At 45.3% G+C, this 55,590-nt stretch carries 62 protein-coding genes and 2 pseudogenes; 21 read left to right on the forward strand and 43 right to left on the reverse strand.

The window, feature by feature from the left end; genetic code table 11:
• Positions 1–530, reverse strand: a pseudogene (locus tag ACNQ0T_RS20980) (IS1-like element IS1B family transposase); the annotation flags it as partial.
• Between the two features lie 325 nt (positions 531–855).
• On the opposite strand from ACNQ0T_RS20980, the gene umuD reads away from it, so the two are divergent.
• Together umuD and umuC are read left to right on the forward strand one after the other, a co-directional pair.
• On the forward strand, positions 856–1,290 hold the full coding sequence (gene umuD / locus ACNQ0T_RS20985) for a translesion error-prone DNA polymerase V autoproteolytic subunit (RefSeq protein WP_000111290.1): 435 nt from the start codon (positions 856–858) through the stop codon (positions 1,288–1,290).
• Entirely contained in the window at positions 1,280–2,533 is a 1,254-nt protein-coding gene (gene umuC / locus ACNQ0T_RS20990; protein ID WP_001371894.1) for a translesion error-prone DNA polymerase V subunit UmuC, read from the forward strand. The genes umuD and umuC overlap by 11 nt, the downstream gene beginning before the upstream one ends.
• A 45-nt stretch (positions 2,534–2,578) precedes the next feature.
• Here the strand turns inward: umuC and ACNQ0T_RS20995 are convergent, their stop codons facing one another.
• Positions 2,579–3,388: a DsbA family protein gene (locus ACNQ0T_RS20995; RefSeq protein ID WP_000031378.1), complete on the reverse strand. Its 810-nt coding sequence runs from the start codon at positions 3,386–3,388 to the stop codon at positions 2,579–2,581.
• 370 nt (positions 3,389–3,758) lie between these two features.
• On the opposite strand from ACNQ0T_RS20995, the gene ACNQ0T_RS21000 reads away from it, so the two are divergent.
• Complete coding sequence (locus tag ACNQ0T_RS21000) at positions 3,759–4,106, forward strand: hypothetical protein (protein ID WP_121343843.1); 348 nt, start codon at positions 3,759–3,761, stop codon at positions 4,104–4,106.
• 59 nt (positions 4,107–4,165) lie between these two features.
• On the opposite strand, the gene ACNQ0T_RS21005 is transcribed toward ACNQ0T_RS21000, so the two are convergent.
• The 3 genes from ACNQ0T_RS21005 to ACNQ0T_RS21015 all read right to left on the reverse strand — a co-directional run bounded on the left by ACNQ0T_RS21005 (position 4,166) and on the right by ACNQ0T_RS21015 (position 5,788).
• Positions 4,166–4,426: a hypothetical protein gene (locus tag ACNQ0T_RS21005; protein ID WP_001439466.1), complete on the reverse strand. Its 261-nt coding sequence runs from the start codon at positions 4,424–4,426 to the stop codon at positions 4,166–4,168.
• Positions 4,427–4,621: 195 nt separating this feature from the next.
• Positions 4,622–5,014, reverse strand: a complete 393-nt coding sequence (locus ACNQ0T_RS21010) for a hypothetical protein (RefSeq protein ID WP_416014722.1) — start codon at positions 5,012–5,014, stop codon at positions 4,622–4,624.
• Positions 5,015–5,038: 24 nt separating this feature from the next.
• Complete coding sequence (locus tag ACNQ0T_RS21015) at positions 5,039–5,788, reverse strand: thioredoxin fold domain-containing protein (protein ID WP_000720274.1); 750 nt, start codon at positions 5,786–5,788, stop codon at positions 5,039–5,041.
• A 147-nt stretch (positions 5,789–5,935) separates the two neighbouring features.
• Between ACNQ0T_RS21015 and ACNQ0T_RS21020 the strand changes: the two genes are divergently transcribed.
• The 4 genes from ACNQ0T_RS21020 to ACNQ0T_RS21035 all read left to right on the forward strand — a co-directional run bounded on the left by ACNQ0T_RS21020 (position 5,936) and on the right by ACNQ0T_RS21035 (position 8,816).
• Positions 5,936–6,475, forward strand: coding sequence for a lytic transglycosylase domain-containing protein (locus ACNQ0T_RS21020; RefSeq protein WP_000494968.1), 540 nt, complete (start codon positions 5,936–5,938; stop codon positions 6,473–6,475).
• A gap of 82 nt (positions 6,476–6,557) precedes the next feature.
• The gene (locus ACNQ0T_RS21025; RefSeq protein WP_001371950.1) at positions 6,558–7,115 is read left to right on the forward strand and encodes an HAD domain-containing protein; all 558 of its coding nucleotides are present in this window, start codon (positions 6,558–6,560) and stop codon (positions 7,113–7,115) included.
• Positions 7,116–7,238: 123 nt separating this feature from the next.
• Entirely contained in the window at positions 7,239–8,300 is a 1,062-nt protein-coding gene (locus tag ACNQ0T_RS21030; protein WP_000902297.1) for an HNH endonuclease signature motif containing protein, read from the forward strand.
• Between the two features lie 9 nt (positions 8,301–8,309).
• Positions 8,310–8,816 carry a YrhA family protein gene (locus ACNQ0T_RS21035; protein WP_000654195.1) on the forward strand — a complete coding sequence of 169 codons (507 nt, stop codon included), beginning with the start codon at positions 8,310–8,312 and terminating at the stop codon, positions 8,814–8,816.
• A gap of 122 nt (positions 8,817–8,938) precedes the next feature.
• Here the strand turns inward: ACNQ0T_RS21035 and ACNQ0T_RS21040 are convergent, their stop codons facing one another.
• The 5 genes from ACNQ0T_RS21040 to ACNQ0T_RS21060 form a co-directional block, all read right to left on the reverse strand.
• Complete coding sequence (locus ACNQ0T_RS21040; RefSeq protein ID WP_000386160.1) at positions 8,939–12,889, reverse strand: conjugal transfer protein TraG N-terminal domain-containing protein; 3,951 nt, start codon at positions 12,887–12,889, stop codon at positions 8,939–8,941.
• An 8-nt stretch (positions 12,890–12,897) separates the two neighbouring features.
• Positions 12,898–14,313 carry an IncHI-type conjugal transfer protein TrhH gene (trhH, locus tag ACNQ0T_RS21045; RefSeq protein ID WP_001257292.1) on the reverse strand — a complete coding sequence of 472 codons (1,416 nt, stop codon included), beginning with the start codon at positions 14,311–14,313 and terminating at the stop codon, positions 12,898–12,900.
• Positions 14,303–15,349: a thioredoxin family protein gene (locus tag ACNQ0T_RS21050; protein WP_000196727.1), complete on the reverse strand. Its 1,047-nt coding sequence runs from the start codon at positions 15,347–15,349 to the stop codon at positions 14,303–14,305. Before ACNQ0T_RS21050 ends, trhH begins: the two co-directional genes overlap by 11 nt.
• Positions 15,350–15,940: 591 nt before the next feature.
• On the reverse strand, positions 15,941–16,453 hold the full coding sequence (locus ACNQ0T_RS21055) for a hypothetical protein (RefSeq protein ID WP_001140952.1): 513 nt from the start codon (positions 16,451–16,453) through the stop codon (positions 15,941–15,943).
• Position 16,454: 1 nt separating this feature from the next.
• A complete protein-coding gene (locus ACNQ0T_RS21060) occupies positions 16,455–17,255 on the reverse strand; it encodes a hypothetical protein (RefSeq protein WP_000004208.1) in 801 nt (266 codons plus the stop codon).
• A 759-nt stretch (positions 17,256–18,014) separates the two neighbouring features.
• Between ACNQ0T_RS21060 and mobI the strand changes: the two genes are divergently transcribed.
• The 8 genes from mobI to ACNQ0T_RS21100 are packed head-to-tail and all read left to right on the forward strand — an operon-like array spanning position 18,015 to position 28,157.
• On the forward strand, positions 18,015–18,500 hold the full coding sequence (gene mobI, locus ACNQ0T_RS21065) for a conjugative transfer protein MobI(A/C) (RefSeq protein WP_000071885.1): 486 nt from the start codon (positions 18,015–18,017) through the stop codon (positions 18,498–18,500).
• The gene (locus ACNQ0T_RS21070) at positions 18,497–19,234 is read left to right on the forward strand and encodes a hypothetical protein (RefSeq protein ID WP_033487927.1); all 738 of its coding nucleotides are present in this window, start codon (positions 18,497–18,499) and stop codon (positions 19,232–19,234) included. The genes mobI and ACNQ0T_RS21070 overlap by 4 nt, the downstream gene beginning before the upstream one ends.
• Before the next feature lie 9 nt (positions 19,235–19,243).
• Complete coding sequence (gene mobH / locus ACNQ0T_RS21075; RefSeq protein ID WP_001011152.1) at positions 19,244–22,390, forward strand: MobH family relaxase; 3,147 nt, start codon at positions 19,244–19,246, stop codon at positions 22,388–22,390.
• The gene (gene traD / locus ACNQ0T_RS21080) at positions 22,390–24,474 is read left to right on the forward strand and encodes a conjugative transfer system coupling protein TraD (RefSeq protein WP_001284073.1); all 2,085 of its coding nucleotides are present in this window, start codon (positions 22,390–22,392) and stop codon (positions 24,472–24,474) included. The genes mobH and traD overlap by 1 nt, the downstream gene beginning before the upstream one ends.
• Positions 24,474–25,583: a hypothetical protein gene (locus tag ACNQ0T_RS21085; protein WP_000343600.1), complete on the forward strand. Its 1,110-nt coding sequence runs from the start codon at positions 24,474–24,476 to the stop codon at positions 25,581–25,583. The genes traD and ACNQ0T_RS21085 overlap by 1 nt, the downstream gene beginning before the upstream one ends.
• Positions 25,570–26,232 (forward strand): DUF4400 domain-containing protein, encoded by a 663-nt coding sequence (locus ACNQ0T_RS21090; protein WP_000718549.1) that lies wholly within the window; start codon positions 25,570–25,572, stop codon positions 26,230–26,232. The genes ACNQ0T_RS21085 and ACNQ0T_RS21090 overlap by 14 nt, the downstream gene beginning before the upstream one ends.
• 10 nt (positions 26,233–26,242) lie before the next feature.
• A complete protein-coding gene (locus ACNQ0T_RS21095; protein ID WP_000952985.1) occupies positions 26,243–27,424 on the forward strand; it encodes a S49 family peptidase in 1,182 nt (393 codons plus the stop codon).
• 1 nt (position 27,425) lies between these two features.
• Positions 27,426–28,157, forward strand: coding sequence for a nuclease-related domain-containing protein (locus ACNQ0T_RS21100; RefSeq protein ID WP_000338612.1), 732 nt, complete (start codon positions 27,426–27,428; stop codon positions 28,155–28,157).
• 286 nt (positions 28,158–28,443) lie between these two features.
• Here ACNQ0T_RS21100 and ACNQ0T_RS21105 read toward each other — a convergent pair whose 3' ends face one another.
• From ACNQ0T_RS21105 to ACNQ0T_RS21155, 11 genes are all read right to left on the reverse strand, one after another.
• Complete coding sequence (locus tag ACNQ0T_RS21105) at positions 28,444–28,797, reverse strand: hypothetical protein (RefSeq protein WP_000210769.1); 354 nt, start codon at positions 28,795–28,797, stop codon at positions 28,444–28,446.
• Positions 28,798–28,862: 65 nt separating this feature from the next.
• Positions 28,863–29,147: a hypothetical protein gene (locus ACNQ0T_RS21110; RefSeq protein WP_001091367.1), complete on the reverse strand. Its 285-nt coding sequence runs from the start codon at positions 29,145–29,147 to the stop codon at positions 28,863–28,865.
• 356 nt (positions 29,148–29,503) lie between these two features.
• Positions 29,504–29,803, reverse strand: a complete 300-nt coding sequence (locus tag ACNQ0T_RS21115; RefSeq protein WP_000442693.1) for a hypothetical protein — start codon at positions 29,801–29,803, stop codon at positions 29,504–29,506.
• Positions 29,804–30,235: 432 nt separating this feature from the next.
• A complete protein-coding gene (locus tag ACNQ0T_RS21120; protein WP_000537761.1) occupies positions 30,236–30,604 on the reverse strand; it encodes a hypothetical protein in 369 nt (122 codons plus the stop codon).
• Positions 30,605–30,829: 225 nt separating this feature from the next.
• On the reverse strand, positions 30,830–31,366 hold the full coding sequence (locus tag ACNQ0T_RS21125; RefSeq protein WP_000800251.1) for a hypothetical protein: 537 nt from the start codon (positions 31,364–31,366) through the stop codon (positions 30,830–30,832).
• Positions 31,367–31,433: 67 nt separating this feature from the next.
• Positions 31,434–31,871, reverse strand: coding sequence for a hypothetical protein (locus ACNQ0T_RS21130; RefSeq protein ID WP_000286108.1), 438 nt, complete (start codon positions 31,869–31,871; stop codon positions 31,434–31,436).
• A gap of 44 nt (positions 31,872–31,915) precedes the next feature.
• Positions 31,916–32,212: a hypothetical protein gene (locus ACNQ0T_RS21135; protein WP_000856246.1), complete on the reverse strand. Its 297-nt coding sequence runs from the start codon at positions 32,210–32,212 to the stop codon at positions 31,916–31,918.
• 134 nt (positions 32,213–32,346) lie between these two features.
• Positions 32,347–33,048, reverse strand: coding sequence for a hypothetical protein (locus ACNQ0T_RS21140; protein ID WP_004248818.1), 702 nt, complete (start codon positions 33,046–33,048; stop codon positions 32,347–32,349).
• Between the two features lie 314 nt (positions 33,049–33,362).
• Positions 33,363–33,644: a hypothetical protein gene (locus tag ACNQ0T_RS21145; RefSeq protein WP_000708863.1), complete on the reverse strand. Its 282-nt coding sequence runs from the start codon at positions 33,642–33,644 to the stop codon at positions 33,363–33,365.
• A 65-nt stretch (positions 33,645–33,709) separates the two neighbouring features.
• Positions 33,710–34,894, reverse strand: a complete 1,185-nt coding sequence (locus ACNQ0T_RS21150; protein WP_001272971.1) for a hypothetical protein — start codon at positions 34,892–34,894, stop codon at positions 33,710–33,712.
• 416 nt (positions 34,895–35,310) lie between these two features.
• A complete protein-coding gene (locus ACNQ0T_RS21155; protein WP_001371930.1) occupies positions 35,311–35,487 on the reverse strand; it encodes a hypothetical protein in 177 nt (58 codons plus the stop codon).
• A 510-nt stretch (positions 35,488–35,997) separates the two neighbouring features.
• Between ACNQ0T_RS21155 and ACNQ0T_RS21160 the strand changes: the two genes are divergently transcribed.
• The 5 genes from ACNQ0T_RS21160 (at position 35,998) to ACNQ0T_RS21180 (ending at position 38,902) form a co-directional block, all read left to right on the forward strand.
• Positions 35,998–36,942, forward strand: a complete 945-nt coding sequence (locus ACNQ0T_RS21160; protein WP_000778029.1) for a DUF5417 domain-containing protein — start codon at positions 35,998–36,000, stop codon at positions 36,940–36,942.
• Positions 36,943–37,037: 95 nt separating this feature from the next.
• Positions 37,038–37,640, forward strand: a complete 603-nt coding sequence (locus ACNQ0T_RS21165) for a hypothetical protein (RefSeq protein ID WP_012695474.1) — start codon at positions 37,038–37,040, stop codon at positions 37,638–37,640.
• A 59-nt stretch (positions 37,641–37,699) separates the two neighbouring features.
• Positions 37,700–38,050: a hypothetical protein gene (locus tag ACNQ0T_RS21170; RefSeq protein WP_000743059.1), complete on the forward strand. Its 351-nt coding sequence runs from the start codon at positions 37,700–37,702 to the stop codon at positions 38,048–38,050.
• Positions 38,051–38,096: 46 nt separating this feature from the next.
• Positions 38,097–38,300: a hypothetical protein gene (locus ACNQ0T_RS21175; RefSeq protein ID WP_001015183.1), complete on the forward strand. Its 204-nt coding sequence runs from the start codon at positions 38,097–38,099 to the stop codon at positions 38,298–38,300.
• A gap of 281 nt (positions 38,301–38,581) precedes the next feature.
• Positions 38,582–38,902 (forward strand): hypothetical protein, encoded by a 321-nt coding sequence (locus ACNQ0T_RS21180; RefSeq protein WP_000332796.1) that lies wholly within the window; start codon positions 38,582–38,584, stop codon positions 38,900–38,902.
• A 608-nt stretch (positions 38,903–39,510) separates the two neighbouring features.
• Here the strand turns inward: ACNQ0T_RS21180 and ACNQ0T_RS21185 are convergent.
• The 3 genes from ACNQ0T_RS21185 to relB all read right to left on the reverse strand — a co-directional run bounded on the left by ACNQ0T_RS21185 (position 39,511) and on the right by relB (position 40,267).
• Positions 39,511–39,669: a type I toxin-antitoxin system Hok family toxin gene (locus ACNQ0T_RS21185; protein WP_001447866.1), complete on the reverse strand. Its 159-nt coding sequence runs from the start codon at positions 39,667–39,669 to the stop codon at positions 39,511–39,513.
• 71 nt (positions 39,670–39,740) lie between these two features.
• On the reverse strand, positions 39,741–40,028 hold the full coding sequence (relE, locus tag ACNQ0T_RS21190) for a type II toxin-antitoxin system mRNA interferase RelE (protein ID WP_000323025.1): 288 nt from the start codon (positions 40,026–40,028) through the stop codon (positions 39,741–39,743).
• Entirely contained in the window at positions 40,028–40,267 is a 240-nt protein-coding gene (gene relB / locus ACNQ0T_RS21195) for a type II toxin-antitoxin system antitoxin RelB (RefSeq protein WP_000534858.1), read from the reverse strand. Before relB ends, relE begins: the two co-directional genes overlap by 1 nt.
• 24 nt (positions 40,268–40,291) lie before the next feature.
• On the opposite strand from relB, the pseudogene ACNQ0T_RS21200 reads away from it, so the two are divergent.
• Positions 40,292–40,408, forward strand: a pseudogene (locus tag ACNQ0T_RS21200) (hypothetical protein); the annotation flags it as partial.
• Between the two features lie 121 nt (positions 40,409–40,529).
• Here the strand turns inward: ACNQ0T_RS21200 and ACNQ0T_RS21205 are convergent.
• The 19 genes from ACNQ0T_RS21205 to ACNQ0T_RS21295 form a co-directional block, all read right to left on the reverse strand.
• Positions 40,530–41,453, reverse strand: coding sequence for a cation diffusion facilitator family transporter (locus ACNQ0T_RS21205; RefSeq protein WP_000167917.1), 924 nt, complete (start codon positions 41,451–41,453; stop codon positions 40,530–40,532).
• 199 nt (positions 41,454–41,652) lie between these two features.
• Positions 41,653–42,225, reverse strand: a complete 573-nt coding sequence (locus ACNQ0T_RS21210) for a cytochrome b/b6 domain-containing protein (protein WP_001515348.1) — start codon at positions 42,223–42,225, stop codon at positions 41,653–41,655.
• A gap of 475 nt (positions 42,226–42,700) precedes the next feature.
• Positions 42,701–43,939 carry an IS110-like element ISEsa2 family transposase gene (locus ACNQ0T_RS21215; protein WP_000219087.1) on the reverse strand — a complete coding sequence of 413 codons (1,239 nt, stop codon included), beginning with the start codon at positions 43,937–43,939 and terminating at the stop codon, positions 42,701–42,703.
• A 421-nt stretch (positions 43,940–44,360) separates the two neighbouring features.
• Entirely contained in the window at positions 44,361–45,701 is a 1,341-nt protein-coding gene (locus tag ACNQ0T_RS21220; RefSeq protein WP_000589001.1) for an ISNCY family transposase, read from the reverse strand.
• Positions 45,702–45,875: 174 nt separating this feature from the next.
• Positions 45,876–47,245, reverse strand: a protein-coding gene (locus ACNQ0T_RS21225; protein WP_085949440.1) for an IS3-like element ISKpn8 family transposase whose coding sequence is annotated in 2 segments (ribosomal slippage) — positions 45,876–46,765 and positions 46,765–47,245 — 1,371 coding nt in all. Because the reading frame shifts where the segments join, the coding sequence is not laid out codon by codon here.
• A gap of 332 nt (positions 47,246–47,577) precedes the next feature.
• Positions 47,578–48,183, reverse strand: a complete 606-nt coding sequence (locus ACNQ0T_RS21230) for a hypothetical protein (protein ID WP_000137794.1) — start codon at positions 48,181–48,183, stop codon at positions 47,578–47,580.
• 172 nt (positions 48,184–48,355) lie between these two features.
• A protein-coding gene (locus tag ACNQ0T_RS21235; protein WP_085947771.1) for an IS3-like element IS3 family transposase occupies positions 48,356–49,518 on the reverse strand; the annotation gives its coding sequence in 2 pieces (ribosomal slippage) (positions 48,356–49,257 and positions 49,257–49,518; 1,164 coding nt in all).
• 142 nt (positions 49,519–49,660) lie between these two features.
• Positions 49,661–49,942, reverse strand: a complete 282-nt coding sequence (locus ACNQ0T_RS21240) for a hypothetical protein (protein ID WP_000703842.1) — start codon at positions 49,940–49,942, stop codon at positions 49,661–49,663.
• Positions 49,943–50,087: 145 nt separating this feature from the next.
• Positions 50,088–50,264, reverse strand: coding sequence for a hypothetical protein (locus tag ACNQ0T_RS21245; protein WP_000802040.1), 177 nt, complete (start codon positions 50,262–50,264; stop codon positions 50,088–50,090).
• 53 nt (positions 50,265–50,317) lie between these two features.
• Positions 50,318–50,629 carry a hypothetical protein gene (locus tag ACNQ0T_RS21250; RefSeq protein WP_000633161.1) on the reverse strand — a complete coding sequence of 104 codons (312 nt, stop codon included), beginning with the start codon at positions 50,627–50,629 and terminating at the stop codon, positions 50,318–50,320.
• A gap of 222 nt (positions 50,630–50,851) precedes the next feature.
• Positions 50,852–51,052, reverse strand: coding sequence for a hypothetical protein (locus ACNQ0T_RS21255; RefSeq protein WP_000814953.1), 201 nt, complete (start codon positions 51,050–51,052; stop codon positions 50,852–50,854).
• A gap of 39 nt (positions 51,053–51,091) precedes the next feature.
• Positions 51,092–51,316: a hypothetical protein gene (locus ACNQ0T_RS21260; RefSeq protein WP_000551490.1), complete on the reverse strand. Its 225-nt coding sequence runs from the start codon at positions 51,314–51,316 to the stop codon at positions 51,092–51,094.
• Between the two features lie 54 nt (positions 51,317–51,370).
• The gene (locus ACNQ0T_RS21265) at positions 51,371–51,574 is read right to left on the reverse strand and encodes a hypothetical protein (RefSeq protein ID WP_000781547.1); all 204 of its coding nucleotides are present in this window, start codon (positions 51,572–51,574) and stop codon (positions 51,371–51,373) included.
• Between the two features lie 552 nt (positions 51,575–52,126).
• Positions 52,127–52,618 carry a DUF3085 domain-containing protein gene (locus tag ACNQ0T_RS21270; RefSeq protein WP_001371932.1) on the reverse strand — a complete coding sequence of 164 codons (492 nt, stop codon included), beginning with the start codon at positions 52,616–52,618 and terminating at the stop codon, positions 52,127–52,129.
• Positions 52,619–52,622: 4 nt separating this feature from the next.
• Positions 52,623–52,934: a DUF957 domain-containing protein gene (locus ACNQ0T_RS21275; RefSeq protein WP_001165367.1), complete on the reverse strand. Its 312-nt coding sequence runs from the start codon at positions 52,932–52,934 to the stop codon at positions 52,623–52,625.
• A 516-nt stretch (positions 52,935–53,450) separates the two neighbouring features.
• On the reverse strand, positions 53,451–53,771 hold the full coding sequence (locus ACNQ0T_RS21280) for a hypothetical protein (protein ID WP_000071366.1): 321 nt from the start codon (positions 53,769–53,771) through the stop codon (positions 53,451–53,453).
• 178 nt (positions 53,772–53,949) lie between these two features.
• The gene (locus ACNQ0T_RS21285) at positions 53,950–54,177 is read right to left on the reverse strand and encodes a hypothetical protein (RefSeq protein WP_000336109.1); all 228 of its coding nucleotides are present in this window, start codon (positions 54,175–54,177) and stop codon (positions 53,950–53,952) included.
• Between the two features lie 174 nt (positions 54,178–54,351).
• Positions 54,352–55,245 carry a hypothetical protein gene (locus ACNQ0T_RS21290; RefSeq protein ID WP_000252081.1) on the reverse strand — a complete coding sequence of 298 codons (894 nt, stop codon included), beginning with the start codon at positions 55,243–55,245 and terminating at the stop codon, positions 54,352–54,354.
• Positions 55,235–55,564, reverse strand: a complete 330-nt coding sequence (locus tag ACNQ0T_RS21295) for a toxic anion resistance protein (RefSeq protein ID WP_004248813.1) — start codon at positions 55,562–55,564, stop codon at positions 55,235–55,237. The genes ACNQ0T_RS21290 and ACNQ0T_RS21295 overlap by 11 nt, the downstream gene beginning before the upstream one ends.
• Positions 55,565–55,590: the final 26 nt, after the last annotated feature.

Genomic DNA, 55,590 nt, shown 5'->3' on the forward strand with positions numbered 1-55,590 from the left:
TCCCTTCAGGCGGGATTCATACAGCGGCCAGCCATCCGTCATCCATATCACCACGTCAAAGGGTGACAGCAGGCTCATAAGACGCCCCAGCGTCGCCATCGTGCGTTCACCGAATACGTGCGCAACAACCGTCTTCCGGAGCCTGTCATACGCGTAAAACAGCCAGCGCTGGCGCGATTTAGCCCCGACGTATCCCCACTGTTCGTCCATTTCCGCGCAGACGATGACGTCACTGCCCGGCTGTATGCGCGAGGTTACCGACTGCGGCCTGAGTTTTTTAAATGGCGGAAAATCGTGTTGAGGCCAACGCCCATAATGCGGGCGGTTGCCCGGCATCCAACGCCATTCATGGCCATATCAATGATTTTCTGGTGCGTACCGGGTTGAGAAGCGGTGTAAGTGAACTGCAGTTGCCATGTTTTACGGCAGTGAGAGCAGAGATAGCGCTGATGTCCGGCAGTGCTTTTGCCGTTACGCACCACCCCGTCAGTAGCTGAACAGGAGGGACAGCTGATAGAAACAGAAGCCACTGGAGCACCTCAAAAACACCATCATACACTAAATCAGTAAGTTGGCAGCATCACCACCTCGCTGAACCTTGCCATATAAGCATCGTACTCAGCCTGGTCTTCAGGAGATAAAAAATTTGGTGGGAGGAGCATCAGAATCCTTTCATCCTAGCTTGTATACCTTCTTCGTAGGCCAGCTCGCCATTATCGGTAAAAGATGGTTTTTGATGTTTATGATAAAGCTTAATTTTTCGTCAGGCTTGATAGCGTTACCGGAGAGATTTGATCTTTTCTCTTCAACTCGCAATACTGTTTATACATACAGTACAAGAATTCGAGTGTAGCTATGTCTGTTATCCTTGAGCACATTAGCAACAAGCCTTACGAAATGGCACCTTTTTTCAGTGATTTACTAAGCTGTGGAGTGATGAGTCCGTGCGCCGGGCATGAAGATAATGAATTAAATTTGCATGAATATGTAGTCCGCAACCGCCCCTCAACCTTCTTTGTCAGGGCGGCGGGCCTCAGTATGATCAATGCCGGTATCAATGATGGAGCAATACTGGTTGTGGATCGGTCTTTAACAGCACGACACGGCTCTATCGTCGTTGCGCTGGTGGATGGAGAGTTTACGGTAAAGATCTTACACACGTATCCTGAGCTGCTTTTGATGCCTTCTAATCCAGCCTATAAGCCGATACGTGTAAATCCTGAATCCCTTGAGATATGGGGCGTCGTCACCTTTGCACTGAATCAGTTCAGCCATGTACATGCACGTTGATATTAACGGAGCCTATGCGGCATTTGAGTGTGCGATGGATCCCAAGCTGTCAAAAAAGCCGCTCATCATAGCCAGCAATAACGATTCGTCCGTCATTGCAATGAATAAACTGGCTAAAAGCGTTGGTATTAAGCGTGGGACCCCAATTTTTAAGTGCAGGGATTTGATTCAGCAACACCGGATCGAAGTCCGGAGCTCTAACTTTACTTTGTATGAAGACTACTCAAATCGCTTCCATGAAACGCTGGAAAGCTTCGCGCCTCAATCGAGTCGATATAGCATAGATGAAAATTTCATGTTATTGAAAAACATGAACAAGATAATAGATTATGAAGATTACGGCCGGTTGATCAGAAGTACACTTCTTCATAATCTGTCCCTTACCTGTGGTGTGGGTTGTTCAAGCACCAAAACCCTCGCTAAATTATGCACCTATGCGAGCAAACGATGGGCAGCTACAGGCGGGGTTGTAGTTTTGACTGATCAGGCCAGGATCAGGAAGCTCCTGAGCCTGATCAGTACCAGAGAAATATGGGGTATTGGTCGAAAGATTAGTGAACGCCTGTCGGCTTTCGGGATCATCACTGCCGGTGATTTTTATAATAGCGACGTTCGCTTTTTACGTAAAAGCTTTGGCGTTGAAATCGAGCGTACCTGGCGGGAACTGCATGGCGAACCATGTTTCCGGCTGCACGAGTCTCCTCCTGTCAGGCAACAGATTATCGTTTCCAGAAGTTTTGGTCAGCGCCTTAATGAGATAGGCAAGCTACATGAGGCAGTTTCATTTTTTACCGCCCGGGCGGCAGAGCAGCTGCGCAAGGATGGCTCGTGGACCCGTCAAATCACAGTCTTCATTCAGAGTAGCAATTATGCGCAAGGTGAAAACCGCTACAGCAATTGTGGTATCGAGCCGCTTACCGCTACACAGGACACCCGCGATCTGGTTGATGCAGCCATGACCATCCTGAACCGCATTTACAGACCCGGGATAGCGTATGCGAAAGCAGGGGTAATGCTCTCCGCTATGACTGACGGCACAGAGCAACTCAGCCTGTTTGATACTCGCCCGGCCAGGCCTGGCAGTCAGGCACTGATGAAAGTTATGGACCGGTTCAATAAAGAAAAGCGCGGAGCTCTGTTTTTACTGGGGGAAGGCATTCAACAGGATTTTCGTATGAAGCAGGCCATGCTATCACCGAGATATACGACCCGCTGGGATGAATTACTCGTTGTAAAAGCGTAGCGGCCATGACCGGCATGGCCGTACTCATCAAATGTGAAAGTAACTTTAGGCCCCGCGAGCTTTTTCGATTGCGCCCTGCAAAGTTGCTGCGTCCATAGCCCCGGGGATAAATGTGGTAGTCGCCGCATTCGGCTTTTTCATATTCATAATGATGAAACCGGGTGTGCCGGTGATCCCGAGCGCTTCGCCCAGCTGCATATTGCCGGAGATCACGTTTTCATACCGGTTTTTTTCCCTGTCAGAAAACGTGCTGTTAAACCCTGACTTTTCCACCACAGTATTAAAGTCAGTGAGTTCGAATTTGCGTTGAGAGGTCATGAAGGTATGAGCCACAGCCATCAGGTTGTTGTGGTACTTACGATAGGCTTCAGCACCGAAATTCTGATAGACGTGCAGACCCGTAGCGGCCCCCATGGCAGATACAGGTTTTGAACCGGCAAAAATCGGGAATTCTTTAAAGAAGAATTTTACATCTTTGCTCTGATTCATTACCGATTCAACAACAGGTGTAACCCGCATGCAGTAAATACACTGATAGTCGAAGAACTCGATTACCGCGACGTCGGCGTCATCAGGGCCGATGTTTGGCGTCTCCTTGGTATCCAGCAGAGCTGGCGCATATGGAATTATTCGTTCCACTGAGGCACTCACGTTCTGATTTTCCAGCGCCTTACCTGCTTCCACTAAATAATGGGGATTTTTTACCAGGTAAGTAGCGGCAATTTTGCCAATTTCTTCCTCACTGAGCACCTTCGGTTTAAAATAAGTTGCCGTGATTAACGCCGAGGCAGCGGTAGCAATAACCGCAGAAATTAAAATCGTGGCCATCGGTTTTAAATAAAATTCTTTAGACATAGCTACCTTTATGCTTTTCAGCCTGTTAGTTATTAACCTGCGATGGATTATACTGGCCCGGTAAATCGGAATTATTCGTGAAACAATGCTTTTTGGAGATTAAAGGATGATTAGGCAGGGCTTTATACTCACAACCGCAATGCTTTTGAGTGGATGCGGATATCATTTCGCAAACCAGGTAGATGCGTACGATCTAATGCCTCGTCCTGTTACAAATAAAAGGTTTCAGATAGTCCCTCCGGACGAAAGTATTCAGTCCAGAATGTTTTCAGGCCGTTTTGCTGATGGATTAGCAAAAAAAGGAGTCATTATTTCCACTCACCAGCCAGATTATGTGCTCAGGTTCCGAATCAGCAGCTCACAGGAGAACATGCAGTATAGCGAGCAGCTTCTTACTGGGGTGACAGGCTACGTTGTAGATAAAAAGACAACGAGAACTGACAAGCATGGCGAATTGCATACTGACTATGACTACAAGCCAGTCGATGGGGTAATAGGCACTGAGACGATGTCGCAGATGCACTATATGCGACAGCTGGATGTCGAGGTATACCCGTCAGCGAAAGGAGCAAAGCAGGTTCTGAAAGTGAGTATGCAAAGCAATGCACCTGTGCCGTCAGACAGCATTGCTTATTCAGCAATGATCGACGCCTTTACTGATAAATTTGATGCGCCGCTGCGTTCCGGAAATTATGTTGCAGTGATCCCCTGGAACTGAAAGCAGACGGCGGGAAGAGAATGTTCAAAAGTGACTTTTGGACACGCACATTAACGTGGCTATCGCCCTCCCCCATTAAAATCATAAAGTCGGTAAAGATCGCCCATCGTGATGGAATTGGGCTTATTAATGAACAGATACTGTAACTGTTCTTTATGTTGAGTACTGGCAGCTGCATTCATAAGCACTTCCAGGTAGAACTTGTAGCCTATGCTTCGCTCTGAATACATATACTGGAACTGCATCAGTAAAATGCCTGACATAACATACAACAGCAGCAGACTGAGTAATACAGTGCTATCAGGCTGTTCCAGTGCCATACTGACATACCCTGAACCCAGAATGCACAGAAGCCACCCCGTCATTAGAGCAGGCACCCTACGACTCAGACGTTTATAACAACGTTTTATTACGGGATCCCGGAGATACTTTTTGTCAGGTATCCCCGTTGCTCTGATGACGAAGCTACTGAGTATCGACATCTTTTTTCCTTCTGGACGCTCTCAGTCAATAAATCAGGCCAGGCGCTCATTGAAAGCTACCACGAGCTGCGAATCGGGATTTTTTACCAGTTCGGGCCGGATAACTTTTAGTTGCCTCGTTGGGGCGAGCTCATCTGTAGGCCTGATGGTGGTATTACCCGGCCCCTTGCGGGTACTGTCGGTGTTTACCTTGAGCTTTTTATTTCCCAGGTAGCTTTCCATCTTTTTAGAGATGGTGTCACCTGTGGTCGCAACACCAGAGAGTTCCTTTAGATGTTCACCTTTATCCATTTGTACCGATGACATCATAAATCCGATTCCGGGATCGTTTTCCGTTCCACAGGCTCCGTACTGACATTGTGCAGCGAAAACGGGCTGTACACCTACAGCAACCAGCATTAACGTACTCAGTAAAGTAGATTTCATACACACCTCTTACAGTCGGAAAAGTTACTTTTGCGCAGCGCCCATTTGGGTCACCAGGTTTTCCGGGCTCAGCCACCCCGTAAATAACTGCGGTTTGCCGCTTAGTGTCACCATGGTAGGAGTACCTTGCAGCGGGATTGTTGAGGCCACCTGGAAATGCGATTTGATAATGTTTAAGCAAGCCTCATCAGGACGTCCTTCCGGGATAGTTGAAACCGGATTCATCGCTGCATCCAGAGCTTCGTTTGGCTTTGCTGAACACCAGATTTTGGCCATGTTCCCGGCTACTACCGAGTTCAGTCCTGCACGTGGGAATGCAAGAAACTTAATCGAAATACCGGCATCAAGATAAGACTTCAGATCATGATGCAGTTTTTGGCAGTATCCACAGGTTATATCGGTAAAGATAGCAAGCCGGTATTTTTCGTTTGGTGATTTGTAGTCGATGGATTTTGTTTTGGATGCGAATTCCCGGACGCCCATTAAAATGGCCTGCTCAGTGGTGTTTACCACATCTTTACCTTTCACGTGGAATAAGCTTCCGGTAAAAATGTAATCTCCGTCTTTGCTCACGTAACTTACCCCCTCCCTGGAAATCACCGTAAAAATATCTTTTACTGGCGAGGGTTCGACGTGCTCGATTGAAAGCCCAATGGCTTTGAGCTTATCCCGGGCTGCATCTGGCAGTACCATTGTATTAACCGGCTCGGCATTCATCGTGAAGGCGGTACTTAATGAAAGAAGTAATACCGATGCCTTAATAATTTTTTTCATTTCCGCTCCTTAAATCGAGCACTAATATTATCACGCCCCAAAATTCCAGAATTTTGCTTAAACGCTTAAATCAACGGGTAAAGCCGAAAGAAAGTCGATAGATATATGGGAGAATAGATAAAACGTAGATTCAGTGGAGAAATCGTTGTGTTTACACCACCAGCAGATGATGTGAAACCTATTCCCGTTCCTGATGAGATTTACACTCAGTGCATTACGGATGCCGCCCGCTACTTCGGAATTGATGCTGAACTGGTTTTTACGTTGTTTGACAATGAAGGCGGTAAGGTTGGTACTTTCAGCAGGAATACTAACGGCACTTATGATATTGGCCCAATGCAGATCAACTCATCCAATCTACCTGAAATAAAAAAGCATTTCCCGACGGTAACGTGGCGGGTTCTGGCTTACGATGCTTGCGCAAGTTTCTGGGTTGGAACATGGTGGCTCTATAGAAAAATTGTTGATCGCAAGGGCAATGTGTTTGAAGGGATTGCAGATTACAACAGCAAAACCCCAAAGGTACGTGCAAAGTACATATTTAACTTCATGGTAAAGTACAATCGCCGGATCCAGCAGCGTAACGGGATGGGTGAGCTTTATCAATGGACCCAGCAACCTCCTCGATACAATGGCCATATAGCTAAAAATGTCCCGGAGCAAAACCCGACTCCTGTTGTTAAATAAATACAACCCGATATTACAGAAGATCATCGAGTGGCTTGGGTAAACCACCACAAATATTTCACACTGACTCAGGAGTAATATATTGTCTTCTTCTGCAAGAAATTTATTTAAGATTCTCTCTTCTTTCTTGATCCAGAAAAACCCTCATCATGAAGAAGTATGTGTTCATGAAGAAACAACAGCTGGTTTATGGGCCCCTCTCCCTGATTCGCATGTCGTGCTTTTCTTAGATTTCGATGGGGTTTGCCACAGGTGTAAAAATGAAACCTTTGAGCGAATGCCACTGTTAGAGAAATTGCTGGATAACTGCCCTGCCATGGTGATTGTTATCTCCAGCTCATGGCGTGAGTGCGCTAATACAAGTTATCTGAAATCTCTGTTCCGGGTGCCTTATAGAGACAAAATCATAGGTGCAACCGGTTCGGTATATTTAAAACACGGACAGACTGGTGTGCGGGCTGCCGAGTGTGAGGACTTTGTCTTTTCACATCGAGTTAAAGCATTTATCTGCCTTGATGACGACGAATCATTATTTCCGGCCGGTTATCCGCATTTGCACAAAACCGATTATTACACGGGCCTCACCGAATCTGACCTTGCAGCTCTTAACGCAAGGTACCATCAGCTCATGGGACGCTGATGAACAAAGTAACTTTCCTTTTACCCTGTCACTGCTGATCTCGTACGCCCATCCACTTTAGGATTGATTGTTTTATACCATACGCAATAATGTCTCATATGAATTCGACAAGAAAGGGACATTATGCTGCATCACTGTCAGGCTAAGTCACTGGATGACATATACCTTGAGGATATTCCCCACATCATACATCCGGCCACGGCGGTACATGACCTCGAAGATACCGCCCTGCCAAACCGGATTATTCAGGAATGGAATTTACCGCAGGGATATACACAGTTTGTCAGCCGGTATCACCAGTTCCACCATCAACGCCCCTGGCTCGCTTACCGCGATACGCTTGACGACATCAGATACGGTAAGATCGTTCTGCTTAGAAAAGACATAACCGGCAATGCCGGGCCGGGGGTTATATCAAATGGCAACCTACGCAATGACCTGCCCCTGTCCCTCTTTACCCGTCTGCGCGATATCATCTCTCGTCAGTTGAAACGCCCGGGGTATTACGTTCGATCAACGACACCAGCACAGCACGCCCAATCAACAAAAACCATTAATTCCAAAGCGGCTGGTCGTCTTCTCGCAGCTGGCGGGCTTTATAATGGAAATGTGGAGGGATTTCGACATACGGCTGAACAACTTGGCGGCGAAGCTGTTGAAGGCTATGACCAGGTATTGAACGAAACAACTTCAGGTATGCTGGTTGCAGCGGCTTCACTTCTGGTTATCCGAAATCCAAGGTCTGCGGATGAATTGACAAGTTATCTCGGCAAGTACAAAAAAGCACACGTTTTGCTCGATGATATGAATGTTAGCGAATTGAACTACATGCGCCGAGACAGAGCTGAATATTTAGCTCTCCGTGGACAATTCAACAATACTGTACGCCCTAACTTCCTTAAATCACTTTCAGACCACCCAGATGCCCTGGCTACGTTTGAACCTAACGATTTGATGAAACTTGCAACAGGCAAGGTCCCCTCTGGGTGGCAGGTTCACCACAAGATCCCTCTTGATGATGGTGGCACAAACGCTATAGACAACCTGGTACTTATTCAGAATTCACCATACCATTCAGCACTGTCGAAAGCACAATCCATCATTACGAAGGATCTACCGTATAATTCAAGCACCAAAGTTCTATGGCCATCGCCGAACGGTGTTATCTACCCGGTAGGAAAGTAAGAGGCGCTCATGAAAGATTTAACTCAACTACTCAGCAGCTTAAAGAGGTTGATGGTTGCAGATCACTACCCTTTAGCCAGCCCGGTAGCCCCGGAAGTCTTGAAAGACTTAATCTGCAATCCGCCTCCAGTGGAGTGGGCAGATCACAAAAAGAGCGCCTATATAGATATACAGAAACTCATTAAAACCAGGCTTGATTATGCCCAAGTGTTTAATGCTATGGATGGTTTTGAGTACAACGGACTTACGTTTTATAACCTTGTTCAGGCAGAGAACGAAAATCTATTGTGGTCAAATATTTACATACGCAACTTTGAAGCACGAGACAATGAAATCTACGTTGACCCAAATCTCACTGATAAGGTGTTAATCGGAGAAGATGGCATGTCACTTTTCGCTTATAGTTTTGCAGACGACTGCTTTCAGATAAGAGACAAAGCATCTACTGATTATGTTATTGAATCTCATACAGAGTTTGATAGATTTTTGTCTTCACTGATTCAAACCGTCAGTTGAATGTTCCGCAAGAGCGGTACTTCTGAAAAAAAGGCCGCAAACACATACTTTGCGGCCTTAATTGTTTAGCAGTAATTTACAATCTATTGATAGTCATTTCAGGAGGTTATATTCAACCTCCCTTATTTTTTATTTTCATTAAGCCACTGATCCGCTTTATCGACACGTGACTGGTAAGGCTCATTTGTGTTGCTCAGCTCTGACTTCATGTACTGAATGAATTCATCTGCTTTCTGAGGCCCAAAGCGTGGGTCATCCGTCAATTGCTGCCGGATAGCCCTTTCAGAGTTCTGCGCTGCATTCGCATAAGTCGAAACGCCGTCGCTGCTAATACTCTGATACCGGTCACTTACAGCTGCGACGCCATCAGACATCTGCATGTGATTAAGGACTTTACCCTGGAGAGAATCAGGCATATTTGCAGGGTTAGAGGCATCATTTGCTATCGATGTCTGGGTTTGAAGGATGCCCGCTCCCGTAAGCATCTCATTTACCGGTTTCGCCCCAACGCTGGTTAGCGTATCCGAAACAAATTGCTGGCCCCCGAGTAGCGCACCAGAAATCGCGCCCCGCTCAGTGTTGGCCTCTATCTTTTCCCCAACCAAGCGATCTGTGACGGTCTGAGTGCGGTTACCAACGAGACCACCGCCCGACCCACCTTCTCCCAGGTTTGCCCGTACGACTGACTCAAGTGAACCATCAGCTCTGTTATGAGTGTTGAAACTGCTATGGATGCTCTTAACGTCATTCATACTCCAGTTAACGTTATAGTTACCCAGTTCATTAAGGATCTTCTGGGTATCCGCTTTGAGCTGCTCTCTTTCGGCACCGGTAGCCATGGTGCTGGCACCATAGGTAAAGACAGCTTGCTGTGCCAATTCAGCTCGCTTATCGTCCCGGCTTAAGTTCGGGTTGTTGGCAACACGACTAAAGTAGTTATCAGTGTTATTAGATAAGCCACGAACTTGCCCGCTCTGATACATACTGTTCAAAGCAGTGGCTCGTTGATCCATTCCATCACCAACCACCCGACCTCCAACCTTTTCCAGATCGTTAAATGTGCCTTCTGCATTTCTGACATCCTGACCCGAATTGACGACTTTCTCTACACCCTGATTATTCAGTACAGGTCCATTCTTTTCGAGAGAATTAAGCACATTCCTTTCTTCATCAGAATAAGTGCGGCCCACGTTGTTGTTATGTATTCCCTGAATATCGCCTTTGCCCGCGTTATCAAGGTTATACGGAGTAAAGCCAGCTTCACTTTTTCCAGGGACATGCTGTGTCGCGTCCTGAGCGTTGGAGGAAAGACCGAGTTTAGCCTGCGAATCTACACTTCCACCCAGTTCCCCTACGCGTGACGCACTCATCACGCCAGACGTATTTACGCTGTCAGGAGTTCTATCCTGTGCCTGAGTGATAGTATTAATTCCTGACCCGTCACCTGAAATTCTGTCGAGCTGATTGGTGATAGGTAGCAGCTGCTGTGCATTACCACCGAAGTCGGAAACCAGACTTTTAAGCAGGCTGGAGGTTTCACGGAGATCCTGTTTATTACTTTCGGCCGTCTCTCCCCGGGCGGTATCAATCGCAATTTTTTGCTCACTGAAATCTCGGGTTGCAGCCACAAGCGCGTCAGTACGTTGAAGCTGCGATCCAAGCTGATTACTGGCCTTGAAGGTATCGTTATAGGAGTTGAATTTCTCCATAAACGCATTCTCATCCAGCCCATTCTTACGAGCAAAATTCCTTACATCATCATCACTGAAGTTTTTGTTGCGAATAGAATCGGAGAACCTGTCCAGGTTAATGCTTTGTTTAGAATCAAGGCTCATTCCACTATTGGAGCTTGCGTTAGTCGAAACCGATGTAGAAATATTTTGCGCCATCGTCTGTGTCGCCTGGTTCATTTTCGACGATGCTTCTTTAAACGCATTAGTATTGGATATCTGATCGCTGCTTACCTGAGACGCCGCTTTACTGAACTGGTCAGTTAACGCAGAATCCTGGCTAAGCTGATTCGTGATTGCTTTTGAAAGGTCATTTGAAAGCGAGTCACTGCCTGTATTGGTCTTAGATGCACCGCTACTCAATTGCCCTGCTACAGCCGCTTTCAGCCCGGCTCCATTGCCAGTTCCAACACCTCCATTAAGCCCAGCGTTGAGAATAACATTTGAAGCAATGCTGGCCATCTGAGACGCACTCACCCCATGTTTCGTTGCAATACCTTCTGCTACAGAGGCACCAATCTTATCCGAGATCTGCTTCATTGTTTGCAGGTTGGTTGAGAACTGCTGGCTCGACTGTCCTGACCTTCCAATTTCGCTCATCTGACTGTAACCAGCCTGGAATGAATTACTTGCCGCACTCATAACTGATGAGGTTACAGCTGATCCTTGTCCCTGGCTGTTAGCGATACTTGAACCAGCATTCCACATTCCAAGACGGAAATTACTTGAATCAACTGCGCCGCCATCGCTGTATCCCTGACCGGTACTGGTTAAGGCGGTTCGTGTCACGTCACCAAATGAAGATTTACCGCTGTTAGGGCCATCCCATACTTTGGGCGTTACATGACCAGTATCCACCGGCGCATCGGGGGTCACTCCCTTAACCGCATTCATCATCGGGTGAATCGACTGTGTCATCAGGAATAATGTGAGTACCGGAATCAGAGCATAGAGGGCGGAAGCAACAGACAGGTATGAACTGTATGTTTCCGCAAGCCCTGGGAGTCCCATCCACGTGACGGCATTATTCTGGCTGTTGAGGGTGCTCCAGGTATCCAAGTCGGCCGTCGCGACTTTCTTCACATACGCGTTGACCATTACTGCCGTAAGCGGCCACATATTCACGAAGAGGATAAGTTGCAAATATTTCGCCGCAGCGGCAACACCATTACCACCTAACGCCAGCAGCATAAGCAAAGCAAATGGAGCAACCATATAAGCAAACATTTCAAGGAATGCGATTGCTGCTCCCGACAGTTGTAACCACAACTGGCCCTGTGAAGCCATTGTGTTGGTTCGCTTCAGAGAAGCCTCAAACAACTGCATATCGGAAGCCAGACCGAGTGGGGTCTTATATTTGCTTGCGCCATTTCTGAGCTCATTCATAATGAACAGGTTCAGGGTGGCGTCATACGAACCAATAGCCTTACCGTACATACCATTTGCTGACGCCATAACATCAGTAAAGCTTGCGCCGGTAGGTGCACCATTTGCTTCGTCTGGAGTAAGGATGCCGTTTGTCTGTCCTATAAGGGAAATAGTCTGGCGAGCTTCAGCTGTACTGGTAACCTGTTTCACAGTTGACCAGACCTCATCACACGTACCAGATTTTGAACCGTTAGCGCCAACAATACTGGCAGAGGCATTCTTCAGTGCGCCTTTCATCGCCTGATTAATCCGGTCCATGCTATCTGCCAGATTAGCTGAGAAAATATCGTTAAAAATAGTTTCTTTACCGGCAATATTTGCGCTTGAGTTTTGGGTAGCCTTCAGGCAGTTGTATGCAAGAGACTGAACGGTAGCACATACGTTCATTGGCCCTAGCCCGCTGGCCGGTTCAGGAAATGCGGAACAGTAGCCCTGGCTATCGCCGCCCCATTGCAAAAACTTCACGAATCGGATCATCGGACCGAGGGTGATGTCATCGTCCAGAGTTGTTGCAGACAGGTCCACCGGAGAAAGCGGATCAAACGCTGTTTTATAATCCTTCAGCAAACCCTGGCTTAAGTTAGTGGTGACGGTTGCCATCGCAGCAATAAAAATTGGAATTCCGTCGACGTTTCTGACCTCTCCCGACTTTACAGATTCAATAGTTACATCCACTCGAACCATTGCCATCATGAAAAGGATCAACCCCAAAAACCAGGAGAAAAACGGTAATTCATTTTTGGTCGGAGCCTGAAGCCATAGCCACGTTTTATAGAATAGGCTCACACCTGCTACAACGGCGGCCGTGGTCAGGAACTCTTTTACACCAGTATATTGAGAAAAGATCAGGGCAATACCGGTAAAAGCCGACCAGACAAAATCAATATCACCCAGGGTATATATGTTGTAATCCATGTCAGACCTCAGTTACGTGTGCCACGAATACTTTCAGTGAAAGCCTTCCGTTGCAGGCGACGGTTATCCCAGGTTGAAATGACGTCCGAGCTGGTACCGACCTGGCTGTGCGATAGCTCATAGGCGGCTTTAACCTGTTTTGAGAGATTGTCTGTTAATCGGTTGAGATCATCCCTTTTACCCGACAGCGACTCACTCGGTATGCTCATGGTTGAAATTTTGGCCTCAACCTGGCGCAACATGTTGATTACGAGGCTCGTCGCAGCAATAGTGCTGATGTCCTGAATGTATGCGTACCCTTCCGGTGCTTCGAATGTTTGCAAAGAGTCGATAATGGTCGGGATGCCGATATAGGAGATAATGCGTAATTCATCATCTGAAACACGAACGTCGTTGATGATTTTTTTCTGTACGTTTAAAAGAAGATCAGAAATGGTATCCTTCAATCCCTTAAAACCACCGTCATTAACTTCTGACATGACAAGGCACTGAGCCTTTCGTGGGGATGATGGATCTGGTGCCGGAGAACACTTGAGCATTTTAATTGATCCGCCAGCTGGTGGCCCCATGATGTAATCCGTGACAGTCATGGTAGACGGGCGGACTTCCATTCCCGCTTTTTCGCCTTTGCTATCCCAGTTGATAATGACAGTACCTACGAGAGACATAAGTTGTTCTGCCAGTTTATAACCGGATAACTCCGTTACCCCTCCGATGTTCATCGTTCCCTTATCAATATCCATGAACGACATATAGAAGAGGTTACCACTGAATTTTTCAGCGAACTCTTCGGGATCCTTTGCTTTAACCTGAGAAGTGACAGCTTCAGGTGACTTTGTCATCGATGAGCCAAAATCAGGAATAAGACCATTAATCGATCCCAGAATTGAGGCTGGTCCAGAGCTAACTGAGTTAGCGAACTGGCTTGGCGTACCCACGTTTTCAGAAAGGAAAGAGTAAGTTGCATTGCATGAATCTTTCGCAAATTTATTTAGCGCTTGCAGTTTGTTTTGGATGTCATTAATCGTTGCAGCACAGTCAGCACAAATAGCTGAAACAGCAACGTTAAAAGCATAGATAGCCGCACCCTGGGCAATACCACGGGCCACCTGCACAAGCTGGTCCCCGTTGATCATGCTGAAGGACCCAAGAAAAACGTCAATACCGTTACAACCGACAGAAGCTTTTGGAAACGACATGGAAACAAGGTTGGTATTAACGTTTGTTGTTCGGTAAGACATTGACCCGCCAACTATGCCTGTACGGGTTGCTGTGGAAAAGGTGGCCGGGCTGGTAGACGTCATCATGCCATTGAAAATGTTACGCATTGCGTTGTCTGCATTTGCAGTCGGGGCTAAAATTGCAGCACAAACAGAAAGAGACAAAAGTAACTTTTTGAAGTTGAAAACGGCATTACTGCGCATAAGTGCCTCCAAAACTGCCGCCAGCATTGAGATAATTGACCGGATCGGCCGTAGGCATGTCATAGCCTTCGAGTTTTTGGTCCATTATTTTTTGAAGTAGGAATGGGTCTGATTCCATTTCGGATTTATTAACGGTAATAACGCCATCATCGCCGATGGTATATTGCCTTTTAATATCTAGAGTTGACTGGAACGAAGCGTCATCGATCAGATTCATGCCCTTCGCGGCAAGTATAATAGTGTTCTTTAATTCATCAGCGGAGATCATGCCTTCACTAATGCGCTGAGCTGATGTCCCATCCTTTGAAACCAGGAAAATTGTAGGTACCTCTCGAATTTTAAATTGATCAATAATTTGTGCGTTGGGGATGTTAAAATCCTGAAAAAGGCCATTATGCAATGGCCTTCCATCCATACTGATTGGAAGAATATCTACCGAATAATAGTTCTGCATAAATTGAAGTATTTGGCTTTCTTCGTGGCAAAACTGGCAAGTACTCTGGAAAAAGAAAAATAAACCTGACTTAGTAAAGATATCTTTCATTACCGTTTGCTGATTTTTTTCAACAACAGTGCGGTGAGCATCCAGTGCCACCTTTTCCACTGGTTGCCTGCGTTTTTCAGACATCATCGGGTTTTTAAGAAAATAATCTTTTGATTTGTCAGAAAAACGCGTACTGATATCCAGCATTAACCTTTGCGCCGTGTAATAACGTGATAGATTTTCTGCGGTAGGGTTATCCATTGCCTGCGTTAACAGTCGAGGCATATTCTCTTTTAGCCATTTTGAATTTAAATCTACCATTTCCTCTTTTGAAGGCGAGCTAGCAGCACCGGTTGGTGGCAAAACCTCTTCTTCTTCAGCTTCGCTTTTTTTAGCAGGATCGTCATACCAGAAGAAACCCTTCTTATAAGCCTGGCCAGATACAAAGGGCGTATCTTTTATTAGGGGTTGCTCAGGGCTGGCGTGGGCACCAGTAATTACCAAAGACATAAGCAAAACCATCTTTGAAGGCGCTAATGCAATACGAGTCATAGACCGTTCTCCTTTTCTGATGCGGTTATGATGGCATACAAAAAAAAGGTTAGAGCTCGTATAGCATGGTCGTTTTTATGTTGAAAAGGACGGAAAAGGAGTGCTGACTAAGAAGATAGTCTCGGTGATGGAAAGATCATCCATCTTGCACGTTGTCAAAAATCCGGTGTAACAAAAACATGGTTTTATCGAATATCTAAAAGCAAATATTGCTTTGAAAACAGGTGTATTTAGAGCTGAAAAAAATCATCACAAGTAATGCTGTTTCTATATTTCAAAAAAGGAATAGCTAAGGATCAAAGAAGCGAACTTAGACAAGAATATAAAATATATTAATTGAAAGCGATTAAGAAGTCGTCATGCATAGAAGGTTTTGAGAACCTAAGTAGTTTTACGTTTTCAACAGAAAAAAAGGTGCACATTTTTGGAACGAAGAAAAACTGAATAAAGAAAAATCAAATTATATCTTTACTTGTCAAGAGTTGATATTTAAGTTGTAACTAATATTTGATTGTAAAGCAAACAACAGAATTTGACTTAAGTCAATATTTAGATTCAGACAAGGCAAGTTTCGCGATATCTTTTTTAAATTTAATCTAATTCTTCTTGAGAATACCTCTCTATGGCTGAAGCAGTTGAAGATAATCTGCAACGTGGACAATGAGCATCATTTGTCACTGGCACAATGTATGGGCGTTTACATTTTTCGCAGGCACCTAGTTCTTCAATTTCTTTCATAGAAGTAAGGATTTCTATTATTTTATTAACTTCCGGTGCGCATACAAAGTATCCCAGATTATGAAGGACACTCATTATTCGGTTGAAGTCAATTTGCCGAAAACTCGCTTCCGGATTTATTGGATCAAAACCAAAATAGTTAACTGCGACATCAATAACAGCAGAAAAGGCTCGGCGGTTATCTGTGCGTTTGCTCCAGCCCCGGATACCTTTTTTGAGTTTTGTTTTTGCACCAGGCTCAAAATCGATATTTTCAGCAACATGATTACCGTACAAAATTCGTATTGTATTTTTATTTGCCCCAAGCGACATAGTTCTTGCTGCTCGCAATAGAGCATTAGCTTTTGTTTGATCGACCTTTGCCATATCAATAATCCTTTAACATAACTTTATTTGTTAAAGTGTTGAACACATCCTGACGGTGACTGGTGAACATAGTGTCATAACGTAATAGTTCCATCAAATCATCACTAACTTTTCCTAACCGGATGTCAGCAGACAATTCATAAGCCCAGGCAAAAACTTTCGTTTTAAGTGAAACACTCTCTTCAATATGCCCTTGTGAGAAAGCAATTGTACGTGGGAAAAGAACGACATCGTTAATTGTTTTTAACGATGAATAACCAATGTCTTTAATAGCATCAGCTGTAGTTGGTTTTAAACCAAAGAAAATACTTACAAACTCTGGTGCGAGCATTGAGATAAAGAACACCTGCATAAAGTAGTCATTCTGTATATCAACACATTTAGAACGCAACTCATGAATCTTCTTGGGATTATAGATATCCACTGTACCATTCAGAAAAGTCACTTTTTCACCGGCATCGTAAATACCATAGTCAATATCATTTGTATCATATTCACGAATTACATTGGAATCACCGTCCAAGACCGCAGAAAAAAACCTCTCCCATGTAATTTCCTTTCCGAGTGTACGCGGAACCAAAAAACTACCTGGACGTGTTTCCACTTCAAAAGCTAAATCAGCGGCTGTACTAAATCCTTTCCCAAATAGGCGACGCTGGAGAAGAGGAGTCCCAGTTTGATATGCAGAAGATCCATGCACAGGCAATAACATTAAAAATGCACGGTAACTACGAATAAGCGAAATCTCAGTGCGGAAAAGTTTACCGAGTAAGCTACGAGTTAAATTATCAGATTCTGACATGTGCTGATTGTCCTTGCGCCATTACAATTGTTCAAATCTTCAACATGGATTTTTTGTTAGGTGTTCGGTAGGGTGAAAAGTAACTTTTAGTATTTTCTTAAGGCTTGAATAAGCCTTAAATCTATCCCTTCAACCACACCGCTTACTTGTAACACTTTTTAACCAAACTAACCAGAATTTTATCAAAAATTCCTGCGCATGCTAACGAAATGTGAAGCGATTAAAAAAAAACCTAAATCCAGCCCCTCCCAACGTTGGATTAGAATAACGACGTCTTTCACTGACCGTCATAAACTGACATTTTTACTTTTCATCAACCTCATGCTTACATAGGATCACTAAACAAAGAAAAGTGACCCTATGAATGCCTCACATAGGGTCACTTATGTTTGAAAAGTGACCCTATGTAATGTCGTCATAGGGTCACTTTTTATAAAAGTGTCACTATGGACAAAGTTCCATAGGGTCATTTTTTTTGGAAAAGTGGCACTAGATATATGTATAACTTTAATAGAGCAATGCACATTATCAAAAGCAATAATCCACAATGGTCATTCTGTCAAAAGTAACTTTAGGGGGTAGCGATGGAAGTGAGGCTAAACTCGCTGTTACTGTTTCTGAAGGCCCCTCCCGAATGGGGGAAACAACGAGTGCATTACATCTGTTCAATTCCCTCATCAAAGAGCATTCAAAAATCTTCTGTTCGTGAAAAAAAACGGAAATTTCCTCCGGTATAGTAATTTCACATCAGGAGGCGTCATGAGTAATTCAAATCTTATAAGTTCTATAGAGCTAACACGTAAAAATTTACGTGCTCAGATTGAAGGTTTGCGTGTTGAGGCTGAAGATCTCATTACAAAATACTGGATCAAGTGGAAGGAACGAAACCACCAAGAGATTAACCTTACCCGACATAGCAAAGTTCCAAAGAGGGAGTACCTGGGTTCTTACGCACCAAAAGTTGAGCTAATTGGTAATGCCAGAAAAGTAACGATCACTTGGCATCAGTTCAGCCCTTATAAAACAAGAGCGCCTAGCCACATGTCAAAACGGGTGCAACCAATGAAAAGTGGAAAATATTCTAAGAACTGTTTTGTAAACCATGCCAGCTGGGAATACGAAATGATTTCTGAAACGGAAGCATTGCTGGAGCCTTACAGAGAAATGCTTGAGCTCTATCATTCAGCATATATCGAACTTGGACGAAAAATCCGTCAATACTCAAAAACTAAGGTGGCACAATGAACGACGCAATTATCACGGACAATGAGCGTATTAACATTGAACCAAAAGATGTAATGGTAAAAGGTTCAAATAAAAAGCAAGGCGTAAACGCTCAAACTTCTACTCAACGTAGACCAGAGCACCAGGGTATGGCCAAAGTTATTATTAACCCCGGCACCCCAGACTTTAACCGGTTTTTAACTGCCAGAAATGGAGCAGTCATCAGAGGTTTTGATGATGTGAGTATCGCTATTTCCTCTCTCTTTAAAACGGTTGATGCAGTTAAACATCCTGACCTTGTTCAGGCTATTCAGGATTGGTTCAACGAGCTGCATGAAGAAAACAATAAGATGAAAGAAAATCTTGTTGCTTATATTAAGTCAATTGAGTTCGACAAGAATGACTCATTCATGTCATCAACTCAGTTTGTACCTTTCAGTTTTGAACCAGTACAACTCAACTTCAATAACCACAACACCATGAGGTTTTACAAGTACATCTTCGAGATGAACCAGCTCATGAACACAATGTATGAGTACAACTCATTGGGTTTACTGGCTGTAAGCGACTATCCGGTTATGTCTCACAACATTATAAAGAGTATTAATTTATATGTTGAGAATGTGAAAAAGACTCTGAATGTTTCTCGCCGTAAGGATGGGCCATACAGTCCAGCAGAGTTCATCACCAAAGTAATGCAATATAAAAGTGTGCAGGCATACATTGCAGCCGAAATGTCAGGCAAACGTCGATAAGGTATGATGATGAATTTCAGGGCGCTGTATTTATGTATTAAACGGATTTTGGGGATATTCTCATCTCAGGAGAATGATGCAACCTCTGTAATGATTGAGGATATATCAAGCCTCTCTCCTTTTGCGCAGATTCTAGGAGATCAGAAGTACACTGTTCCTGATCATCCAAATCCAGAAGTCCTGAAATTCATCGAGTATCCAACTCGTCCGACGGGCATACAGACATTTAATGAACAGTCAATCCTGTCTCTGTATCGGGAAAAGCTGCACTCAATTTCAATGATGTTAGCTATCAGCGATAGCGACATCAGGGACGATGCATATACATTTACTAATTTAGTTTTAAAGCCCTTGGTTGAATATGTTCGCTGGATACATCTTTTGCCAGCTTCCGAAAATCATCATCATAATGGTATTGGTGGGTTACTTTCTCACAGCCTGGAAGTGGCCATACTCTCTTTAAAAAATGCGCATCACTCAGAACTGAGACCAATCGGATATCAAGATGAAGAAGTAGTCCGTAGAAAAGTATATCTCTATGCTGCGTTTATCTGTGGTTTAGTCCATGATGCCGGAAAGGTTTACGATCTCGACATTGTAAGCCTGAATTTAGCTAGTCCGATCATTTGGACGCCAAGCTCACAAAGTCTTCTTGACTGGGCACGTGAAAATGACGTGGTTGAATACGAAATCCACTGGCGAAAGCGTATTCATAATCAACATAATATCTGGTCCAGCGTTTTCCTTGAGCGAATCCTAAACCCGGTATGTCTTGCATTTTTGGATCGGGTAAATAAAGAACGTGTTTATTCAAAAATGATCACCGCCCTAAACGTTTATACTGATGGGAATGACTTTTTGTCTAAATGCGTGAGGACCGCTGATTTCTATTCTACTGGTACAGACCTTAATGTTTTACGTGACCCTATCATGGGTCTGCGTTCTAATGATGCAGCAGCAAGGGCCATTAGTACCATCAAGCACAACTTTACCAGTATCAATATCAACAATTACAATGCTAAGCCTATGCACATCATTATCGTAAATGGTGAGGTATACCTTAACGAGAACGCATTCCTTGATTTTGTTCTCAATGATTTCGAATTACATAAATATAACTTCCCTCAGGGAGAGGCTGGTAAGACCGTATTGGTAGAATCCCTAGTTCAACGTGGTTACGTCGAGCCCTATGATGATGAGCGTGTCGTTCACTACTTCATTCCGGGTATCTATTCGGAAAACGAAATATCAAACATCTTTAGAAATGGGATAGGGAAACTAGAATTCTATAACCTTCTTAAGCTAAGGTGGATTGGTTTAATCTTTGATTCCTATAAAATCCCTGACTCAGTGCCGGGTCTTTTTAGCGTTAATGCCAATAAAGACTTTATTTACATTGACGAGCAAAAAACAGTTACTGAATACAGAAGACCAGTGCCCGGTCGGGACGTTATAACTAAAATTACTGATACTGTTGAGACGGCTGTTCTTAAGGTTAATGATTTAGGCCGCTCCTCTGCCTCTATTGATGTTGATATACATTCTAAGAAAAATGAAGGCTCATCCGACGATTTTGAGAAGAAAGCCGAAAGTGATAATGAAATTGATAATGACACGCAGATAGTTAAATCTGAGGGTGAGGAAGCAGCTGATCCTGTCATTCCTGATATAGAAGAAAGTGAAGATGAATCGGCAAAGGACACGGAATCCCATGTCCTGGTCAACCAACTTCATGAACTCCTTTTAAGCGCTCCACTTTCCAATGACTATATAGTGTGTGTTGATGCTGTCCCCTACCTCAACATAGATACCACTATGGCATTGCTGCCGGGATTAGATGAAAAAGCATTCAGTGAAGAGCCCTATTTCCAACTGACATTCAGAGAAGGCTCTCTCGATGGAATGTGGATAGTAAGGGACATTGACGATCTGCGTTTAGTCCAGCTCGGCGATAACTGCGCCGGGTTCCAGCTCACCTATCATGAGCCAAGAAGGCCAACAACTTTAAAGTCACTTTTCAATACTTCTATGTATCAGGCATTAGTGATTAATGATGAGTCTTCTGTTGAAAACTCTGCCCCACGTCCAAAGCAAACGCTTGAGCTGCCTCCCCCACGTGTAAATGCAGTCGAAGAACATTCTGGCGACGTGGAATATCATGGAACCGATAGTGCATCCGCGACTGGTCCGCTGAAAACTGAGGCTGTGGAATATGAACATTATCAACATCTTTTTGAGAAAGAAGATGAAGAGCATGAGATCATTGATTATACCGATTTCTCACAGCTTAGTGTTTCTCGGCCAGAAGTCGGTAGTTGTGCAACAAGCTCTTCGGTCCATAATGAAAAGCTTCTCTCCGAGCCGTCAGAATTACCAGAACTTAACCGAGAACAGAACGCTGATCCCCAGGGTACGAATGAACGCTCTATGGATGTTTCTGTAGGACAAGAAAACTCAGAACCAGATACTGAGGGTAACTGCCCACCACCAGCTGAAGTTGTGTATTCCCAGACCGAAGCAGCCGCAACCAGTGTGATGGCAAGTGAAGAGCCCGCCTTACCTCCTGTACTTGAAGAATCAAATGGAGAGCATGCGCCCACAGACGCTAAGGGGCATCATCTTTCGCCAGCACTGGCCAGACTGTTCGCCCCAACAGCACCGGTAGAAAAACAAAATCCCAAGCGCAACCGGAATAAATCATCGGACAAAGCAGAAGTACAAAAACCAGCATCACCTGTTTCTGGTCACAATCTGAACAGTAAAGTCTTTGCATCTACTGAATCAGACCAAAATGGTGAATTCTCGCTTATAAGCGAAGGTGACGTTACAGAGCTTGAATTTGTAGAAATTGCGTTAGTACTGCATCAAATTCTGTCCAAAATGGAGGTGGCGTTTAAAAGAAAGCGCAAAAACAGATTTATGGTAAGTACTCCTAATACTCTCTATCTGACCCAATCTTGCGTGGAAAAATTTGGGTCGCAGTTAGAGGCTCAAGATCTTTTCAATAAGCTTCCTCAGTACCTCGTTAATTCTGGTGCTGTGATCAATACAAAATGCCATGCATTTAACATGCCTACTTTGCTGGCCGCATCAGACCGGGCGAAAGTGGACATTGAACGAATTATCAATAACCTGAAAGAGGCTGGGAACCTATAATGTCAGATTCGAAGAGGACTAACCTCCATGCACAAGAGAATTTTTATCGGCCTATTCTTGAGTATCGTAGTGCCTCAATACTTTTGATTTGTTCGGTTTCTATGCTTTATATGGGACTTTCTTCAGACGGACTGGACATCGCCCCAATAGTTCTGTTCACCTCAATATTGCTTTTTTTGCTGTGCCTTTATCGTTGCAAAACAGCAGCGCCATTTTTGATGGCTCATTGGCGTGTATTCAAGCGACATTTCATGTTCGTTAGTCTTGATTCACTGCGTGTAATTAACAAAAGTAACTTTTTCTCCAATGAGCGAAAGTATCGTCAACTGGTTCAGGATTATCAAAATAAAAATAAGGATATACCCGAGCGAAAGTCCTATTTTTGTGATGGGTTTGAGTGGGGTCCGGAACATGCGGATCGGGCATATCAAATAGCTAACCTCTCCAGTGATAAACGTGAGATCGAGTTGCCATTCGTCTTCAACCCAATTAAGAGACATTTTGACGCAATGGCTCGTAAGATGGGCGGCAGCAATGCAATTTTTGCTGTGGAACGTAGGGAACCCATATTTGTAACTGAAGACAATTGGTTTGGTCATACTCTGATAACCGGAAACGTGGGTACCGGGAAAACGGTGCTACAGCGTTTACTAAGCATTAGCATGCTTCATCTTGGTCATGTTGTTGTTGTCATAGATCCAAAGAACGATGCAGAGTGGCGAGAATCTCTAATGGAAGAGGCTAAGACCCTCGGTCTTCCTTTCTATAAATTTCATCCTGGCCAGCCAGCATCTTCGGTCTGTATTGATGTCTGCAACACCTATACTAATGTTTCTGACCTAACATCTCGTCTTTTGAGCTTGGTGACAGTTCCCGGTGAGGTTAACCCATTCGTTCAGTATGCCAAGGCTCTCGTTTCCAATGTGATTTCCGGGCTTTCTTACATAGAGAAAAAGCCTTCTATTTATCTGATTCACAAGAACATGAAAAGCCACATGTCTATTGTGAATCTTACAGTCAAGGTAATGGAGTCATGTTACGCGAGATATTATGGTTACGATGTCTGGACCGAAAAAGTTAAGTACGTCGCTAACGATACCTTGCCGGTACGTTTCAAGCGTCTCGCTGAATGGTTTACGGCTCATTTCATGAATTACGAGGGGTCCGAACAAATAGACTGGTTAGATACTGTTTCCCAGCTTATTGATTACTCAATGTCCGACCCAGAGCATATGGCTAAAATGACCGCAGGTATTATGCCTGTTTTCGATATGCTCATTGAAAAACCTTTAAATGAGCTTTTATCTCCTAACCCGAACTCAGTATCATCAAGAGAAATTGTAACAAGCGAAGGGATGTTCAGCACTGGCGGGGTGCTATACATTTCGCTTGATGGCCTTTCAAACCCCGATACAGCAGCTGCTATTTCTCAATTAATAATGTCAGATCTGACCTCCTGTGCCGGTAGTCGCTACAACGCTCAAGATGGTGATATGTCAGCTAATTCCAGGATAAGTATTTTTGTTGATGAGGCACACTCAGCCATTAACAACCCTATGATTAACCTTCTGGCGCAGGGTCGTGCAGCGAAAATTGCACTGTTTATTTGCACCCAAACCATCTCCGACTTTATTGCTGCGGCAAGTGTTGAAACTGCCAATCGAATTACGGGGCTCTGCAACAATTATATAAGCTTGCGAGTCAACGATACTCCTACTCAGACGCTTGTTGTAGAGAACTTTGGTAAGAGTGCGATAAGCACAAATATGGTCACTTATACGACCGGTTCAGAAACATCTTTGCCGCATAATAACTTCTCAGGTTCAATCTCAGAAAGAAAGCAGACAACTTTAGAAGAGAGTATTCCAAAGGATCTCTTGGGTCAGGTCCCTATGTTTCACATAGTTGCCAGGCTTCAAGATGGCAGGAAGGTTGTAGGCCAAATCCCTATTGCTGTTGCTGAGAAACAAATGAAGCCAAACACAACTCTGTCGGAAATGCTTTTCAAGAAGGCCGGAAAAGTTACTTTGCGTCAAAATCTCGATATCAAAAATCTTAATAAATTTCTAAGGAAGTTGCATTGATGGATGAAAAAATTGTCCTGACGCGCCAGCAAATTTTAAGCTCTGCACTAAAAGTCAGCAAATGTCGCTCGCTCGTAAAAAGGCGCTTTCAGTCTTTGGGTTTAAAGTACGCAGATTCTCAGGAAGTTCGAGATCGGCTAACTATGATAGAAAAAAACGCGTTTCATCATTTGGGAAAATTTTGTCAGAGCAACGATATCGATTCCCTATTCTCCATGGCAAATACCCTGTCTGAGCTTTTCCTTTTAAAGGGAGAGTTGATCACGACTGATCCCTTTGGGGACCGTGAAACCAGCTACTGGTCGGTACCACAAGGATCATGCCATGAATGGATTCAATCACTGACCACCAGCGAAGGTCCTGAACGTAAATTCGTTAGTTTCCGTATTTCTTTCGATAACAATGACGTACGGTGTGATCTTGTAAAAAAGAATGCCCGTATGCTTGGTTGTTATCTTTTGCCTTATTTCGTCGATTTAACACGCACGGTGGGCGCATTCATTAATTTGCCAGGTAGTGTCTCTTTTAAACAAGTACAGCGCATCAAACCCCAGATTCATCCAGAAACAACACATAGTCATATAGTTACTATTGAGGACTCTCCCTTTCTTTCTCGGTTAAAATTTAAAATCATTACTGCCATAGATCAGCTTCCTGACCCTAATGGCCTTTATACAAACACCTTTAACAGCATTATTGACCGTGCACTGCTGACTCATCTCAAAACCGAACAGGAAAAAATAGATAGTCCAAGAGTCTGCAAAAATGTGATTTCGGCTTTTGCCGACTCAACTCTTTCTCTGCCGGTGTTTAACATCGGCCTAAACGAGCAGTACAGATACTGGACGCCGTGGGGCATCAACTTTATAGAATTTTCCCGCCAGGCCGCAAAAGCAAGGACCGCTGTATTTGTTCCTGATGTGGGACAGATCGAGTGGAAAAGCGCAGAGCATAAAGAACTGGCGGAGTTAAGCCTCATCGACCAAATCATACCTAAACAGTACCACTGGCTCCTGGGTATCCCGACGATGTGGCGTAACAACTATTGCAATCACGATCAGAGGCTAGCTCTTTTTCGTGAATGGAGGGAAAGCAATGGCTGCGGATAATACAAGCAGGGCAGCAGTGCTCAGAACAATGCTTTTTTTTGGCATGGTCATTTATTTTGGTTACAGCTTGGCTTTCCAGAATACTGAGGAGCTCAAATATCAGATTACTCAGGAGGTTAATGCAAGCCGGTCCATCATATCAAATGACCGTTGGAAGTCTGTCATTGCAAATAGTGAAGCGACTTTAAATTGGTTGGTACATGACTATAAGTTAATTGACTATCTGAATACTATTCTGATCCCTGACACCAAAAAACCAGCCAGAGGTATTAACATTGTTGCTGAAAAATTTACCTCTATTAATTACACTATGGCCAAAAACATACCCCTCTTACTTTATCAGTCCATTTTCCGGTGGAACTTAATCCTGGGGTGGCTAATCGTTTTTCTGCCCTATCTATTTGCCATGCTAGCAGATGGAATGTACCAGTGGAAATTGAAGAGGTACGTATTTGGTAAGGTTACAGTTCAGTTTTATCGTATTTGGTTTCGAGCATTTTGGGTGATCAGTGCTTTAACGATGGTCTACCTGGTCATGCCAAATATGTCACTATTTAACAATATCGCTCAACTTTTCCCACCAGTCGCTTTATTGATACTGGGAATTGCATTGAATCGCTTGTGGTCTAACTTTCAAAAACTCATGTAAAGGTGGTCAGATGTTAAGCAGTAAAAAAAGGAAGTCCCCTACAAATATCAAAGAATCGCTCAATGATAACGCTGACCGTTTTTATAAGATGTTTCGCATTCATACCACGGCAAAAGTTGCTATGTCGCTAATTGCCATGACCGCTGTAGGGTTTTCTTTCTACAATCTTTACGAACAATGGCAGGACGCTGAAGGGAAGAAAGACCATATAGCTGTAATACGGATTTCTGGCGAGATGGGTACCGGCTCGGAAACGGGCGATGGAACAGTGATCGCAACAGCTCTTGCCAAAGCTTACAATAATCCCCATGCCAAAGCAGTTATTATCGAGGCAGAGTCAGGTGGTGGTGGTCCCTCTGACGCCATCATTATTTACCGCCAGATAAACGCGCTTAAAAACCACCAGCCACAGATTGAACGCGTATCAGATGCCGGTGGCTCTCTTTCATCTGTAGCCGCTGACAAGAGTAACAAAACCGGGAGCACAGAACGTGGCGATGAAGCACGGTCGAAGCAAAACTCCCTCGAAGTACTCTCCAGCGGTACCGGTCGTTTTTTCTCTGATATCGCAGACTCATATAAACCAATCATCGTTAGTGTGAAAGGCATATGCGCATCCGCATGCTATTACGCGGTATCGCCCGCTGATGCAATTTATGCCGACAGTAATGCCCTGATCGGTTCTATCGGTGTGCGTATGGACCACTGGAATCTGTCAGAGATCATGAGCACAGTAGGCGTCAAGAATGAGCCCCTTACGGCCGGTGAGTTCAAAGATGCTCTTGACCCCTTCCACCCATTGTCCGATTCAACGAGGGAGTTCATGCAGAAGGAGATCCTGAACACGATGCATGAAAAATTTATAACTGATGTTGAACTTGGACGGGGTAAAAAGCTTCTCTCGCGTCATGATGCCGATGCTGTTTCTCTCTATTCAGGCCGTGTATGGCCAACACCTCAGGCAGTTAAGTACGGCCTGGTGGATGGAGATCTTACGTCAGTAGAGATCCGTACACGTCTTTCAAAAATGTACTCCACTGACACGTTCAAAAACTACAATGAGCCTCATCGTAATCTCCGTTCTGCACTCGGCATGCTGATGAGCCTGTCTTCAAATATTGAGAGCCTTACCGGTACCACTACCCGCTTAGTAGAATCTGTTAATGCCACCAGCTACCCCTCTGTGAGGTAACATGGATGCTTTCAATCTGCTGTGGAGCATTACGGGGGTAGCTTTCATTATCCTTATTTTCGTCGTGTTGCTGTGTCTGTTGGGATTTATGACCTCTGCCATAGCGGAACGGCGGACTGCAAAGGCAATTGAATCTGGGCTTCCTGAAGAAGCTCAGGGGCTACTTAGTGATCTCACCTTTCAGTTGTCGGCTCATAGCACTACGCAGGTTGATCACATTCTCGTAGCCCCACATGGTATATACGTCATAGAGCAGAAAAACTACGTAGGCAAGCTCTACGGTACTCTGGAGGAAAGCCACTGGCGGAAATGGACTCAGTCCCGAACCCTCAAGTTGCAGAACCCGTTTAAGCAAAACCAGGGGCACATCAGGGCTATTCAGTCTGCTCTTAAGGCTAGAGAACTGGAATGTATCAATGTCGTCATCATAAACGGACGTTGTAAGTTTGATGGCATCAAGCCGGAATGGTTATGTATGGGGATGGACGATTTTATCCATAAAGTCAAACAACGACGAGGGCTACGGTTGTTCACACCGGAGTCTGTTCAGCACATCTGTTCGGTGTTGAAGTCAACAAGGAAGTCGCCAGGGCTCTATACGGACCTTACTCATATTCATAACATAACGACAAAGTACAAAGCCCCGATGAAATTCGAGCAACGAGTAACATACATTCTGCTCAACTTTATCCATTATCTGTGGGCAAGTCTGTTCACTAAGCAGAAGCCTTAGCGCTCTATCATTGGTAAGGCTGTAAAATGTCTGCAAAAGGCCCCATCGGTAAATTGTTGGGGCTTTTTCTTTGCGTAGTTCTGATACGGTTTATCCTGTGGAGCATTATGGCCACCAGCCAGCTGGTGACTGGCCAACGCTTTGTATGACGTAGCCTACTCAGGGCAGGCTATTTTAGAGGGACCGATTTTTATCCGGGCTAATTTAGAAAGAGATAATTTGAACTTAGGCGGGCTGACCACCAGCAGAGAGGTAAATCACTAGCCGGTGATATTGACAGAAGTCGTCAGGGGTTTAACGCCGGAATATTTTGCCAGGCCTCCTGCAAGGTCTGCAAGACTTCTACAAGTGATAGTGACGGCCACAGGACTGTTTCCGTCATTATCACTCCAGGTGGCTCGCACTCTACTGGTACCAGAATTAAAACAACACGAGTTCCTTTTACCTGGTAGGCAAGGTTTACTGCCGGTTGGCGGTAGGAGGCCAGTACACCCTCACCATATTGAGCAGGGTTACTTGCCCAGTTCCGCACCATTGCATACACCTGAGGCATATACCGACTATCCAGATCCCCTTTGGGCCGTCTGAACGGCACGATTTCTTCTGAGCGGTAGGTGGTCGTTGTTGTATTGGTTGTCATCTTTGTCACCTCCCCTGTTCGTCCATTTAGAGTTTTAAGCTGCTTTACACATCACACTCAACTGATTATTTAAGCTGGTCATCGTCTCTGGCCAGCATAGCCCAACCATTCGCCTGGTTTTCGCGGGAGTAAGGATTCATTTCAAAATAACTATCTACCGCGTCGCTGTCCGCAACAGAACTGTTGTTAGCTCTCTTTGAACCCTGAACCACTACAGCATCAACCTCTGCGGCTTTCCCGTTGCGCTGTACCAGGATTTTAACCGTATTGGGCTTACGTCTTGCGAGCAGTTTGTTGGCGATAAAAAGCACAACAATCCAGGCCAAAAGCACGTATAAAAATGTATTCATAATGCCCTCCTTTGTATGTGATTATTATACCTGCTTCCATTGCAGGCCAAACAGGTTCGGTGCATGAAAAATAGACTTCTCTCCGGCGTATAGCAATCTACTTACTGATCTGTTTTCGTATCAAACTGTATGGCATAACCGAGGGGCGTACGTGGTGAGTCAGAAAGTTACTTTTCCGTAATAGTTAATTTCAGATCCTTCTTCCAGTTACGCTTCAGTATAAAACCGATACCCTCTAATTCAGCATCCTTCACGTTTAATACGCTTCACTTTAAGGCAGGGCTTTTCGGTTGAAATGAATTCTTTTTCCGGTTGCTGGACATGGGTTTCATCCTGATAGTTAAAGTTGCAGGCTATCAGTCACCACCACCACCTCCGTCACCTCCTCCACCGCCACCATCACAACCACCAGCTATGCTATTTTCACCATTACAATCACCTCCGAGGGGGTTCAAATGGCTGCTCCCCTGTAGATGGTGTCCTTGCCAGATCGAACCCGAACCAGCGCCTCCTGAGCGTCTTTGCTTGCCCTGAGGCAATTGTGCAGGCTCACCAGCACCGGCGGTACCAAAAATGTCCCGGGCAATTTTATAAAGAAGGTAAAAAGGTACGCCCAGCATCATAAAAAAGATTACTGAAAATATTACACGTTCCATTGATGATCTCCTGTCTTGTGAGAGACCAGTTATATCAGGGTGATTCAGTATTTCCGTTTAGAAAAGAGTACTAATTTGGCCCTGTTCGCTCTTAATTTGCCATCCGGGAAAAAGTCATAGGGATAGGCCTGCCAGAGTCAATAACTTCCAGTGATCTGGAGGAGACCCCGGCTCTCTGAGCCCTCATGGATGGTACGGCTTTACCCCTTGTAAACAGATTCACGTTCCGCAGGACAAACATCGACTACTGACGTCTCATATTTGCTGACGCTAATCCGACGTCTCATTGCCGTCTGCTTGTTTTCTTTAAAGGGTGTATTAGACGAATATCAAATCGGAATGGTAGGGGATGTGTGGGCACCATGCCCGGCCCTCTTTGAGCATCTGAGAGATTGGAGACCTAGCCGGGTAAGATAGCTACTTTCTTACGGGTTACCCTTCAAATCCAAAGACGAAACGGACGCTGCCGTTCTCCACGTGGAGACGCTTTACTTCTTCGACAAATTCCTGGATCACCTCTCCGGCGTTATCGGGTGGTATGGCTGACAAAATTTCTTCCGAAGTCAGCCATGAGTATGAATGTTCACCGAATAAATCATCATCTTCGGACGGTATATCATCAGGTAATCCGCGTAATGCGTGGATAAAAACTGCTGATGTGCTCGCCCTTTCACGATCTACATCAAATCCGAGCCAGGCAAAGTGGAGATATGATCGGTCCCCTTTATAATTGCTTGATAAATTAATCCATTTACCAGGCTTTTCTTCCCTTTGAAATCGCCAGCAGATATCAACGCCCATTAAGAAACTCCATTACTATCGTTCGTATGAGATAACTATCATTTCAGAATACTATGACTTCTTCCCGTATAGAACTAATCGCTCACGCCATTTAGCTACTTACTTTTTTTACGTACGCTTGCAGCGCAGTACCTTGAGAGAAGTAAGTAAGACTGGGCGAAGCCAACCGGTTCCGCCACCTCGCTCACCGGCTTTTAGGCGTAAGCACTGAAGTCAGCCTCCATGCTAACTGGCGAGCCTGCGAAAGTCAGACTCGTTGTTATAAAGCGGCATATCGTAAGCAGTGTCTGAAATGAACATTCGGATCTGCTCAAGCGTCATGCCACAATGAAAACGGGTTACGCTCACATTGGCCCGGGGGAAGTCAGCACAAAATGCATTCAAAACATTCTCATGGACAATACCAATGTTGATTAACGCAGCTGGCCCGTTGTCACGGAAAGATACGACACGGAATCCCCCATACCAGCCTGACTGGGAGAAAAATGAAAATGCACTCGTTGCCAGACCATTAGACAGGTCATAGCGCAATTTCCCGCTCAGAGACTGGCTGTCTCTGCTGTACACGCGATTAATGAAAATGCCGGGACCAACTTCTACCGGCTGCTTGTTGCTTGCTAAACACGGAAAGCCCACCAGCGAAACCTCCCTTTCTCCTAACCAGTTTACCTGATACCCGGCAGTGAGAAAGTCAGTCAGTTCTACGCCAGAAAGAGCATTAATGGCCGCAATATCGGTATCCAAAATATTTACGTTTTTCATATTCATCTCATCTATATTCTAAAGTGCGTTTTTTGTCTATCAGCCCGAGGATTGAAAATTTGAATATTTAATGTGACAGAAAAATACCTGTCACCTTTTCAAAAACTGCCTGCAATTGAATATCGAGAGAGTCCATTTTAAAATCCACCAGCTCAGCTTTATTATCGCAAACCGAATAAAAATAGGAGTCAAATGCGTCTGTATCTTCATCTTTAAAAATACGGAAGGAATTAATTTTATTATGCCCTTCAAATTCGGCATGAATACCATAGCGAACCGAGCCGTCATCGAACTGAACAACCCGTCGTACAGAATTAATCCGGACGTACTGTTTTAAGGCCCTCGCGAAATCGGCATTTAACGCCAACGCTCGTAAGATTGAATCAGCGGTTTCATTCTGCTTTTTACGATCATATTCAAACATCCCACAGCCGGTGTTACGAAAGACCGGCTGAAGAGCATTAACCAGGTTGAAGGAATCCACGTTTCTGTCGTTTCTGTACATGAGATATCTCCTGCCCCTCCGCTATACGAAGGGGCTTGATAGGGTTACTGCCAGGCTGCGATCACTTCTTCGCACTGGAAATGAGATAAGCACTGCTGGAGTAAAAGGGCCAGCACCGCTGTGTTAGGGACGCGATTGTTACACCACGCGTTGAATAGCAGCTGCCATGGACCGGCATAATACCCGGCCAGTTTCTTTTTTTGTTTATCTGTGCAGCAGCTGGAAATGGCCTGCTGATAAAGGCTTTCATTCTCGGCACCAGAGCGTTGTTGCAGTGCCTGATAAATATAGGAGTAGACAGAATCGGAGCAATTAGATGCATAGGCCAGATTGGTTTTCATAATACCTCCTGTGTTTTTGGGTATTATATAAAACTCCGACCTACTGGCTAATAACCCACACTGTAATTTCTTTTAAAAACACAATAAATTTTCAAAATTGGACCAGTGTGGATTTAAGCGAGCAGTTTAAATCTTTATGAACTAGCTTTCAAAGAGGTTGGTTTTTCGGGAAGTTTTTTGCCAGACCAGCATGTTGTTTTTTTTTCTGTAGTGCAGATTAGCTGGTACCTGCCCCTTCTTACCTCTTTGAGCAATGACTGTTTGAAATATGGTAAGCCCAGTTCAAAAACCCAGTAACGACCGTCTGCAAAAACGACTGAATTTTCAACGCCATCCGAAGCCACCAAGGATGCATCATTAAGTAGACGTTCTTCATAATGAAATGGTAATGAAAATGTCAGATATAACGCACAAAGTACAAAGATTCCTGTGAGACTAACTGCCAGTGAACCACAATAACCAGAATAAACATTTAAATTTCTTTTGATAAATTTCTCATGCAAGATTACAAGCAGACAGAATACACAAGCTACCAGCCCAAATCCTACATGCAGATAAAACTGTCTTATTTCATCATTCCAGACGATGTTGTCCCATTTCGTGCTTAAGATTGAACCCAACAAGGAGATAATAAAAGCGGCAATTTGAGAACTGATAAAGTAGGAGAAAGCTGACTTTGAAGTTATTTTTTTCATAGAAACAGGAACCTCTTTACCTCGTTCCTGATCAGAGAAAAGACACAAAACGCACCATGCGCAAAAAACTGCAAGTCCAGATGCAATAATCTCGCGTAAAAACATATTAAACGTTTCCGATAATGAATAAGTAATTACCATATCCTCTCCGTAAGTCTACATATAATTCAGACGTGACAAATAATTAAAGGCATTGCTATTCTATCATTATGCATTGCGTTTAAAATCATTTCTAATTCAGCAGAGTAGCGATACAGGCATTTCGCTATCCTAAAATCTGGTAGCTTTCCATTTCCTTGCTGAGATAAATCAAAATAATTCTATTTATTGCCTATTCGGATGCTGCAAAACCTTATAAATCCGGATGTATATCACTTAACAGTGAACCATTCGGTGACTTGCTCTCCGTGAGGTCCACCGGGTTTATCCAGTAGGGAACATTCTGCTTTTACCGTTTACTGCATACGCGAGCAGGAATTCTGTTGCAGTTCTGCATTTGCCTGCTTTTCCAGTGCTGTCATAACCCGGCGGAGCATCGCCAGAGCCTGAACAGGCGAGCTCCCAAACTGCACTTTCACTTCATCCGTATCATGATCCTGAATCAGGTCGAGGATGTTCACTTCGATCCCTGCCCCGTTTTCATCTTTTGCCGTGCACTGAATACTTACCCGGGTCACCGAATCCGTCAGGACTGGCAGTGGGTTAGTCTTGTCTACGTTGATAAAAGCCTTCTTCATTGCCCTGTTTCCCCTTGTCCTGAAAAAGTTACCGACCCGTCCGGATGGAGGGGTCGGTCAGAAAATCATGCCTGTCCCTTATTCATCTTCTCAGCATGCTTACGCAGGTACTCTTTCAGGTCAGCATGAGCATTGATGATATCGTTCATTTCATCATTGGTCAGAACAAGCGTGTAAGTATCAGTGCTGACAGATTCACCTTCTTTAAGCTTGGCTTCTTCAGCAATACGTTCAAAAATCGGGATCGCGGTGTCGGCAATGACGGTCACGGTCTTTTTGTTCAGAACGCTGGACATGGATGGTGCTTTACCTGCCGGGTTCTGTTTAGGAGCGCTGTCCTTTGGAGCCGGAGCTGGTTCCTGTACCGGTGGCGTAACCAGCGTCTCTGTATTGCTTTCATCATTCAGTTGATCCGGTACCGGGGTGTTAACGGTAGCATTACCTGCCGGTTGCTCATCACCGGAGTTTTCCGGAGTCTGCGGATCTGCCATGCGCTCTTCTACCTTGGCAGCTTTGACGAATTTCAGCGTGTTTTTCGTCGCTTTACCATAGATGGAGATCGCCTTGTTGATGTTATCTACCGCATCCTCACCGCTGTACATATACTCGTCCAGCGCAACGTACATGCTCACCTGATCGCTCACAAGCATGGTCTGTAGTTCAGAAGGCAGGTCCAGTACGCGAACCATCTGGCGAAGATGCTGCTCTGATTTACCACGTTTTTTTGCCAGTTCCGCAAAGGTCTTAGGCTCTTCTTTATCTTCAACAAGACGCTTAATTGAAAGCGCTTCAGCTACGACAGACAGCGCCAGGTTGGAGTTGCCGGTCAGGGTGAAGAGTTCTGCTTTTGAAGCGCTACCGCGAAACTCTTCGCAGCGAATACGAGTAATGCGTTCACGCCCTTCTGCTTCCAGCTGGCGGTTTGCAATAGCGATGGAACGGATACGGCAAGCCCCCTGACGCAGTACAGGTACGCCATTAACCATCTGAACAACGATAGGCGTCACGCTGAACGGGTCTTCCATGTAGGCATCGGCCAGGCTGTTCAGGTGTTCCACAACGTGAGGCATTGAATAGTAGAGCTCGCCCATACCGGCCGTGCGGGTGTTAAAGCCTTCCTGCTCTACAACAACCGAAGGGTCAATGATAAGGCCGTTACCTTTACGGGCACCGTTACCAGTGCGTTCCAGGTAACCACGAAGGCTGATTTCGTTGCTGTTGTTTTTTACTTCAGTTTCGATTGCGGACATTTTTGTTCTCTCTTTTGGTTGGTTGTTTAACTGCGCTACAACACAACAATACCAGGTTCGACATTTTTTCTAATAGGTTGCACAGAAGAAAAAGTAACTTTTCTTAAAAAAAATTCCTGAGACAATACTACTCGATCCGTCCGTTTTAAATCTTCACAACAGTGGGCCGTTTTTACGTTTAAGCAAAATAGCTGGTTCAGAAGGTGAGTCGGAGAGAAAAGTTACTTTTCCGGTTGTCTGGGCCAGTGATGAAAGAGTGGCAGGACAGGAATGGCTAAACCGGTGCGGGTCTCTTGTAAGTCGCAGGGGATTGAGGAGATATAGAGGTAAACCGGTACGTTCAGTTTTTGGATTGAGCCGGGCTTTTGGCCCGGGCTTAAGGAAGCGGAAATTTGAACGAACTGGCAGGTAATGATTTATGCCGCCGACAGCTGGCCGTCAGTGCTTTGCTGTTCTGGTTTGACAGTTGGGGGATAACCGGCAGTTAGCCGCTGGCATTCCGCATCACAGAAAGCCCTGAGGTTGCTGAAGACGGACTCCATGAAATCAGCATGAGCATACGAGTCTACAGGACGTGTCTTGTTATCTTTCATCTTGTTCTCCTCAATCATTATTAAAACCAGCGGATTTAGTTCCTGGCGCTCCATCTGCTGACCGGCTTTCCCAGAGAGCAGCGATGTGTCGGGTTCTGTTTCTCATTTTATCGTTTTCATCGGGCCCATCCGGCCGTATAAGAGACCGATTTGGCATGTTTAAGAAACGTACTGGCGACATTAAAAGCTGAGGTTGGCTTTGGAATAAAAGGATACTTTTCCCGTTTGTCAGGTCTTTCGCTACCGCTGCACGATGATTCTGTCAGGCATTCTGCGCCCTCCTTGGCTGTACATCTTGAAACAAGCGGTGGGATGTTCCCTTCCCCCTGCTCACCGCAGAATAATTGGCAAGTCCCGACGGTCGTTCCGTACGAGCCGGGTCCAAATAATGAATAAATACAACGCCACTTCAATTGTATTGACAATAGAAGTTAGGAGGATCATAGTGTCATTCATGGTGCGGCTTTCGCACCACCGCCCCGGCGGTACCGGGCAGAACTGGAGTACCTCATGAAACTTTCCCGTCAGACGACTTCTGATACTTCTGTTGATGGCCGTTCACGCGCATATGCCTGGGGCCGTGTCCATTATTTCATTATCGAACATGCACCAATGGCTGAGCTGGTCGCTATTGACGAGCTGCTGGAAAAAGCTGGCTGGAGCAATGACGGCTGTCCGAACTATGAGAAAGATGACGAGTTTGGTAATGCTGGTTACAGCTGTGGTTACTGGATCGATATTGACAGCGTGGGAAGCTTCAAGGCTGACTACAAACGTCTTAAGGGTGAGATTAGTGCGCATATCGCCTCAAAGGCGGCAGAGGTGGAGATCCGCGTACTGGACTCGATGTCCGACAAAGAATGTAAAGATGTTGCCTCGGTGGCATGTACTGTTCGCCGTGACTTACGTACGCAGTCCGAATCGCTTCATTCACTGCGTACTATCGTAACGGTTGATCATTACAATCCCTATGTGATCACCAGCCGCCCGCTGAGCATTTCCGCCTGGACACTTATCCACGACTGTCTGAAAACCGGCACCATCAATGACGTCTGTTCACGGTTGAGTTCATTAATCCTGCACTCTGAAGCCGCGATTGCCCGTTGTAAGGGAAGCTCCGACTACTCTTCGGAACACGCTCAGCTATCGTTTTTTGCTGGTAACGACTATGTCACCAGACGCACCCTTGTTGATGCAGCTCACGAAGAGGCTCTGCGAATGAACCGCCGCTTTGATGAACGTATTGCAATGAACGCGGATTCTGATGCCAGAAGGCTCCAGTGCGAATTCAACCTGAGCAACCATGTCGTACAGCGTCGGACCGTTGAATCTGCTCATATCCAGGCAATCAACGAAGACGTCACCCGTTCACAGGCGGAACCACGCTGCCCTGGAAAGCTTCTTCTGAAAATGACCAGTCATGAGGAAGTGCGGGACTCACTGAGCACCTGTTAGTCCAGCGACACCCCCTGCGGCTCTACTACCGGGCCGCAGTCTGCTCCGGCCAGATGGTGCCAGTGGCGTAATGAATTTGTTTAATAAGGCTGAGTATGATGAATAAAGAACAACTAATCGACAAACTGGAACGCGTGGTATGTGGTCAGTACTCCTACGAAATGCAGGAGCTTGCGTATTCGGCCCTCTGCTGCATTAAAGGCACCCCGGACGACTGCGCTAAGTTCCCTGTTACGCGTCCGCTGCCTGACACCTTAGTGGACGTATGGGACGAGATCGGGCAATACCTTGGCACAGGCAAAGCCATTGAAACTCGCAGTTGCGGCGTTTCGCTTCTGCTTCATGGACACTGCTACGATTCAAATCATGTGCTGTACTGGCGCAATGCTGGCGCACTTCCAGCAGCTTGCGATACGCCACTGGCTGGTGGGTCTCGCAAACTGTTCACCTGCTCAGCCTGTGGAGTGGACGGTCTGGATGAACCACCTGAAACCAGTTGCCACTGCTGCACAGAGGGGGCCCACTGGATTGAGAGCAGGCTCTTCACCTCCGGGCAGGCAGACCCTGAAGAATTTAGACCCGTGGCGGTCGTGAAAGAGTGTGCAGGCTCAACGCCGGATGATCGGCTCATCTGGAGCGTGATTGAACAGCTCAACGGCGAACTGGCGGAAGGCGATAAACTATTTAAGCAACGCTGACAGATCACGTCAGCATTTATATCAGACGAACTCCAGAATAATTTAAAGCAACCATGAACATGAAAAAGCCCAAAGCTGCATTACAGAATGCCATGAAAGAAGATGTGCCAGCTGTGACACAGATTCAGATGCGATCTACGGTTTCCAGAAAGGTTCGCTATGTAAAACAGGCAAATCGAGAGGGTCTGAAATTATCTGAGTGGATGTCGCGGCATCTCGACGCTGTCTGTGATACCGCAGATGAGATTCATAAAGGCAAACGCTCAACTCCGGTTGCGCCTGGGAAGATTCCCCCTGAGGTATACCAGGTGATATACGATCAGTGCGGCGGGTTCGTGGAGTGTGATGCTAATGCCCAGGTAATCTGGGAAGCCTGCCGTGATGCCATTCTTAACGGAGACAAAGGGTAAACGGCAGGTATCGCCTGTCATTTTTACCCTTGTGAGGAAAATCCTGATGAACCATGAGAGCCGAACTGTATACCTGAACACGGCCATTGAGGCCCTGTTGAAAGCTGAGGCGGCTCTGAACGAGCTGGCATTAGCCTATGTACTCAAACCAGGTGAAAAGGCAAGCGCATGCCATCCCCGAACCGGTACGCTTTCCACAGCTTCCCAGGTAAGAAAACTTCGCCGTGTTCTAGAAAAAAACAAGTTATGACGGCCCTTATACGCTGGCATAATGTACCGTGCTTCGCTCATCCCAGCAGTATGGGTTTTAAACTCTTCCATTTTTAAGAGTACGGGAAGAGCCTTATTATTGTCGCATACCCTACGGATGCATTGCAGTTCAAACCGCTGTTCGGTGCAATTATTGCTGTATCCGGCGGATTTGAAAATGACAGAAATAGTGATGTAAAGCTCCGCCATTAAAGAAATGCCCCGTAGTTTGGCGAATCAACTTTCTGAATTATCTCGATGAACACCATTTAAGGAAATCGAATGTGTGATTTTTGCAGGGCTGACGAAAATTACTTTCATATGGCAGAATGCGTGTATGACCAACTGGTTAAAGAGTATCCCGTAATGTGGCTGCGGGATTCAACCCGGATCGGGGCCTGCTACCTCTGTCGAGAACTGCTGTCGCCGGAGGGGATGGTCCTGGCGATGCAGAGCGCTTTCCCTGCGAAGGGATGGCGGCTGCGTATTTGGTACAATGAAACCATTGACGAAGAGATAGAACCGCAGCGTGGAGACTGTATTGAGCTGTCCTCCAGGGCGGACGCTCTGCTGTCCTTCATGTCGTTCCAGGAAAAGGTTTAGCGCTGCGGCCCCCCTCACAAAAAGGCGCTTTCCGCGACAAATCTGGTACGACCGGACAACGTTGAGTCAATTCTTGCTTCCCCGCAGAAGAATCCCTATGAAGTAAAGTAGAGGTAGGCATTACGCCCACCAGCAAACCTGATAACTGTTCTTTGCGTAACATCCTCAAACTTCTGGTGCCTTCGTAGACTGCGATGCGAATGCCCATGAGCTGAATTCACCGTATCATTTGACCGGATGCAGCGAGAACAGAAATGACAATGTTTGAACGATTTGCCAGACGGCCATAAAACTCTACTGGGTACAGAATAAGGACTGACCGCAATGGCTACGTTCTATGAGCTACCGACCAGTGAGAAGTCCATTGTTTCCGGTACGTGCCCGGACGAGCACCGGTGAAATTTTTCCCGACTGGATTACGCTAAGGCTTTTGAACGGTTTGCGTGAAGTGGGACTCTTTGGGTCTGGTTCTTGATTTATACAAAAGGCTATATGCCACAAGACGGGAGGAAAAAAGGGTTTCCCCGACTGGAGAAACCCTTTCAAAAGGTGCCGATGGCATACTAATCCACACCCCGAAAAGAGGGGGTTGCCCCCCTCTTTGTCAGCTACTTACCGGATTCGTAGGCCAGGATAGCAGATACCTCCCTTGTTCCGTCTTTCATCCGCAACTCGCAAAGCGAGTTTCGTGTGAGCCAGGTGAATATCAACAGCGTTAAACAAACTATTAATATGCACAAAACAATGGGTTGGTTCGGCATTTTCATGGCCTTCTTCTCCTGTCAACGCAAAGCAGAAGTGTCACCATCGGTGCGAAACAGAGATGTCATGCTTTGGTTCAGAGAATGCGTTTGACCGCCTCGCTATATACTTCCGAGCGTTCTCTTTTCCCAACAGAAATCACGAAAACGACAACTTTCTCGTCTATAACCTGGTATACAAGGCGATAGCCTGAAGACCGGAGCTTAATCTTGTAACAATCAGGCATACCACGGAGCTTGTTTGCTTCAATCCGGGGTGACTCAAGTACTTCAACCAGCTTCTTTTTCAACTGTTCACGTACCGTCGAGCCCAGCTTTCGCCATTCCTTTAGTGCCCGCTCGTCAAAATCCAGAAAATACGCCATCAGAGTTCATCCAGCGTCACACGTACTGGCTTAGGATTACGAAGTCGTTCTTTCACTATCTCCACAAGTTCAGCATCTTCATCACTCAGGAGTGTCTGTTTGAACGGCAAGCGTTCATTGTCAGCGATATACTCGAGCATGAGACGAAGCGCTTCAGAAGGAGTTACGCCCATTTTTTCAAGCGCGGCGTAAGAACGCGCTTTAAGTTCATCGTCAATACGTAGGTTAATGCTACCCATGTCTTACACCCCTTGTAATTACAAATGTCATTACAAGTATCGCACTACAACATGCTTAGGGCAAGTCACGAAGTAAGTCAGAAAGTAGTCGTAAGAACGGTGATCACTGTCCGCTTTGTGCCAGAAGCGGACTTTTTAAAAATATTGCGTGCCCAACAATTGGGCGCAGGTCACATCAAGTACCCTCAGAATTATAGAGAATACCTGAAATTTTTGTAGAGCGAGGTTTGTTACCCTGCCCGACCAGCGACATGTGGTTAGTTTAGTGATCAGAAATGTCGAGCGTTTGGTCGTTCATTGACGCGGGATCTTCCAACGGTTCCACATGAGTGGTGATATGGATAAAAGGCAGTGCGGTGCGGATATCATTCTCTATACGCTCGGCCCAGTCGTGCCCATATTGAACAGTCCATCGCCCAGGAACTAGGATGTGCATTGTCATAAACGCCCGCCCGCCAGCCTGGCGTGTACGTAGTGCATGGAAATCAAGCCCCTGTTCACGATATCCTGCCAGCAGTGACTCGATTTTTTTGAGTTCTTCCGTGGGTAGCGATACGTCCATCAGACCTGCAGCTGAACGACTCATAAGCTGATAACCAGTCCAAACGATGTTGGCTGCGACCAGCAATGCAACGATCGGATCGACCCAAAACCAGCCGGTCAGATAAACCAGTCCGACACCAAAAATGACACCGACCGACGTCCAGACATCGGTCAGCAGGTGATGAGCATCTGCCTCAAGAGTGATAGAGTTGTGCTGCCTGCCAGCCCTTAACAAAATGCGAGCCGTCACAAAATTAAGGATTGATGCGACTGTTGAAACCAGTAATCCGAGACCAATCTCCTCAAGCGGCTGTGGAGTTAACATCCGCTCAACTGCGGTATAGGCGATACTGGCTGCCGCCAATAGGATCAGAAATCCTTCGAAAGCACTCGAGAAATATTCGGCTTTGCCGTGCCCATATGCATGGTTCTCATCGGCCGGAAGCGCAGCCAAGGTCAGCATCCAGAGCGCCATTAGGGCTCCTGCGAGGTTAACTACGGATTCGATGGCATCAGATAGCAGACCGACCGAACCGGTCATTTTCCACGCCACACCTTTGAGTCCGATAGTGGCAATAGCCGTGGCAATGGAAAGCCAAGCGTAGTGCGTCAGCGGACGAGGTAACCCTTTTGTTTTAGTCATTATTAACTTCCTAAAATAGGACGACTAACTCACATTTCTATCCATGATAGATAATTAAACAATCATTTCGCCATGAATATTTTTTCGTTTTTATTAAATTTAATTAAAAAGTCTCTGCAAGTGCTGTTTCATCTTCTAGTAAACTAAATTTTATTTTTAGGGTTTTCTTCAACTTGAAGTAATATTATCTCACAACAGATTAGTCACTTAGGTTAACTGAGCGGCTTTTATATTTTTCAATTAAAATATGCAAAACTCCCATTGCACCATGTGCATAAAAATAGACCTCAATGAAAGTAGTAAAGAACTTATGCCAGTGGATTACTGTTTCAGCCAGATTTGACTGCATGGTATTCAACAAGAACCATAGGCCACCTGAAAGTGCTACAATTAGCAATGCTAGAACTCCAAATCCTTGGATTGTACTGGCAATACCTCCCGAATGTGCATCGGGCAGTCGGAAACTAGTCAACGTTTTTATATCTTGCTTAATACCACTAAAGTCAAGCCCTACCCATGAAAAATAATAAGTAAAACCTCTTTGAGTAAGCATCCAACTTAACATAATAAAACCACAAATAATCAGTCCTAACCCTGAAATAATGTGCATCCAGGTTATAACTCCTTCAAGACTATGTTCACCAATTGCTTCGGTCTCTGTCAGATTAGAGTTAATAATTTGTGATAATATTAGAAATGCCACAATGATGTGAAGAATACGAAAAAAAGGAGCGTAATCATGGGGTAATAGATTCCAGAGTCGCAATTTCATTAATGAGTCCTTAGTAAATTTATCGATGATCTTAATCATACAAAAGAATTATTAGGATAACCTTAATTCTTAAAATTGCAGCAGGCATTAGTTCACCTCTGATATGGCCACTTGCGAAATGGGAATGGTAACTGTTATTACTATGTGTTTACTTGCTGTTCTTGTTACGCAGCCCCTTAAACACATTACTTTCAAATATGATTTCCTGCTGGGTTTAAATATGTGTCTTTCTATAGTGCGGCAACCTATTTTTACACCAACTCATGAATTAAATAAGAATCATAAATTAAATGAGAGGTTTAATTCTCTTGCTTAACGCGATGATATTAAATGGAAATTTTAATTTTTGTAATTTATTAAACAGTTAGAATGAGACATGGTAAATACGATCTTCCTTTAGATAATTCTGATAGCACTTTTTCTACTGGGCAGTCTGCAATGTCCGCTTCACGCCCTGAGACATTCGACAAGCTTTTTATGGCTTCAGTAAGGGCGAGTGTCTCGCTTCGAGAGCCAGCAAATATTTCGCTTCGTCATAACAGGTTCTGGCCTTCCAGCAGCGGTAAATGATCCTTATCCATTTGAACGCCAGTGCCCGGATCGCAGACTGATGAGATTTGCCCTTTTCTCTAAGGCCCTGATAATACAGTTTGGCCCAGTATGATGAATTAACCGTCTTGGCAGCCCATTCAACAAAGGTCTGCCTGACGAACTTGGCACATTGCCATCGCCAGTGAACCCATGATTTTTGGCCGCTTCGTTCGGTCACCGGTGCTATACCTGCGTAGTTTTGAATTTCTTCAGCGCTGTTAAACCGGTCACGATTATCACCAAGTGCAGCAAGCATCCGTGGGCCCATGCACGGTCCCATGCCCGGAAGTGATTTGAACAGCCCCGCATCTGGCAATGTGTCAAACAGCGTTTCGATTCGTTCGTCATAGGTTTTGATGATTTCACTCACGACTTTAATTTGTGTCGCCAGTGCTGCTGCCATCAAAGCATTAGCCTCTATAACACTCGGGTCTGTAGTCAATGGGATCGCATTATCAATACTCGCAACACGTTGCTCGGTAAGGGCCATAGCGCGACCACCTTTGGCATTCAGAAAGTTGCGGATCGTGTCGCGTCTGGCTCGTTTCAGTTGTTGCAGACTGGGCCACCGGATAATCAGCTCACACAACAGTAAGCTACCCCGATGTGAGAACCACTCCAGTGGCTGAGGATAATACTGTTTAAGCGTGTTGATTATCCGGTTCACAAAGCGTCGTTTATCTTCAACCAACTGACGACGTTGCTCAACCAGTTGCTGAAGTAAGCGAATATCCGCATTGTCGGGTTCAATAGCTTTTATCTTCTGGGGGTAACGCAGCATTAACTCTAATGCCAGCTCGGCATCCTGCGGATCATCTTTAGCGCCGCTGGGCGAGAAGGCTTGCCGATAACGAGCCAGGGACAATGCGTGGACGGGGAAAACGGTGATAAAGGGGTATTTTTGAAGAGCATATACCACGGGGCCCTTCTTCAGTTCGAGAGCTATTGCGATTCTACCTTTTACTTTCTGGTGTAACTCAGTAAGCCAGGCATCAAGCGCTTCTGCTGTATGTTCAATCACATCGAATACGCGTTCACCGTTTTTAAACTGAACACAGACATCGTGTTTTTTATCAGCCCAGTCCAGACCAACGTGCGCAGCAAATTGATTAGTCACAGTCATCACCAACTCCTTTTTATCGGGGATTGGTATGCATTCCACGCTCTTCGAAAGAAATATAGCCAGCAGTTTATCTGCATGCCCTGAGTATTCGTTAGCGAACGTGGAGCACCTACTGGCTCGAAAGAAAAGCGGCGATCATCACATGATTCTCGCTCAATATTCGTAACCAGTAAGCGCATACCCTGAATCACTTCAAAGTGTAATTCTCAGGGTACGAATGACTATATCTCGCTCTTAGCGGACATTAGCATAGGCTATTTACCATAACGCCGCATTACGCGTACCGCTCAGACGGCCTGAGCGCGTTTCTGACGTGTCCCCGTTAAAAACAGTAACAAACCACCCGAAAATGCACGCCAGAAACGCTACGTAAGAATCTATCCTATGACTGGATATGCACTCAACTGAATAACGCCTGGTTTCAGTCCATTTTATCGGGATCAGCCTTCTTTCTGGGTAATTTAGGGGGCTTCACTTGCTGATTACTTTGCGTGCGGCGCGTGAGCCAAGGATGGTCAGCTTTAGGTTTTACGTAGAATTTTGAGCGTAAATCAAAACGGGCATTATCCACACGTTCATGGACACTTTTTTCATCATCCAGTGGTATAGGCTCCGGGCCATCAACATATTTTTCCCATCCCAACGCTTTCCCATCATACAGAACCTTAATTTCACCGTTAAAGCTTTCGCATACCGTGACAACCGAATGCCGAAGTCGATATCCCCGGCCTTCACTGCGAATCTGAAACGCACTGCTTTTGTACTGGAAAGTGAGATTTTTGGAGAGAACGCGCTTCGCCTGGAGGCTGAAGATATAACCCAGTTCCTCTTCAGAATGGTGTACATCAAGATGGGCGTTATCAGCAATACGAGGCGGCGTAGCAAACCGGTTGTTATAGGCTTCAATAAAGGTCGGCAACCATGCGTTTGCTGTTTCAATATCACTGATACCCTGAAGCCGCATTTCTTTGACCAGCCTGTCCTGCAGTGTCTGATTGGCACGCTCTACCCGCCCTTTTGCCTGCGGGCTGTTGGCATGGATTGGCTCGATGCCCAGTGTCTTTATCGCACGTGTGAACTGAGTCAACTCTCCTTCCCGCTCCGGGTTATTTACTCTGAATATACTGTGTCTGTCAGAATAGAGAGCCAGTGGTACGCCATGATCATTAAGGTAACCCCGGAGGGTTTCCATGTAAGCCCGGGTTGTTTCTGCAGGAGCGAATCGTAGCGCCATCAGAGCGCTGGTAGCATCATCGATAAAGACTATCAGTGTGCATTTGGGGCCCCGACCTTCAAACCAGTCATGAGGCGAGCCATCAATCTGGATGAGTTCACCGTAGGATGGGCGCCGCATCCGGCGCTGATAAATTCGGGCAAACTTACGACGACGTTCGCGCCATATGCCCTCCTCTACCATCCACTTCCTGAGAGTTTCAATGGATAAACACAAGCCGTGTATCTCGCGCAATTTTTCGCACGCAAGCGTAGGTCCAAAATCAGCGTAGCGGCCTTTGAGGAGTGAAATTACTGTTGCTCTGAATTCGGTAGAAAAGGAATTATTGGGACGCTTTCCACGTCGGCGGGAAACTAGACCAGAAGGCCCTTCATTTCTATACCGTTGCACCAGACGTTTAACCTGCCGAATAGAAATGCCAATGCGTGCCGCAGCTTGTTCCTGAGTAATATGGCGATTAAGTGACTCCTGAATAATGTGAAGTCGGTCGAGTTCCTTATGACTCATCGTAACAGTCTCTTTGATCATGAAAAATCCCCCAGAGAATTGTCTGGGGACATTTTAGAATGGTTCAAAGGGGACATTACAGCTTGGTGTTAACAATGGCCTTCTTCTCCTTGCATTTAAGCAGGCAAGAGGCTACTCTGAATGTGACTAGCATACAGGGGCCTCGGGTTGTACTGACCCCAAAAAGTTGGACAGTTAAACACGAGGCACATAGGTCTGGGTTCGATATTCAATTGGACTCAGACCTTTTAATTTCAGGCTAATTCTTCTGCTGTTGTAGTAGTCAATATATTCCGTAACAGCATCCTTCAGTTCGCTTATATTACTGAACTCGTCAAGATAAAAACACTCCGACTTTAAGGTTCCAAAGAAACATTCCACGACTGCATTATCCAGACAATTGCCTTTTCTGGACATGCTCTGTGTAATGCCTTGTTCTTTAAGGATGTTTTGATACCTTCTCATACGATACTGCCATCCCTGGTCAGAGTGCAGAATAGGATGCTCGTGAGGCTTAAGCTTTTTGAATGCCTGATCGAGCATATTCTCGACCATGTTCATCACAGGTCTTTCCGACAGGCTGTAAGAAATAACTTCGTTGTTGAAGAGATCTATTACTGGAGACAAATACAGCTTTCGCCCATTGACTGCAAATTCAGTAACGTCGGTAACCCACTTCTCGTTTGGCCGTGTAGCCTTGAAATCCCTTTGGAGAACATTGGGGGCGGTTTGCCCTACCTCTCCTCTGTAGGAGCTGTATCGCTTGACCTTAATCGCTGCCTTAAGCGAGAGGGTTCCCATCAGGCGCTGAACGGCTTTATGGTTAATCCGTTCCCCGTCTCGATGGAGAGACAACGTTACCCTACGGTATCCGTAACGACCTTTATTCTCGTGATAAATCTCACCAATACGCTTTTTAACATCCGCATACTTATCAGGCTTGCTGAGAGCCTTTAGATGGTAATAAAACGTACTGCGCGGTATCTCCGCTGCCTTGAGAAGCTCATCAAGAGGGTAAAACTGCCTTAGCTCGTTGAGTACTTTCACTTTTTCGCGGGATGAGCTAAGGCTTTCAGCTTTTTTAGATACGTAAGCCGCATTTCAAGGAATCGAACTTGTCTTTCAAGATCCTCAATACGTCGGTCTTTCGACAGCTCCAATGCTAACGCCGCTTTTTCTGGATCAACTGACATTGTAATGTTTCTTTTGGTGCCGATCTTGAGTGCGCGTAAACCAGCTTCTCCGTGCTCCTCATAGACTTTCAGCCACTTGGCTACAGAACCACTACCAGCAAGCATAAAGTGAGCAGCAGCCTGATTGAGGGACATCTGCTGCTCGGTCACGGCTTTCACGACCTTAATGCGCAACTCTGGATCAGCACTAACGCCTTTAGGTTTGGGAATTAAACCTTTTTCTCCATGTTTTTCATAGAGGGCAACCCACGTCCTGACCTGGGTTCGAGGCACACCAAAACGTGCAGAGATGATCCTGTAACCATCATCAGTTGTGAAGTAGTGATTCACGACTTCAAGGCGCTTTTCGAAGGGGTATTTTGGCTTTGACATATCAGGGACTATTCCATTTCATCGTCCAACAAAATGGGTGCAGTACAGGTTAATTGAAAAATTACTCGGGGCTTTCTGCTTTTACCACAGTCAAACAGTGTTACCGCTGGCTGGGGCAAAAGCCTCCAGCACCAGCGTTATTATACCACCCTGCCCTGATCAGCCAAACACCCCGCCTACATAAATTACTGATTTTTCATTTATTTGACATGATTCACTTCCGGTTGTCGGCGAAAGTCATTTTATACTAAAGAAAAGGGTAACGGGCAGCTGCTGGGTCGGAACATACAGTGCAGTTCCTGCCCGTTTAATTTCCGGATGCAATGGTAGGATCAGGAGGCACTGCTTCCGTTGATTAGGGAAATCTTATGTGCCTGAATACGGCTGTATTCGAGATGGGATGCAATATTACAGATGCGCTCCAGTCGATCATGCAGCCTCGTGTAGGTCAGTCGATGAATACCGGACATTTCATCAAGTAGCCAGCGCTTGATGTAAGGGTTACAGGAAAGCCGGGCAAGATCGTCGTCATCCACTTCGTCAAAGAACCAGTACTGCTCCATCGGGACTACCTGAAATATCCACGGCCGGGGATAGTCCCCTGTGACAACCAAAAACCATGCAAGAAAGCATAGACACAGCTCAACGACCATAAGCATCGAAAATTGCGAATAACTTAGACCGGGCACATAGGGTGAACTATCCGCAACATACCCCCTGAGCAATTCCGCCACAAGGTAGCCCAATAGCGTCAAGGCCAGCATCAGGGTCAGGATTAATCCCCCATTAAACGCTACCGAAGCCTTTTGAACCCGATCAGGTGCTGTCCGGCTGCGATAGTTGGTCACTACTCTTTCTACAAGTGCCCTTATGGCAGCCTGTTCTTTACTGACATCAGCTCCGGAAAAACCGGACGGGCTTTTATTTAATTCAGTCATACCCCACTCCTGTTATGTGCTCTACTTAACAAACACGTAGATCATACAGAGCTCACGGACGCACTCCTGCCAGATAAAGGAGGGAATTTGGCTGTAAGACGGTTAGCCAACAGTTCAGGTTATGCGTGGGATCCGCCCAGTCTGATCCTACCCACGTAATATGGACACAGGCCTAAGCGAGGTTCTTGTTTTCAAATTGTTCCGGACTGAGGCCGCCACACCAACTGTGCCGCCGCCACCGATTGTAATCACATTCGATATAATTAAACACCGTTGCCCGCATTATTTCCCGGCTGATAAAGTGTTCTCCATGGATACATTCCACTTTCAGCGAATGAAAGAAGCTTTCCACGCAGGCATTATCGTAGCAGCAACCTTTTGCGCTCATACTTCCACGCAGATTATGCCGCTTCAGTTGCGCCTGATAATCTGCTGAACAGTACTGGCCTCCACGGTCCGTGTGAACGATAACGTTCCGGGGCCTCTTACGCCGCCACAGCGCCATCTGCAGGGCATCGCAGGCCAGTTGCGCCGTCATGCGTGGCGACATTGACCAGCCAATAACGGCACGTGACCACAGGTCAATGACCACTGCCAGATACAGCCAGCCTTCATCTGTACGTAAGTACGTGATGTCTCCTGCCCACTTCTGGTTCGGGCCACTGGCGTAAAAATCCTGCTCCAACAGATTTTCTGACACAGGCAGGCCGTGTGCGCGGTAGCTGACCGGGCTGAACTTCCGGGAGGCCTTTGCCCTCAGTCCCTGACGGCGCAGGCTTGCCGCCACGGTTTTTACGTTAAAGGGGTAACCCTGAGCACGCAGTTCATCCGTCAGGCGTGGGGCACCGTAACGCTGTTTTGACCGGGTAAAAGCCGCGAGGACAACGCTGTCGCAGTGTTGGCGGAACTGCTGACGCGTGCTTATCCTTGTCCGCCGCTGACACCACGTATACCAGCCGCTGCGGGCCACCCGGAGCACGCGGCACATTGCTTTGATGCTGAACTCAGCCTGATGTTTTTCAATAAAGACATACTTCATTTCAGGCGCTTCGCGAAGTATGTCGCGGCCTTTTGGAGGATAGCCAGCTCTTCATCCCGTTCTGCCAGCTGGCGTTTGAGACGTGCAATCTCGGTAGACATCTCCAGTTCACGTTCAGAAGACGTCTGCTGATTTTGCTGTTTACTGCGCCAGTTGTAGAGCTGTGATTCATACAGGCTGAGTTCACGGGCTGCGGCAGTAACACCGATGCGTTCAGCAAGCTTCAGGGCTTCACTGCGAAATTCAGGCGAATGCTGTTTACGGGGTTTTTTACTGGTTGATACTGTTTTTGTCATGTGAGTCACCTCTGACTGAGAGTTTACTCACTTAGCCGCGTGTCCACTATTGCTGGGTAAGATCAGTCAGAAAGGATTCCGTTAATAACAGGCAAGGTTAAAGGCAGATGGACGGTGAAATTGTGGGTGCTAAAAGGGGGTATTACTCTTTTTCCTGCATAGCGGTTTTTTCAGCCCGGGTGGCCAGACGAACATTTCCGAAAGGCTCACGGACAAGCAGTGGCTTCTCCTTCTTCCAGCCCCTGATAGCCGTTTCTCCAAACCGACGTGGTGCATTGCCGTTCCAGCGAGCAATCACATGGTTATCATGAATTTCAATAATGACAACGGGGTGGACAATGACCGTTGAAATGGTGGTATTTCCCATTTTGGTACGGGTTACAGACCAAACCTGCATCCCGGATTCCAGCTGGCTGATTTTCATATTATATCCTTAAGCCATCACGAACTGCGCCACAAACAATTAATGTGGCGCAATTTACCATAAACAATAAACATCAGATACCCGTGAAAAGATTTCCCTTTATTTTAAAATTCTTCTGGAGAAAAAATGATATTTCCAGAAGAGGTCAGCGAAATTCAGAAACGGCCATCACAATGGTGCTGCGCTGACGCTGGCGTTCTGCCTTGCGCTGCCTGCGGCGATAGATCTGTTTTGCGCTGACGTAAGGGCAGTCCTCACGGGTATACCAGCAGCAGCCGCAAGGTTCGGGCCGGGGTTTTCCGGCAAGTCCAAATGGTTTCATCAAGTCACCTTTTTAATGTTTTTAATGGAAAGATACTTACCTAACCCATTGTTTTATAGGAAATAACGTTGTTGCATAAACAGATACAGATAACCCTCAGGAGAAAACATGCAAAGGTTATCAGTGATAACCGCGTCCAGATACCGAGTGTCAGTCTGTAAACGTTTTATCACCAGAAAATGTGCTGCCGCAGCCTTAATGCCAGAACTACCGTTTACAACATTATGTATACCCGCTTTGAATAACGAACGAGCATGAATTACCTTTTCCCGGGCCGCTTCGATCTCAGCATTAATAACGCATTGCCGCGCCTGGATGACTGCCTCTCCGGTTAAATCGCGGAAATTCATTAGAGATGTGATCATGATTGACTCTCCAGATTATGTGGAATCATTATAACAACTGGCACCACGCCACAAATAACCTGAGATAAATTCTTTGAAATATTCCTATATATAAGGAATTACAGTCGGAAAAGAAACAATGAAATAGCGCCGACCGCTTAAAATCGATAAATTAAAATGGACGGCACTGGAATGAAAAACTGAAAGTAGTAAGACCGTAATTATCCTTCACGGATGTAAGCTTTAAAAGAGGAGTACTGGCAAAGCTTTGCCAAGTACTTCGGCGGTTGTGTCTACGATTTTACGGATGTCATCGATCTGCGAAGGCTTATTCAACACCACCGTAAAAAGCTCTCCTTCGTTATCAGCCTGCTCGCAGTTTCCGTATCGGCTCCCGTCGTACAGCTGCACAATACGTGACATAGAAGACTTTGTTTGTTTCATGGCTTTGCACCTGCTTTTAGGCAGTTTGGTTACTGGTTATCAGAAGCTGGTTTCATGCGCTTCCGGCTGGGACACGAACTGGTATTTGACGCCGCCAGGCACACCTACTGCTTCGGCAATAGAGTCGCAAAGCCGCGATAAATCATTTAGTGTCATCGGATATTCAATATCTACTGAATATAAAGCACCTGCATTTTCAGCATCTTCGATGTTTTTATACTGGGCACTAAATATAGCAATGGTCTGAATTTCGTGGTTATGCATGAACCGGTCCTTATTAAATTATAAAAGCCACCCGAGAGTGGCCTGAGTGGAAACTTAAATCTGTGAAGTATATTTGAGAGATTTTTTGCGATCCAGATGCCGGGCAACAATGGTTCCGATAACAAGTAGCGTGATGACCGCACTGAAGAAGGTGCTGTCAGGGACGCCCTGGAAAAAATCACTGAAACTGTAAACAATAAAAATCAATGCGCAAAAATAGAAAACGATACGAACATAAGGGGTAAAAAACATTTTCATCGGTTGCCTTCCATTCAGGGAGAATTCTCAGTAATTACATCACACCTGAAGAGAAACTATTTTCGTATAAATGAGCATTTTCGACATATCAGAGGGGGGTTTTACTCATAAATGAGGTAGTAAGGGTCACACTTGAGATGAAAGTTACTTTCCTGGCTGCGAACGAACTATCTCAAATGTTAGAGGTGTGCGTTCGCCTTAAGAGCTTCATGCCCTGAGGAGCTCAACTTGAGCCGATAGTATAAACCTGGCTCCAGATGCCTTACTGGCTGGCATAACTCCACGAGGCCCAGCCGGAACAGGACCGGAGAGCTCCTGCACGTCACATCATCAGGATTCCCCATAAACGTACGCCGTTCTCTGGCCCGTCTGAAATTGCCAGAGATATCATAGATCGTGCCGGATGCCATCCGTCTTAACACGTAAATCTGCGCCCTTGTAAGCTTCTGGGCGGAACTGCTTAAACCTGACATACCTTCCCGGCCTTATATAAAACAATCCGCCAGCAGCTCGACTGGCGGACAATGTTTGACTGGAAACAGCAAGGACATACTATTTGCTGACAAGTTTGATATTGGTTTCACTCATTCGAAGTCGAAACTCCTGAAAACCCTGCTCTACCGCTAACTCCAGCCACTCAACGGGAATGGTATAGCTACAATCAGACCCACCCAAAGCGGCATCACAAGCGTAATCCCAGTCCTCATCCAGTTTTGGATTCATCCCCTGGGCGTAAGCCACAGTATCGCGGGATGCGGGAGAGCCCTCAAGCTCAGCATTAGTGATCAGGTATACACCATGACTGTGCGCGAGAAGCACTTTTGGCACCAGATGTGTGCTGGCAATTTTTGAGGATGAGGGAAAGAAAACCCTACCAGCTTTACGCGCCTCTTCTTCAGTCTGTCCCTCAGCGTTAAGGAGGGCTCCCCCCGGATAGCATGCCGGGTCATAGATCTGATCTGGGGTGACCGAAAACGTTTTTGCGGTGCGAATTTCTTCGATCAGTTTATTGATATCTGCCATTTCAAATACGAGAGTGGTCACAGGCTTACTCTCCCTCTTCAGTGGACAACATCAGATACTTTGTTGCCAGCAGAAGCTCTCCCACATCCTTGAGGGACAATTCAGCTTTGCCTTCTACGGCAAGCTGCAAGCGCTGTCGAATTGCATGAACAGAATCTGAAGATAAAGATGCCATTTTGCGCAAAACGGCATTAGCCTTTTCTACAGCAGGATACAGAATTTCTGAGTTGGTATTATCTTCGTCATTATCAAAGATAATTTCAGAATCCATATTGATGTTATCTTCAAGCCAGCTTGAAAGCACTTCAAGTAATGACATCACCTTTTCAATTTGCATATCGCCTCCTCTGTTAACATGAAACAAATATAACAAAGTGGCTTACCCGGCTAATAACCTGAGCAGAAAGTTTTCGAACTTAGTTTGAAAACAAGTTTTCTGCTCAGGTTAATGTTAAAGTCGCTGGGTAAAAGATAAAAGGCACTGAAGATGATTTAAGCATCAAACAGACTAAATAGGATTCCGTCTTTTATAACGCTTTTAAAATAGAATGAATGAAATATAAATTTTGCGTTTAAGAATGAACGCTGTAGAGGATGATTTATCCTGTGATATGCAGTTTGTGGCCTTTAAAAAGGCTTTATTATGGACTTGAATTGCAAAGAGAGCACCGACATTTTTCTGGGGGCTCCCGCAGAGAAAAAGCTGTGAGGTTATGAAGACGTATAGGAGGTATTCGGCGAAATACTGTATGGCCACAGGAGAGCTTCAGCACCCATATCCTGCCGCCTCGCTCGCCTGTGGTGATTTCAATATGTTCTACGTCATACCACGTAGTTGTATTTCTCACTTTGTTTATGCTTCCTGACACCGCGTGAACGCAATCTTCGTCTGGATGCGTTCATAGATGGAAAACTGCCTTTCAATGGAATCGGCATTAGACAGTAATTCATGAAGCTCAGCAGAATCTGTATCAGGAACGATAGCGACAGAAACTCCATATTTACGCCCAGTTCTGATCAGGTGCGCAAGTTTTTCCTTCTCTGATTCTGTGAGCATTGCCAGATCCCTTCCGGATACCTGCTCGATAAATGGACCAAGGTTTTTCGGAAAAAAGGGTTCGGCATCAGAATTATGTACCGGGAGCGTTTGCGGCTTATCGAAGCTATTGGACATGAAAAGAACCTTTATAGTTAGAGAGGTGGAGACTGAATGCGTAGCCCATTAAAATTAGTAGTGCCACACTCGAATGCTAATCATACTTTATGATGGCTATGGTAGGAATGGCCGTCAACTTAAACCGCCAGAAGCGAGCCATTCACCGTTAAAGTAACTTTCCCGTATGATGTTCTTTTTATGGAATGAGTTGTTCACACTCCTCTTTAAGAGCCGCCCTGGAACGAGATCGACAGACTTTGCTTAATGAAGAGCGTAATTGATGTTCATCAACCCCATCAGCGACAAACTGACCAATTTTCTTTTCAAGACGCTGCATTGCCTCATAAAGCTTGGCATCAGTATTATTTTTAAGAAACCTCAGTATATAATCAGCAATAATTTGAACAGGAGTAAAGTTACACATCATGTATCCTTAATAAGTTGTGTAAAAATAAAACCATAAAAAACATAATCAGAAGTAGATTATTATACTTGAGTAAGCTTTTCAGCTAACAAGCTGGAGAAGCAGATTCCGGTAAATTACTACATATTTGATAAAAGTTACTGAATAAAAAAGCCCAGCGTACCGGGCTTTCATTCAATTTGATTCTAAGAATCTGACTCGCCGCCTGATTTTTATACCAAGAAGAGCGAACAAAACGCCAACGAATGCGACGGGACTACCTACTTTAAGACAATTAACCGACGCTTTTGAAAAGGTATGTGATTTAGACATACGTTTTTGCTCATAACGAATCGCAAGTGGTGAGACGGATTTATCTAAAGCTGTCTTTTCCAATGCATAACGAACTTTCACGGGAATATTTGACTGTAATACACCAGACATATACGCCCTAACAACATTCTGTGTTAACTTCACATCTGGCTTGCCGAGTTTTATATGTAGTTGCGCCTTTAAATAGTTTACAGATACCTCTTCGCCTGAGGGCCAATTACTATCATTTAAATATGCGACAAGTTTATCGTATTTTTCATGTTTTACATATTTCTTGATAACCTTTACAGTCGAAGCTGAAGTGGCATCAGTCTCTTCCGAACCTAAAGCAGATGTAAAAACTGACAAGCCGATAAGAAAAGCGCCAGCAATTAGAAGCATCGGGAATATCTCACCTATTTCCTCCCCCTTTAAAATTTTAAAGGCAGTTGAAGAAACTACTAATAGCCCCATAATCCCTAATAGCAACTTAGAATATGTAGTTAGGAAGCCTCCAAATGCATCGCCAAAATCCGAAACCACTAACTTATCTTCACCTTCAGATGAATTGAAGAATGACAAGGGCACATCAATATCAAAGTCCAGAACTGAAGGTGAGAGGTGTAATGACAGCAACCACAAGCAAAGACCAAAAATCATTATCAGCAGGCCCGCACCAAATATCGCGAAACCTGAATTTCTAATCTTTATAGACCGGTGAAAAAGAAATGACAGTTCACGGGAAAAATCGTCACTACTCTTAAGGTTACGCACCATGATCTACCCCTTTTTGTGTCAGTCGGGTGCGCAAATTCTCACGCATGGCAAGAACCTGTTTTTCTGTTTCCCTGAGCTTAATAGCCCCTTCTCTCTGGATTTTAACAACATCGCCAACCGTCTGGATAAGCGTATCCTGCACCTCTTTAAGGGTGCTTATATCAATAACCAGCCGTTGGTTTGCTTTCATAGTTTCTACTGCATTGCGATGCAGTAATTTTGCATTACTACGGAGTAACTCATTGTGGCACTGTTGCAAATAGTCGGTGGTGATAAACTTATCATCCCCTTTTGCTGATGGAGCTGCACATGAACCCATTCAAAGGCCGGCATTTTCAGCGTGAC

This window comes from Enterobacter cloacae complex sp.6700776 (assembly GCF_048284255.1).
GTDB classification, from domain to species: domain Bacteria; phylum Pseudomonadota; class Gammaproteobacteria; order Enterobacterales; family Enterobacteriaceae; genus Enterobacter; species Enterobacter intestinihominis.

Excerpts from the sequence above, each read along its gene's own strand:
- umuD (WP_000111290.1), top strand. The coding sequence starts at position 856 with ATGTCTGTTATCCTTGAGCACATTAGCAACAAGCCTTACGAAATGGCA.
- umuC (WP_001371894.1), top strand. The coding sequence starts at position 1,280 with ATGCACGTTGATATTAACGGAGCCTATGCGGCATTTGAGTGTGCGATG.
- ACNQ0T_RS20995 (WP_000031378.1), bottom strand. The coding sequence starts at position 3,388 with ATGTCTAAAGAATTTTATTTAAAACCGATGGCCACGATTTTAATTTCT.
- ACNQ0T_RS21000 (WP_121343843.1), top strand. The coding sequence starts at position 3,759 with ATGCAGTATAGCGAGCAGCTTCTTACTGGGGTGACAGGCTACGTTGTA.
- ACNQ0T_RS21005 (WP_001439466.1), bottom strand. The coding sequence starts at position 4,426 with ATGGCACTGGAACAGCCTGATAGCACTGTATTACTCAGTCTGCTGCTG.
- ACNQ0T_RS21010 (WP_416014722.1), bottom strand. The coding sequence starts at position 5,014 with ATGAAATCTACTTTACTGAGTACGTTAATGCTGGTTGCTGTAGGTGTA.
- ACNQ0T_RS21015 (WP_000720274.1), bottom strand. The coding sequence starts at position 5,788 with ATGAAAAAAATTATTAAGGCATCGGTATTACTTCTTTCATTAAGTACC.
- ACNQ0T_RS21030 (WP_000902297.1), top strand. The coding sequence starts at position 7,239 with ATGCTGCATCACTGTCAGGCTAAGTCACTGGATGACATATACCTTGAG.
- ACNQ0T_RS21035 (WP_000654195.1), top strand. The coding sequence starts at position 8,310 with ATGAAAGATTTAACTCAACTACTCAGCAGCTTAAAGAGGTTGATGGTT.
- ACNQ0T_RS21040 (WP_000386160.1), bottom strand. The coding sequence starts at position 12,889 with ATGGATTACAACATATATACCCTGGGTGATATTGATTTTGTCTGGTCG.
- trhH (WP_001257292.1), bottom strand. The coding sequence starts at position 14,313 with ATGCGCAGTAATGCCGTTTTCAACTTCAAAAAGTTACTTTTGTCTCTT.
- ACNQ0T_RS21050 (WP_000196727.1), bottom strand. The coding sequence starts at position 15,349 with ATGACTCGTATTGCATTAGCGCCTTCAAAGATGGTTTTGCTTATGTCT.
- ACNQ0T_RS21055 (WP_001140952.1), bottom strand. The coding sequence starts at position 16,453 with ATGGCAAAGGTCGATCAAACAAAAGCTAATGCTCTATTGCGAGCAGCA.
- ACNQ0T_RS21060 (WP_000004208.1), bottom strand. The coding sequence starts at position 17,255 with ATGTCAGAATCTGATAATTTAACTCGTAGCTTACTCGGTAAACTTTTC.
- mobI (WP_000071885.1), top strand. The coding sequence starts at position 18,015 with ATGAGTAATTCAAATCTTATAAGTTCTATAGAGCTAACACGTAAAAAT.
- ACNQ0T_RS21070 (WP_033487927.1), top strand. The coding sequence starts at position 18,497 with ATGAACGACGCAATTATCACGGACAATGAGCGTATTAACATTGAACCA.
- mobH (WP_001011152.1), top strand. The coding sequence starts at position 19,244 with ATGAATTTCAGGGCGCTGTATTTATGTATTAAACGGATTTTGGGGATA.
- traD (WP_001284073.1), top strand. The coding sequence starts at position 22,390 with ATGTCAGATTCGAAGAGGACTAACCTCCATGCACAAGAGAATTTTTAT.
- ACNQ0T_RS21085 (WP_000343600.1), top strand. The coding sequence starts at position 24,474 with ATGGATGAAAAAATTGTCCTGACGCGCCAGCAAATTTTAAGCTCTGCA.
- ACNQ0T_RS21090 (WP_000718549.1), top strand. The coding sequence starts at position 25,570 with ATGGCTGCGGATAATACAAGCAGGGCAGCAGTGCTCAGAACAATGCTT.
- ACNQ0T_RS21095 (WP_000952985.1), top strand. The coding sequence starts at position 26,243 with ATGTTAAGCAGTAAAAAAAGGAAGTCCCCTACAAATATCAAAGAATCG.
- ACNQ0T_RS21100 (WP_000338612.1), top strand. The coding sequence starts at position 27,426 with ATGGATGCTTTCAATCTGCTGTGGAGCATTACGGGGGTAGCTTTCATT.
- ACNQ0T_RS21105 (WP_000210769.1), bottom strand. The coding sequence starts at position 28,797 with ATGACAACCAATACAACAACGACCACCTACCGCTCAGAAGAAATCGTG.
- ACNQ0T_RS21110 (WP_001091367.1), bottom strand. The coding sequence starts at position 29,147 with ATGAATACATTTTTATACGTGCTTTTGGCCTGGATTGTTGTGCTTTTT.
- ACNQ0T_RS21115 (WP_000442693.1), bottom strand. The coding sequence starts at position 29,803 with ATGGAACGTGTAATATTTTCAGTAATCTTTTTTATGATGCTGGGCGTA.
- ACNQ0T_RS21120 (WP_000537761.1), bottom strand. The coding sequence starts at position 30,604 with ATGGGCGTTGATATCTGCTGGCGATTTCAAAGGGAAGAAAAGCCTGGT.
- ACNQ0T_RS21125 (WP_000800251.1), bottom strand. The coding sequence starts at position 31,366 with ATGAAAAACGTAAATATTTTGGATACCGATATTGCGGCCATTAATGCT.
- ACNQ0T_RS21130 (WP_000286108.1), bottom strand. The coding sequence starts at position 31,871 with ATGTACAGAAACGACAGAAACGTGGATTCCTTCAACCTGGTTAATGCT.
- ACNQ0T_RS21135 (WP_000856246.1), bottom strand. The coding sequence starts at position 32,212 with ATGAAAACCAATCTGGCCTATGCATCTAATTGCTCCGATTCTGTCTAC.
- ACNQ0T_RS21140 (WP_004248818.1), bottom strand. The coding sequence starts at position 33,048 with ATGGTAATTACTTATTCATTATCGGAAACGTTTAATATGTTTTTACGC.
- ACNQ0T_RS21145 (WP_000708863.1), bottom strand. The coding sequence starts at position 33,644 with ATGAAGAAGGCTTTTATCAACGTAGACAAGACTAACCCACTGCCAGTC.
- ACNQ0T_RS21150 (WP_001272971.1), bottom strand. The coding sequence starts at position 34,894 with ATGTCCGCAATCGAAACTGAAGTAAAAAACAACAGCAACGAAATCAGC.
- ACNQ0T_RS21155 (WP_001371930.1), bottom strand. The coding sequence starts at position 35,487 with ATGAAAGATAACAAGACACGTCCTGTAGACTCGTATGCTCATGCTGAT.
- ACNQ0T_RS21160 (WP_000778029.1), top strand. The coding sequence starts at position 35,998 with ATGAAACTTTCCCGTCAGACGACTTCTGATACTTCTGTTGATGGCCGT.
- ACNQ0T_RS21165 (WP_012695474.1), top strand. The coding sequence starts at position 37,038 with ATGATGAATAAAGAACAACTAATCGACAAACTGGAACGCGTGGTATGT.
- ACNQ0T_RS21170 (WP_000743059.1), top strand. The coding sequence starts at position 37,700 with ATGAAAAAGCCCAAAGCTGCATTACAGAATGCCATGAAAGAAGATGTG.
- ACNQ0T_RS21175 (WP_001015183.1), top strand. The coding sequence starts at position 38,097 with ATGAACCATGAGAGCCGAACTGTATACCTGAACACGGCCATTGAGGCC.
- ACNQ0T_RS21180 (WP_000332796.1), top strand. The coding sequence starts at position 38,582 with ATGTGTGATTTTTGCAGGGCTGACGAAAATTACTTTCATATGGCAGAA.
- ACNQ0T_RS21185 (WP_001447866.1), bottom strand. The coding sequence starts at position 39,669 with ATGAAAATGCCGAACCAACCCATTGTTTTGTGCATATTAATAGTTTGT.
- relE (WP_000323025.1), bottom strand. The coding sequence starts at position 40,028 with ATGGCGTATTTTCTGGATTTTGACGAGCGGGCACTAAAGGAATGGCGA.
- relB (WP_000534858.1), bottom strand. The coding sequence starts at position 40,267 with ATGGGTAGCATTAACCTACGTATTGACGATGAACTTAAAGCGCGTTCT.
- ACNQ0T_RS21205 (WP_000167917.1), bottom strand. The coding sequence starts at position 41,453 with ATGACTAAAACAAAAGGGTTACCTCGTCCGCTGACGCACTACGCTTGG.
- ACNQ0T_RS21210 (WP_001515348.1), bottom strand. The coding sequence starts at position 42,225 with ATGAAATTGCGACTCTGGAATCTATTACCCCATGATTACGCTCCTTTT.
- ACNQ0T_RS21215 (WP_000219087.1), bottom strand. The coding sequence starts at position 43,939 with ATGACTGTGACTAATCAATTTGCTGCGCACGTTGGTCTGGACTGGGCT.
- ACNQ0T_RS21220 (WP_000589001.1), bottom strand. The coding sequence starts at position 45,701 with ATGATCAAAGAGACTGTTACGATGAGTCATAAGGAACTCGACCGACTT.
- ACNQ0T_RS21230 (WP_000137794.1), bottom strand. The coding sequence starts at position 48,183 with ATGACTGAATTAAATAAAAGCCCGTCCGGTTTTTCCGGAGCTGATGTC.
- ACNQ0T_RS21240 (WP_000703842.1), bottom strand. The coding sequence starts at position 49,942 with ATGAAAATCAGCCAGCTGGAATCCGGGATGCAGGTTTGGTCTGTAACC.
- ACNQ0T_RS21245 (WP_000802040.1), bottom strand. The coding sequence starts at position 50,264 with ATGAAACCATTTGGACTTGCCGGAAAACCCCGGCCCGAACCTTGCGGC.
- ACNQ0T_RS21250 (WP_000633161.1), bottom strand. The coding sequence starts at position 50,629 with ATGATCACATCTCTAATGAATTTCCGCGATTTAACCGGAGAGGCAGTC.
- ACNQ0T_RS21255 (WP_000814953.1), bottom strand. The coding sequence starts at position 51,052 with ATGAAACAAACAAAGTCTTCTATGTCACGTATTGTGCAGCTGTACGAC.
- ACNQ0T_RS21260 (WP_000551490.1), bottom strand. The coding sequence starts at position 51,316 with ATGCATAACCACGAAATTCAGACCATTGCTATATTTAGTGCCCAGTAT.
- ACNQ0T_RS21265 (WP_000781547.1), bottom strand. The coding sequence starts at position 51,574 with ATGAAAATGTTTTTTACCCCTTATGTTCGTATCGTTTTCTATTTTTGC.
- ACNQ0T_RS21275 (WP_001165367.1), bottom strand. The coding sequence starts at position 52,934 with ATGCAAATTGAAAAGGTGATGTCATTACTTGAAGTGCTTTCAAGCTGG.
- ACNQ0T_RS21280 (WP_000071366.1), bottom strand. The coding sequence starts at position 53,771 with ATGTCCAATAGCTTCGATAAGCCGCAAACGCTCCCGGTACATAATTCT.
- ACNQ0T_RS21285 (WP_000336109.1), bottom strand. The coding sequence starts at position 54,177 with ATGTGTAACTTTACTCCTGTTCAAATTATTGCTGATTATATACTGAGG.
- ACNQ0T_RS21290 (WP_000252081.1), bottom strand. The coding sequence starts at position 55,245 with ATGGTGCGTAACCTTAAGAGTAGTGACGATTTTTCCCGTGAACTGTCA.
- ACNQ0T_RS21295 (WP_004248813.1), bottom strand. The coding sequence starts at position 55,564 with ATGGGTTCATGTGCAGCTCCATCAGCAAAAGGGGATGATAAGTTTATC.